Origin of the sequence: Paenibacillus sp. FSL R5-0486 (assembly GCF_037975155.1) — a bacterium.
Classification (GTDB): domain Bacteria; phylum Bacillota; class Bacilli; order Paenibacillales; family Paenibacillaceae; genus Paenibacillus; species Paenibacillus amylolyticus.
On sequence record NZ_CP150237.1, the window covers coordinates 1787811 to 1845481 of the forward strand.

The window sequence follows — 57671 nt, forward strand, 5'->3', positions numbered from 1 at the left end:
ACTCCTTCTTAATCTTTTCATCCTACAGACGAAGTTGAGGTTTCCAAATTATCCTGAGTATTCTTCGTTGCGCATCAATATAATGTTTAACCTACTATATGTTGTTCTAGCAGTGGCGTATCTTGGCTTGCTTATGTACAAACTGCGTAAGAACAGTTATAGCAAAAAGCAAAAGGTGATGTACATCATGACTGGCATCTCGGCGTTCATCTTGGTTGCTTTTATTGTGGGATGGAATTTGTATGTTTAGAAGGGCAGAGGCTAAATGGGGAACTTAAGCATTATTGATAGATGCCATGGTTAGACTTCGTAATGCCAATCTCAGGGTAAGAGATGTCAAAGGCGAGCTATTCATAGATCAGAGATAAGGTGGTCACAGAATGGAAGCTAAAATGCTGTTTGGCGTTGGCTTAGTCTTCGATACACCGGAATTCGGAACCATCGTTATGGGGGCCAATGAAGAGTTGGATGAACTACTTCCTTCAACAATCCAAGAGATGATCGGTGACCAGATTATCATCAAAAAAACGGATGGGAAAGAGCAAGTATTTGAAGTTGTTTCTACTCAAATTAACCATTCTATTGCTGGCAAGAAGAATATCGGTTTATGTTTGGGAAAAGGGATCTCCCCAAACAAAATACCAGCTGGTTCAATCGTCTACTGTTATCCATCAGGACAAATTGATCAGTAGTGTATGCTTTGGTGAAGTTACATGGAGTAGAGGTTTGCTATTGAACTTGCTATGCTCATCGCTACTTTTACAACATCATAAATGTTCCAAAGCATCGGAAGGTCGTCGGATTCCCTATGGGATGAAGAAGGGCCTTTTTGTTTTATTACTATAACGAAAGGTTCGACTGCATACTCGCGTCCTGTACAACCCTGCATATATTCAGCGTATTCAGAGCCCATTGGATCGATTGGATAAGGGTTTGAGAAAACTAATAAATCTCCCTTATTCGCCAATTACCTTTCGCAATTGTAACAATATGGGTTATCATATACGTAGTTCAGGCACTAGTAGGAGGGGATTCAATGAAAAAAAATATAGCAATAATCATACTAATGGTTGGATTGGTAATAAGCATGTACTTCAACTATCAATTCAAAGCGTACAAAGATAATCAAGAAGTTGAATACACGGTTAAACTAAATCATGGAACTCAAATGGGTATAAAAGAATCAATCTTTAATTAGATAATGTGATAAAAAGCTTAGAGGACGGCTCTTCGAAGGAAACAGTCACAGGTAACCCTGCACGACCTGACCGCATTGCGGCAAGTCGCTGCACGCTTTAAGGTAGTGAGGGTTTGTAGAGACACGAACATTTTAAAAAACTCTCTATAAAACTCTTTTGGGGAACTGATGAAAAGTATTAAAAAACTTGGAGTATGCTAACCGTTAAGTGAAAGACTATAAGGAGGGACATAATGAAGCTTTTTCGTGGAAAAGAAGCCTTAATTCAAGGAACTGATCTTGTAAAACCTTCATTATATACGCCTCTTGGAACAATTGAACTCTCTCTTGTTATCTCCAGCGAATGTTATCTTCCTACTCACTGTTCTCAGCTCAAACATGGCGGATTGCTCTACCAATATTACTACGACTCGTTTGATTGCGAGTTAGTGCTCTGTAATCTGAACCACAATCTTTCTTCACCTCAGGAAGTAGACGAATGCTGGGGAGCCGTATTTAGAATCAAACCCAATGCATATCATCAGATAAGCACTTGTAGCTTTTCTGCTTTGTGGAAAGAGGGATACAGCTGGGAAGATTACGGATCTGACACGGGAGAAAATCTTGAAGCTGTCGAATATGAGAATGAACAGTACCGTTTACATATAGGAACCCAAGAAGAACCACTGATAATGGGAAAAAGAAAACAAGGTGATAGGACTCCTAAATCTCTTGCTTTGAACTCTGCTTTTGAGAAGTGTAGTTTTGTCTTACATTCTGATCAAGGCATTGAAGTATCTATGACAGAGATTAATTCCCACCAGATATGCCAAGTACATTTTTTAATAGCTTGGAAGAGAAAAATAGAAGAGGATATTTCTACTTGGTTAGCTGTAGACCAGACTACGAAAGAAATCTTAAAGGGAGAAGATATTTGGTAAGATCGCTCGGATTAAACATAGTCTATCGCATTATTACGTTCCGTGCGTTCGTCCTGAATACTAGCAGTCGCTAGGATCTTGAATACAAGGAACGTTTGATCAATACCTACCACATAATCTAATAAGGAGAAACTATGAACGAAAAAGTTATAGGGAAATTAAAAAAGCAATTACTACTCATCTTTTTATTTATTTTATTTTTATAATTGGGATTCAACTAACCACCAGATACTTAGTATATCATCCTCCTGCATGGACAACTGTAGGATATATGTTTGTCTGCATTATACTTTGTATTTTCGGCCTTTTAACATACCTTGATCTCAAGAAACAAGAGCAATTCATAACGATCGGACAAATTGTAGATGTGAAGAAGAATAAAAATATCATTATAGTCAAAGGATTGGGACGAGGTAATAGCAAAGTTTTAATCAAATGTAGTCCTATTCTGAATATGATGTAGCCAAATGACCTGATTGAAATCACGAGATTAAAATATACAAAAATGATAACGAAAAAAGTCTATAAGGACCAAGAGATACAACTTTGAGCAAGTGGTGGAAGAGTTGTAGTACTTTACATAAAAATAGAGGATGAATTTTGATATACGTCTAAGGTAGAAGGAGAGAATGTAAATGAACAACTTAAACTCTCATAATTGCAATCTAAATATAAGATATGACCTGTCTGATGAGGTGTGGGCTAAAGTTTCTAAAGTATATGAGCGGATGCCAGGGTGGATTGGTTATAAAAGTGGAATTCCATATTGGTTTGGAACTGAAGAGGATGATGTTTTCATTGAAGCATCCGTTGAGGCTAGTGGATTATCATTTTATGCACAGATGAATAGCGATGTGTGGATGTCTTGGATAGAAACATTTAAGTTGGAAGCGACAAAAGTGTTGGGTTTTGATGTTGGTGAACCTGAAGATGGATATATGTGATGAATGAACGAGGGTGTGAGATTCATGGGCAGTGAATACCGCCGCAGGATAGCATAGGTGTCTGGATGTGTTGGTGCAGATCATCAATGGTAAGCTCATTCAGTGGCATGACAACTCAACTGAGCTGCGTAAAATCTATAGTGAAGCATTTAAGTTGGAGGATCTAAACAAATAAAATGATCTAAAAAGGATAAAAAGAAAATAATGATAAACTCTATTAGCATTGATGAACAGAATGGGACCACATTTAATGAAGAGATAGTTATGAACCCTACATGGGCAGACAGTTTACGTTTTTTGAGAAAGCTCGATGGAGATAAATTTACATTAGTTTTTTTTGAGGTATCTGACACAGGTTCAGCATTAGTTGGAGGCGGACCGGAATATTTTGTAGTGTCTATTACAATGGATGAACATATATATACGCTTATGAACGATAAGCAGGGAAATAGTGAAATTTCTCTAGTTATTGGTGGTCAGTTAGGAAATTATTGCGATAACATTTGTATAGAATTAATACCCATGCTTGAAGTGCTAAAGTATTTTTATGAAACTGGTAAACTACACGAATCACATCAATGGAAGAAAGAATAATTACTGGCCAGTTAGGGTTCTCGGGCTCGTAAACACCAAAGGTTATGTGCAATTGTATTAAAAGAGTTGGAGTAGGTGAGTTCAGTGGTGGAGAGAAAATTTAAAAGTCATTTTTTTATATTGTTCTACTGTCAGTTCCATTTGTAGTATTAGAGATTTTACTTTTATTAAAATATCCTAACACGGGGTTAGGCAAGATTATAAGCTTGCCCATGACCTTTTTGGTAAATGGTATGATTATTCTGATCTTATCCAGTTTAGTTTATTATTTGCTTAGATACACCAGATTTAGAGTTGTTGGGCGAGTTATTCTAGGATTAACGATATGTTTAACTCTTATCGTAACAGTATGGTTGTATCCTCAGGATTCATCCAAACATATTTCAAAAGCTATAGTAGAAGATATAAAGAATTTATGGATTAAATGAGGAATTTAATTGTGGAACAGACAAAATCAATTTACTAAGATATTGGATGTGACTGTATGAATCATGAACTATTCAACAAAATTAATGGATATTTAGAAGGGGTAAGTAATTTAATTACTCACTTCGGAGGATGTTATGGGCACGAATATCAGTTTATAAAAATTGATTCGCCAATAGAACGAGCAATAGAACTTCATAATACTGATAGTAATTTAAAAAATCACAAAGATATTAAATATGTAGGACTAAGCGAATTAGATGATTGGAAGGATGAGATATTTAATATTACCGCAAGATGGTTTTTCTCTTTATTTCACTTACAGAATTTTGGCTTAAGTGTTGAATATCCGGACACTGATGGAGAAACGCCTGCAGAACTAGATAAAGAGTCAAATAACGTGAGTAATAAACTGATTAAACTGTTGGAAGAATTCTTTGAAGGGTCAAATGTTAAAGCTTATAGACTGGTAACAGAGATTGAATGGAAAGATGAGTTTGATTGGGAACAGATTTATTTTTCGCTAGGTGATGAAGTATTTATCTTAGATCTATATCAGTGGGGTTAACGGACAACCCTGCAAATCTCAGTCTGCCGAATCATCCTCGTTGGTCACTTAAGGATTACAGACTCGTGAACATAACAGGTTACAAGAAAGAGTTACAATTAGAATGAAAACATACGTGTAAAAGTGGGAGAGCAAACAGCATGAAGTTTAATTATAAGAATTTTTCTTGTGATACTGAGATCTATCTCAAAGATAATGACATTATAATCAGGTTTTTTGATCGATCTAAAGAACAAGCAGAAGCTGACATAATAAATCTAGTAATAGTTGATCCTGGGTATGGATATCTTTGCTTGAAAAATAAAGATGATGCAGCACTCTTAAGTGGATTCCTAGATGAGGACGTTTTTTCATCAGATGGGCATATAGATGCAGCAATTAGTTTAATTGAAAAAATCAGTCCAGCTACTAAGAATATGTATACTCCTTATCATATTACACGGTTTAAACAAACCAGTTTCGTTGAATATAACGGTGAATACTAATGAAAGATCCTCGAAGGTGACATCGTCATCATAGATGTAACTAAGATACTGACTAGGATGTGTGGATAGTCCAAAGATTCTTGAATTCAGTTGCTTTCTGTGGAGGAACAGATCGATTTGTATTAGGAAAATGAGGGGGAGAGTGAATATGAGGAAGAGAAATATAGTGGTCTTGTTATCCGTCAGTTTTATCTTAATCTTCTTATTCATCTATAAATACTACACGTTAAACTATACGAATGAGGGTATAACAAACAAGGTTTTAAATCAAGATGGATATGCACTGACGCTGAGAACTCCAGAAATGCCGATTCAAATTTTTGTGAAATCTGAATGGATTCCATTCAGTGCAGGTGAACCTCTTAAAAGAGATATCAAAGTATTAGAGACTCATAGCAGCAATTTGATATTAGATGTGCAGAACAGAGATGATGATATTTATTTTAGTTTTAGGACCACGTTTAATATGGATGATCCATCTGGGGAGTTCATATATAATGGTCTGTTTAATGCGGGTGGAACGTTTACTTATTCACCAGAGGAAGTACGGTTATATGATAAAAACATGAATCAGCTCTCCGTAGGACAGACAGGTATTGGTCCAGAAGCATCGTTCTCATTCGGAATTGAAACGGAAGAACAGAAATTAATAAGTGAGGGATTCTATGTGAAGTACGATGGATATAACGTGTATGATTATTCTAAGAAGTAATTCAGCGGTCACGCCAAAATGGATAGGTAAAATCATTGCATAAGAAGCTAGGCTCTCAGATATCCCAAAGGCCTGAAGAGAACATTGTAGAATAGATTGCACAACAAACAAATCAGGAGGTTACATGGGTACAGACATTTGTTTCTTTGTAGAGGTAAGGCATTACAGGAGAGAATATGAATGGATTAATGGTGCTGTAAGAGAAATAACAAAGAGTGAGGAAGAATTGAATAGTACTGCTCGCTGGATCAGTATGGATAAGTGGATGATTAATCCTGATTATTACTTGTTTCCAGAAAAAAAGATCTCTAAATTGAAACCAAGTGATCCTCATGAATTTTATAGTGGGGGGCGTAATTATGATTTGTTTAGTGTTTTATCAAACACCAGGAATGATCAAAATCTGCCTTTCATATCTTCGCCACGAGGAATTCCGATAGATACCTCGCCAGACTTAAGGGAAATTGTACTTGAGGATAAAGAAGATTTTTATGACCACAGTTGGCTTTTACTGGAGGAGATCATTCAGTTCAATTGGGATCAAAGTTATTTTTGTGATCAATTTATGGAGTACAGAAATATTAAAAATACATGCTCTGAATTTATTAATGTAACCATTCCAAAGTTATTGAAATTAGGGAGTGCGGAAGATGTAAGAATGATTTTCTGGTTTGGTTAGATTTTCTTGAAAACGCATTCGTAAAGGTGGGAGCAAATGCAGGACTATAAGGTTGCGCTGCCCTGATACCTTTATAACGTAATGAGATCACAGTTAATTTTAATGTTAAAGGAGATTAGCTAATGCAAATAGATCGAAGGCATCGCTATGCTAACCAAGTGGTCGCCTGTGTTCTGTTATTCGTGTTTTTCATTATGGCATGCGGGGTACCTGTCTACGCGGAGATAGAGAATGTGGAGACTACGCCTTCCAGAATCCCGTTGTCCTCGCTAGAGGAGACGATCGATTCTTATGTGGCTACGCATGAGAAAAACACCGCTGCCGTTTCAATTGTGGCTATCAAGAACGGGGAAACGATTTATAGTAAGGCCTATGGCTATGCAGATATTGAGCAACAGAGAAAGGCGGACAGCTCTACTGTTTTTGAATGGGGTTCCGTCACTAAACTGTTGGTCTGGACGAGTGTAATGCAGCTTGTCGAGCAGGGAAAGCTTGATCTACATACTAATATTCAGGAATATCTACCGAAAGGGTTTCTAAAGAAGCTGGAGTATGATGCCCCCATTACGCTATTAGATCTTATGAATCATCAAGCGGGTTGGGAGGATAGGATGCTTGAGTTATGGTATCTATCCGAGAATCAAGTTATGGATCTTGGAGAAACATTGCAAAAATTTGAGCCAAGACAGATCTATGAACCGAGGAGTGTATTTGCTTATTCAAACTATGGTGTTGCTATGGCTGCCTACATCGTAGAAGTGCAGAGCGGACAACCTTTTTACGAATACGTGAATGAACATATATTTAAACCACTGGATATGAAAGAAACTACGATTCATCCGTCACATCAAGATCGTCCAGACCTCGTGCTGAGAAGGGATCAGATTCAAGGCTATACTGCTAATGCCGAACTCATCCCCAAAACCAAAGTATACATGAACATATATCCTGCAGGAGGTGCCATGGGCACCGCAGAAGATGCAGCAAAATTCCTAGCAGCCCTAATGCCAATCAATCGTGGTAATTTATTATTCAAGAACAAAGAAACCTTAAACGAAATGCTGTCAACCAGTCTGTATTATGATGGAACTTCTATCCCTCGAATCGCACATGGATTCATTGAGGTAGATTACTGGACACCTGCACTGGAACACGGTGGGAATACATTGGGGTTTTCGAATAAATTGATCTTTGATCCTAAATCTAATTTTGGGTTAGTGGTGATGACCAACCAGTTCGAAGAAGAGGTATATTGTTTCGGTCTTGTCCAGAAATTGTTTGGGGATAATTACAGCACTAGCTCTGTAACCTCTGGAAATGATGGATATTATCTCACTACACGACGTTCCGGTTCTGGATTTACGAAGCTCTATTCGATTCTCTTGCTGAAAAAGTATTCCACATTTGATCTTAGTAACTTCACCAATGTTGTAGAGAAAGATGGTGTCGTTGAGAAGGTCTCCTTTACTTACAATGATTATGTACGTGTATCAAGCTCAACGATGATCTGGATCATTGCCTCTTTAATAGCTCTTGCAATAGCCATCGTATTCAATTTAAGAGCTGTGATTGGCTATTTTATCCGATTATGTTTTTACAGATTGAAAAAATGGGAAAGACCAGGGAGAGGGTTTGATAAATATCATGTTGCCATTAATATTGCAGGTCTGGCATTCCTACTGAATACTACAGTACTAGCCATGCGAGCATTGAGTTTAAACGCCTCCTATTCTTCATTACGAATTCATCTCATCTTTAACCTGATTTATGTGATTCTAGCTTTAGCATATTTTGTCTTGCTGATCTACAAACTGTGGAAGATAAGTTACAGCAAAAAGCAAAAGGTTGTATATATCATGACCGGAGTGTCGGCGTTTCTATTTGCTACTTTTATTGTGGGATGGGATTTGTACTTTTAGAAGGGCACTTATGGAGATGTATTGGAGTGAAAGACAGCAGTTCCTCATCTGGGATTGCTGTCTTTGTGGTTATATGTTCTTTGGCTTTTGAAGAAACTGTAAATGACCATTAGAATATTCAATAATAATAGACCTACATATCCATCTGTTAACTTTGTACGTTCAATCCACTTGTTCACTAACTCTCCAGAGAGAGCTTGTTTTCCTAAATATTTATTTATATCATTCGGATGGATTTCATCTATATATATAAGTGGAAACTCCATGCTGTTGGAAGAAGCAGCTAGCGGCGGATAGAACTCTACCCATTTCTGACCTGCCCATCGATCATACTTATAATGCAAGTCTGCGCTGGATTCAAGATTATCCCACCTGAGAAAACCCAATATGATTAGAATACAAAGTGTAAAGACGCTAAATATTAACTTCTTGTTATTCAAATAAATCCCATCCTTATGTTTGTACTAATAACAGTACCGTTGCATTAAAACAACTTCATTACCCGTTTTATTCTAACAGTATTTTCCGTTATTTGTAAGTTGATTTTTCAATGAAATGCTAGTAAGTAAAAAAAATCGATCAAAGAATCGTAGCAGCAGGTGCTAAAGGTACGAGGATAAATTCGCAAAACGATTAGGGTGTAGAAGGTTTTCGAATAAGCTGGACAACGTGCAGGGATTGCAAAAAAAAGGTGAGTATTCATGCGCTTCGCCACTCCTTCGCTGGAAAACGGGAAAGATCTATGGTATATCAAGGAGCTACTCGGTCATACGAGTGCACGAACAACTCAGCGATATACGCATGTTAGTATGAAAAATATTCATCGTATTCAAAGCCAATTGGATCATATGGATATGGGGATTAAGCATCCCAATAATTCTCCCTTTTTCACCAAATTTTTCTTCGCAAAAATCACCGTATAGGTTATCATATACGTAGTTCAGATATCAGGCAGGAAGTGTGGTATTTACGAAGTACATAAATTAGGTAGTTAGACGCAAGGCAAATGCCTTAAAGGATAAAAATTGTATGAAAATCGATACATTGATAATCAGGCATAACAACGTGTTAGTTAGTAAACAAAAAATGTTAGAGAATATAAAGTGAAAGGAAGTATTGTAAATGTTTGATGAAAATCAATACATGGTAGTTCCAGATGATAAGGATATTAAAATTTGGAGATATATTGACTTGGGTAAATTTGAATCATTACTAAAACAACGAGCATTATACTTTTGTAATTCGAAATGTTTTAAAGATAATTATGAAGGTTCGTATTCGAAAAACAATAAGGATGTAGTGGTTGTTATGGATGACATGGGTATTCTAGAAAATTTCCACGGAAAGCACAGAGAACTAAATGAAATATATCGAGAAAACGTTCATATTAATTGCTGGCATATGAACGATTATGAGAATATGGCTATGTGGGAAAATTATATTAATGGAAATGAAGGAATTGCAATCCAATCAACATATAAAAGATATGGTGAAGCTGTTATGGATGATCCTAATCGAATGGTTTATATGGGAAAGGTTCAGTATATTGATTATAATAAAGAGATTGTTCCTTACAATGAAGGTTTATGGGCGAATTTTTTAAGAAAACGAAAAGAGTTTAGATATGAACAGGAAATTAGAGCAATGTATTTACTAAGTCAGAATAAAATTAATGATGCATCTATAACAAAAGGTGGCTTTGTCAGTACTGATGTTGAAACTCTAATAGAGTGTGTATATTTGTATCCAAATTCTGATCATATATTTAAAGAAAAGGTTGAGAAATTAATTCATAGTTACGGAATCAGTTTAGATGTAAGAAATTCTAGTTTAAGTGACGAGCCTACTTTTTAACACCACTCGTGTTTAACGTTTATTATCATCAGCACTATTTCTGATAAAGCATCAAAAGAGAAGAACATTTGATCAAGGTACAAGAGCATTAGGGATTTTAAATTAAGGTATAAAATAAAAGCAGAGACGTGAAGTTTTAAGTAGAATTTCCTTATGAGAATAAAGATCGAATGATCCAAACCATCAAACGCCCAGCGTCTAACATAATATTCACGCTGCGGGCATACGCCCTGGGTCCGGCATACGCCGGACACTCGACATGCGTCGAGTCGTAAATACAGGAACGTTATCGGAAATATCCGCACCTGAAAATTTCTGATTTATAATCAAACTAAGCTTATGGAGGAAAACGTATGAAACATGCATTTAGTTTCCCCGAATACATAAGAGAAAGACTTAAGAATTATGTGAATAATGCAATTTTAAAGACAGTACCTGAACAAAATAACCAAGAATCGCATTACACCACGACATTACTAAGTAATTTACGGGGAACTGTGATAAATGATAATCAGTACAAAATAGAGTTCTCTGGAGCCAATATAGATGACAGGGGAAAGAACTCTGCAGAGTCTAAGTATGGAGCCGACTTATCTATCGTAGCTGAAATAGTGGATAAAGATAATCCAGCAAAGAGAATAAAGAAAGCAATTCTTATTCAAGCAAAATTGATGAAAGAATCGAACAGTAAATTAGAATCAAAAGGATTGAAAGAACAAATTGAAAAAATGAAAAAAATAACGCCGAACCCTAAAGTGATGAAAATAGCACCTGATAAATATGATAGAAGTAAGAGAACTGTAAGTGTATGTAGTGGAAATAAAATATTACATGATGAAAAGTACAAAGAGTATGATTTAGCAGAATATTTTGTAAAACGTGTGATTACAACATTTGATGGGGATACGAGACCTGAATTTGTTGAAAGAGCATTAAGAAGTGATCTGGAAATATTAAAACTTTCAGTTGTTAAGAAGTAAGTACTCTATGTTGTCAGTTAATTGAAGTTGCAATTTGAATAGATTAGCTTTATCGAAGAAGTCGGATACATCCTATAACATAATATTCACGCTGCGGCTCCTTTGGAGCCTTGGTCTGCTGGATGAATTTTGTGGAAGCGTTTCAGCAGACACATCCGACTTCGTCGGACGTCTTGAATACAGGAATGTTATGTGAAATCAGCTTAAATAAGAGAGAGAAAGAGTGGGATAGATGATCCAAAGTAGATACTTATTTATATCGCGTGAAGGCAAAGTTGTGAAGATTGCTCGGCCTAAAGATCATAAATATAAATCTGTTCTTCGATTAGCAGGGGAGGACGTACTTGAAGTGATTTTATATTACAGGAATAAAGATAGGAAGCCACATAAACTACTTATGGTGGAATTTGATAGATTCCATTTGGATTCTCAAGGGAATTATAAACAGACAGAAGAGGATAGAAAAAGAGCTATTCATAATTTCCTTTCTTTTGGGATGGTTGATTTGTTTGAAGGAGCAGAAGTAGAAGACAAGCCATTACCTATACCTGTTGCTCCGATAATTCCAACAAGTGCGGAGAAAAGATTATTATACGATTACATAAATGAGAAACTACCCAATTTTTCAGATGATGCTCCCTATGTAGTAGAAAGTAGAATCAAATCTGTTGAAGAGAAGTACGAAGAGTTCAAAAGCATGGCAAAGCGATCAAAAAAGCCTTCTAAGTAATTCAAAGAAGAAGCTGACATAAAACATAATATTCACGCTGCGGCTCCGATGGAGTCTCGGTCTGCTTGAAGGAATGCGGAGAAGCAATTTTAGCAGACAACCCCTGTGGGTTCATGAATACAGAAACGTTAGATGAAACACTACGGAGTAGATTATAAGAAAAGAGGATAATGATAGAGATGTATGAGTATTTACCAACTTTAAATAAAACAGCAGAAAAGTATCGTACTAAAGCACAAAGAGAACTAAAATACTGCGTTACTTGTCAGCCTTATGATGGTGGCAGTTATGTTTGGATAATGGGAGAAGAAACAACTGTAGAAGAGATTTTTGACAGTATTGATTGTCCAGAAAGATATAGAGATGATATTGCAGAACATCTCGGATGCCCTAATTGTGGAAATAGTTCGTTTGATCGTTATGATACTGTTGGTACAGAGGACAACTATAGAATACGGATTGAAAGTCATTACAACAAGGCACTCAGTAAATATAATAATAAGATCCAAAGCTTCAGAGAACATCTTGAACAATTCCCCTCATTAGCAGGATCCCATCCTCTAGGTAGAAAAATTTTTAAAGAAATAAGAGAAAAGAAAGTAGACTCGATAAATGTTGGAGTTACTTCATGGTATAGAGCACGTGGTGTAGACCACTCTAAAGTGTTTGATAGTAAGGATTTGCATGCCCCCCCAGTAGGGAAATCTTCTGGAGGAAGATTTCATCATTCAGGACAAAGTGTATTATATCTTGCTGATAGTAAGGACTTAGCTATGACGGAAGCACTCGAGGATCCATCTGTCCCTTCGATTATTTGGATACAAGAATACAAGTTAATAGGAACGATTGATAATGTATTGGATTTAAGATATGACTGGGATAATTTTGGTCAATTATCTAATCTGACAATGGCAGCCTTACTTGCTTCAGGGTGTATTTTTGAACGTGTTCAAGATAGAAATAATAAATGGAAACCACAATACTTCATCACTAGTTTTATTGCTGATTGTGCAAGATCAGCAGGTTACAGTGGGATACTTTATTCCTCAAGCAGAGATAGTGGTTTTAATTTGGTACTGTTTAATAATAATGACAATATACAACCAGTAGGTAAGCCAAATATATTTATTTATGAAGGAAGAGGCAGTGTTAATTTCTTTGATGATAGTTTTATAGATTTTTAGTATTTCTATGAAGTCGTGGTGCATCATCTAACATCATATCCACGCATCGGAGCCTGACGACTCCTTTGTCCGCCCTAAGGGGATTGGGAGGGAAGTGGAATCAGGCGGACACATCTGCATCGACTAACCGCATCGCAATTGGCTCCTGACGGTGTCTTAAGTTGGTGAGACGTCGTGAATACAGGAACGTTATCGGAAATTAATATAAAAGGAGAATTGAAAAATGGATAGAGAAGATTTGACAACAAAAATAGAAAAATTTATTTTATCTACGGGTTACCCTTTTGAACAAAGAGTAGCGCACTTATTAAGAGAAAATGATTGGGTTGTTTTCAGTTCAGTAGAGTACATCGTTCCTCCTGATCAACAAAGAGAATTAGATATTTTGTGTTACAAAATTATCAATCGTAGAAGAGTAGAATTAAGAATATCTTGTAAACAATCAAGCGACAAACATTGGATCTTTTTTACTGAAAAAAATAGGTATTTGAAGTTTGGATCAAATTTGAAATTTACTCCAGTTCAAATTGATAACTACATATATCGTACTTTGCCGGAAAAACTGAATAATCTTCTTTTGTATCAATATGATAGGCACGTCACAAATTTCACGGCTTTTTCAGAGAAGAAACAGCATGAAGCACGACTGGTTATCAAGGATGGATTATTGTCAGCAATTAATAGTGTACATCATCGAATCTTCCCAGCACAATTAATATGCGATAAAAGAGGAACCATTTATTTTTTCATTACTTTGTTCAATGGTTTAATGTTTGAATCTTATTACGAGCCAGAAAGTGACAATAATATTGTTCAGGATATTGAATATACCCAGTGGAAGACAGATTATGAATCTAACGCTCATTTTGAAGAAATACTGAAATATGACGGGACGTATGTTCCATATCATGAAGTATTACGAAATTTCTCGAAACATTTTACAGTTGAAATAATGAAATGGAGCTTTTTTGAAAACTATTTAAATCATATAGAAACCATTTTTACAGAACTTGATGAGGAGACAATTAGTATTTTTGGTAAACCATTTGAGGACGAATATTTTCCAAATCGTATTATAGGTAAACCACTTACAAGGTAGTTCGATGAAGATATTCACTTCAGATAACATAATATTCACACTGCGGACATTCGTCCTGGGTCCGACAGAAGCCGGACAAATCCGATTTCGTCGGACGTCGTGAATACAGGAACGTTATGTAACATACTAGAAACATAAAGGGGAAATCATTTTAAATTTCAGTGTAGAGATTACTGACAAAGAAGAGATTGAAACCATTTACTCCATACTGATCTTGGGTTGTATAACTGCTATAAGAGAAAATCTTCTAACTTGGGATCAAGCGGAAGAGAGGTTATTCAGTCCGAACACGTTAACAAAAATAGAATAACTAAATCTTCATTCAACCCTCATAGATATCACAAATCAAGGAATGATGGAACTGAGTTTGTTTCAACGATTAAATACAATAGGATATGAAAAATTGATTTGTGAAATAGAGAATCTTTTGAAGACATTTATAAAAGAACAAAAAATAAGTGAAGGAGAATGGAGAAACTGGATTAAATAAGACTGATTCGAGAAGAATGGTACGTCACATAACATAATATATAATATTCACGCTGCGGGCATGTACCCTTGAGCCGGCAGTCGCCGGACACCCGACACGAGATGGGTCATGAATACAGGAATGTTATACGAAATAAAATTAATCAAAGAGACTAGAGGATGACTAGAGCTAAACAACAATATTATTTCCCTCAATGTTAATTGTGAATATTAGGGGACAAAAAATAATCTTTTTTATAATGAGCTTTTTATCTTTGGAGGATCGAGTGTTCTTTTTTACATCCCTTTTTATTAAGTTGTGAGTTATTTAATCAATTTGAATAGAGACAGCAAGTCTTGTCCTATTCTTTAAGTTATTTTATAGAGAGAAGGTAAACATTATGAAAAATATAAATTACTCTTTTTCTGAAAAAGAAGTCATTATACAAGATGAAAATTTGAAATTTGATAATTTGAGAATCATTAAAGAGAAAGGAATGGGAGCTAACGGAATTGTATTTGAATGTTTTGACATTGTCTTAAAACGTCCAGTAGCTTTGAAAATATGGATACCGAGAAAAGGTAGAGCTTATCCTGACGCTAAACGATTCGAAGCGGAAATTCAGAAATTAGCTTCGATCCAAGACCATGAATCAATTGTAAAAATACACTACGCAAACTCACACAATAAATTTTTCTATGCCATCATGGAGTATGTGGAAGGAGAGGTACTTGCATCTTGGCTGAGCAAAGAAAATAATACCAAAACTAAGTTGAAAGTTGCTCAAAGAATTATACGAGGTATGGATTATTCTCATTATCAGAATGTTTATCACGGTGATTTGCATGCGCAAAATATTATAGTCAAAAGTGATTGGGCGAGTGCTGGACGTACAGTTAAAATTCTAGATTTCGGTACAAGTATTTTTAGTCCGGAATCCTCAAAATTAAGAGCATCTTATTTAATGTCTCAAACCTTGGCGAAACTTTTTGATTCTGAATATCTGGAATTGCTTCATCCTCAAATTTTAGAATTTGTTCATGAAGAAAATTGGATGAAAGTCAGGAACAAGTATAAAAACCAAAATTTCATAACACCTGAAAGTGTACTGGCCTGCTTTGAGGTGCTGATTGAATTTATTACTGCAAAATTAGAACACTTGGGGAAAATTTCTGACTTGGATACTTTGTTAAGTGATCTTTGTTTGTTCTTGGTAAAAAGTCCGTTTTTAAATTTCGAGAAATTGATTCCTTTCCTTAGAGAATATGCAAATGAGAATCAGATTTATTATTTTATCGATCAATTTTGGAGATGGACAAACTTTGGGGGTGGGGTTGATCCAATTCACTTAATGAGTGAGGAGTTTAAAGAACTACTAGTAAGTATGCCGGGAACTAATAATGCTGTCGAAGCATACCTGCATATTAATGAAACTCTTTCAGTAAACAGTGAACAATATTTAATATGGAGAGACTTCTATAAAAAATATATATCTTATCTTCAATTAAAAAGTTTACTTGTTTAATGAAGTGTTCAAGTCAAAACAAACTATTTCTTTGCATTTTTGACTTTCACAAGAAGTAGCCTAACCTTTTGAAAACTATCCAAGCATTTTAACCATCTCGACTGAGCGAATATTTATGAACCTACAATAGTCGTGAAGGGTTCTATATTCACGGCCAGTTTTTCAGAAACAGGCATAGAGGTAAATGAGACCGATTATGTTCAAATTGCATTTAAATATTTATCTCCAAACTACGAGAGACAAAATTATCATATACATGTAGTAAGGTCTGACAAGCTTTCAGAATTTATTATAAACAAGGAGTTTAAACTAAAGAATTTATATAAAGAATTAAGTGATTTTGAAGGTATTTCGTAAGAAGTGGACCAGGCAGACAACCCTGCACTGCCTAACAACCGCGTTGCGGCCGGTCGCTATCGCTACCTTAAGACAGCGAGGGTGCGTAGATACAAGAACGTTAGACGAAATTCCTTAGAGTTAATTCATGTAAGATAAACAATATTGGAGGGAACTACATGTTTAACATAAATGAAATTGCTGAGTATGAATATTTGTTAATACTCGAAGCTGAAAAAAAGTACAGAACACACTTAGATACTTGTGTTGAAGCTTTAGAAGTATCATGGACATTTGCAGAATTTGTTAAGCATAACGCGCTTTATTTCTCATACTATTTATCACAATCTAACAAAGCACTGTATTTATCATTAATGTCTTTATTGAGGAAACATACTAATCAAAGTTACTCTAATATGAGATTGTCCATAGAGTCGTCTATTATGGCATGTTATGAATTACACCGTAATGCATCAGAACTTTTAGGAGATTGTGAATCAGATAGGAAGAAGGCGTATAAATGGATTGAAAGTAACTATAAAAATCATTCTGACGCATTAGGAGGTCTCAAAAATAAAATAAATAAAGAGTTTATGCACTCAAGTATAAATTCTGCAAGTGCACATTCTAAAATGAACATAGAAAATGGCCGTTTTGATTCTATGCTTTTTGATTCTGTCGACGATTCAGAAATGAAAAATAGACTTGTGATTTTTATACAAATAATTTTAATTCAATTATCAATGTACAGAGAAGTTATAGAGAAATACCCTCTAGTAGAAATGAAAAAAGGTTTTCAATTAGAAGTTGAAAGTATTTTAAAGGAAAGTTACAAACTAATTAATGGTGAAGACTAGAAATCTTTAAATAAAAACTAATAAAGTGAGAAATTTCAAAGCTAAGTAATTTCGTCTAACATAGTATTCATGCTGCGGGCATTCGTCCTGGGTCCGGCATTCGCCGGACACTCGACATGCATCGAGTCGTGAATACAGGAACGTTATCGGGAATTCTCATAAAATATACTGAATAAAAAAACTGTACAGGAGGTTTAAAGAATGTTTAGCATTTATGAAATATCTCAGGAAGAACATGAGATTATTGTAAGAGCAAACGATCAATTTGGATTAATCTTTGAAGTATGTTTAGAGGCAATAGAGCTATCTTGGACATTTACTAAAAATTATCAGATCAGTGCCTGGATATTTGCTGGTTTTTTATCTCAAACCAATAATTCATTGTATTTAGCGTTTTTATCATTAATTAGAAGGCATACTGTTCAAACAAGCTTTAATTTACGTTTATCAATTGAGTCTGCAGTATTGGCGTGTTATGCATTGTATAATCCTAAAATCGATAGTTTTGCTATCAAAAATGATCAAGGTTCAATGGTAGAGAAATCAGGAGTGAAATCAAAAGCAAATAAATGGATTGAAAATAATTATAAAGACATGTCTGATACAATTCATGTGTATAAAAAGCAGATTAATAGTAAATTCGCGCATTCTAGTATCTTAAGTGCATTTGGAAATTTTGAATTGAGTGAAGAAAACTATCAAGGAGTTTCTTGGATATTTGATAGAACTGAAGATAGAGACATTCATTTTCAACTACTAAGTTTGGTTAACCTAGTTCTTATACAGGTTGAAATGTTTTATAGAGTAATTAAAGACTATCCCATAGTGGGAATTGTGGATGACTTTACTTCCCGTTATGAAAAGATACATGGTACTGTGACCTTATTAAATGACTTTTATAAATTGATTGCTGAAGAACTTGCTAAAGGGGAAGAAGTTGAAATACCTATCTTACGTACACTGAATGAAGAAGAAATATGAGAACATCCGATAACATAATATTCAAGTAGCGGCTCCGTTGGAACCTAAGTCTGCTGGAAGAATTTCGAGGAGGATGTTCAGCAGACACATCCGACTAAGTCGGACGTCATGAATACAGAAACGTTAGCTGAAATTCAAATAGGAAAGGATTATTTTATGAAAAGTATAGCAAGTTTTGATGGAGAGACATTAACAAATCTTAAGGATATTTCTGAATTAGAGTTTGAGTATTTTATAGAACATTCGGAACGTATAAATAAATTTGTGAACGATTATAAAAGGATCTCAATAGTGAAAAAAGATAAGGAGGCAATGGATAAATTTGTAATTGATTATTTAGATGACGCAACTAATATAGGCACAGCTTCTTTCCTGAGTGAATTACCGTCGTTGTTGCTTAAATATCTAGCATCTTTTAAATCATTTCTAGATCATTGGGAAACGCATTTAAAGAGATTATATGGTAATGATTCAAAGCAAGTCAAAGAATTTAAAGCATCAACAGCAGTGGAATTTGACAGTTACTTCTCCTATAGGTTCGTCTATGAGTTGAGAAACTTTACTTTACACTGTAAGTTTCCAATTTCTAAAGTACAGACTAAGTTAGATGAGAATGAAAATAAATTACTTAGTGTAGTTGTAGACAGAGACCGTCTAATATCAGATTATAAATGGCCTAAGAAAGTAAAACTTGATGAAATGGAACTAGAGTTTGATTTATTACCCCATATTGAGGAAGCTTTTAAATGTTTATTACGAATACATCAGACCGCCATCAATTTATGTGATACAAAGAAATTGATCGAATCAGCTCTAATTATCTATAAGTTTAGGGTTGATTATAAAGATGTAGTTGGAAATATTGCATTGGTAACAATTAAGGATGACCTGATAAATTTAAACTCAAATAGTCTAAATTTTAAAATTAACAATCTTCCTGTTAAAGAGTCAGAAAAAATAATTGAGATGTTTGTAAGAGACTAACATAATATTCACGCATTGGACGTTCCTCCTCGGTCCGGCATTCGCCGGACACCCAGCATGGGCTGGTTCATGAATACAGGAACGTTATGCGACATTCTTGAAAGAAATTAAAAAAAGTTCGAACTAAAGAATACAATTTACTTTCGGCGGTTTATGTGCAACTCCCATCATACCCGCATGAAAATTATTGCATAAATAGTAAGCTGTAATGAAAAAGGAAGGGATAGTCTAATGAAGAAGATAGTTCTCTCTTTACTATTACTAATAATTCTTTGTTCATGTAGTAATCAGTTTAAAAAGAAACATGGTTTAAAGAGGCAGAGAAAAGAAATAGTATGGTGTACAGTTTGATAAATAGTTACGAGCTTAAAGGAATGACGGAAACCGAGATTATTGATTTATTTGGTGAACCAGAACAAAAATTTGATGAGCCTTCTCGTCAGTATTATTATCTAGGAAGAGCAGGCGTAGGGGTAGATGATAGTCTGTTACGACTTAGTTTTGATAAGAACGGTGAACTTGAAAGTCATGATGTATCGCATGATTAGATAACTGAATCGAGCACTCGGGAGTATTTCGAAGAAGCAATAACGACGCATAACAACGTATTTACGTTGCGGACCGTTCGGTCCTTGGTCTGCAAGAGGCAATCCGAAGAAGTGGATTAGCAGACAATCCTGTAAGGCTAAGTCTTCGACCCAGTCGCTGACGCTCCATTAAGCCTCTCGGACTCGTGAATACAAGAACGTTATACAAAACCTCTAAACCAAACAAAACAAAAAGATACAACACATTTGAAAGTTGAGGATGAGATTAATGGAGGATCGAGTAGGAGCTTTTTAAAGCCTAGGGTGGAGGGGGGAGAAATTTCTTAACAGACCAGTGAATTTGCTGTGACTGTGAGGTTAGATAGGAAGCTGAGAGTTGGTCTTATTATTGACACCGAAAGTTTATATCGGTGTTTTTTTATTTTTAATTCGATTGCCGCATTAAAGCAATCATAGTTTATCTTAAAATTTGGTTTAGATGAAAATATTAGTATTCAACATCGGGTATAGATAATCGCTTTAAAATTGACTGCTCACGTCTAGTCTTAACAAGACATGGTGCAGTTAGAACCATCAGAGAGGTGGATGTATGAGCCGGTTGCTTGACTTATTGGAAGAGGAACGGCGCAAGCTTAATCAGCTTGGAGAGGCATCCTTGAAGCAAGCGATTCCGTTGTGGGACAATCCGGAGGTTCAGGAACAGAGCCGAAGGGTGGACGAACTTGTGGCACGAGTGAGTGAAATGAAGGCGAGACATAACCGAGTTGTACGATGATGAGTGAGGTACATAATGCGTAGGGGAGGGGAAGCAATGGATTTTCCACGCTGGATGCAACGAGCGATTCAAGCAAGGCTGGAAGAGGTGTCTTCGCGGATCGAGCATGATCCTGAAATGAGTCGTGTACGTGGGGAAACCGACGATGCGTTCGAAGTTTTGTTTGCTGGCAAGGATATCGAACAAACACCTGAATATGCCGAGTGGGAGAATCGTTATATTGTCAGCAAAGGCATAGAAAATGAGAGGTTGTATATGCAGGGACTACGAGATGGCATTCAGCTCACAGTATCCTTGCTGGGTCAGTCGACACCAGAGGAGAACAATACAGAGGCTTGATCCACTAAGACGAACCCATAAGTCAGGGGAAGCTACCTCGATCTTAACTTAAAAACCGGAGCCGAAGCGTGAATCTATCGCTTCGGCTTCGTTTCTAATGCTCTACTTTTCCAAATTCTAAATTAAGGAAAGGAGGGCTTTGAGTATGTGTTAAGCTTAAACAAACAAAGGCAGAAGTGAGGTATAGTTATATGAAAAAAAAATCTAAATACTTAATCCTGCTTTTTATGTTTATTTTGATTGTGTTTATTCTGCTTTTTTTGAATACGGACGAAAATGAAGCCAATGAGCCAGTGGTTAATGGCAATATCATTCACGTCAAAAACTTTGATCTGGATGCCAAATCAACGAATTTAAAGACAATGACACAAGGATCGATATTCGTTGAGAGTGAGAAGCAGCATATTGATCATATCAAAATAGTAGCACATATAGAGATTGACCCCGCTGACTGGGGTGGTGTTGCATTTTATATCCCTGATCAATGGAGTGTCTCCAGCATCACCAGCAGTTATCCTGAACATCAATCGAAGTTGAAGCCTGCTGAGTTTGTATCCACCTGGATGAATTCTTCTGATGACTCTTCATGGCGCACAATGATTGAAATTGGGAGAAAACGAAATTACATAGCAAATGGCGGAGGTACTGGAACGATTGTGATCGAATTAAGTCCAGATAAAAAGGGTGAGACCCCCTCTAATTCATTAAAAATTGGTATTGAGGTCGGGTCAGAAGATAAAGCTGGAAAAAGAGTTATGGGTACAGATTCTGTTGAAGTTCATGTATTTTAAAGTGCCGGGTTAACTAGATATAGAAAACAAGCCGAAGCGGTGGCAATGCACGCTTCGGCTTGTTTTTTTATTCTTTTATTGTGGCCCTTGTTACTTCTTCAATCCTTACTTCGCACTTACCGATTTAAACCATTCATTCACTTCTTGCGTGATCTGATCTCCGCCATTGGATTTCCAGTTGGCGACGAATTGGTCAAAGGCATCAACCGGCAGTTTGCCGTAGATGATTTTGTTGAAGGTTTCCATCTCGGATTGGCGGAGCAGGTTCCATTTGGATACCATGGTTGGTGTTGCAGCGCCAGTAAAGTAGTTTTGTTTACGAATGTCGATTTGCGACATGACGACTTTGGCAGCGTCCCAGTTTTCCGGTTTACGGAACTCGGCCATTTGTTTCTCGTAAGGTGTTTCGGGCTTCTCGCCGTTAGCCAGTTTCACGAGTGTTTTCATATACAGATCCGGGATACGGGCCGGACCAGTCAGGAACGGAAATTCGTTGGAGAAGTCTTTGATCTTCTCTCTGTTACTGGTCGGCTGTCCATCTACGATGTCCCAATCGTAGCCTTTGGCGAAGCCGTGTTCGTATTCACTGCCCGTAGCGGGGTTCGCCAGGTTATCGAGCAGATAGTTGTAGTACAGGAAGATCGCTTCGGGATGTTTCGCATCCTTGTTGATCATGATGCTCGCGTTGACGCCAGAGTTCTGCCACTTCGTTCCGATTTTGCCATCTGGACCTTCTGGAATGGGATAGGCTTTATAATTGGCGTCAGGTAAGTTCTTGATGAGGTCGGGAGCAGGCCAGTCTGGAACCCAGTTGGCACCAGGCAGAATACCTGCGGCACCTTTGGTCCAGCTTTCGGCTGCTTTACGTTCGTCCCACAGGGCGGAGTCGGCATGAATATATCCTTTTTCCATCCATTCACTGAGCTTGGCAAGTGCTTGTTTTGCTCCGGGATTAACAGAGCCGTATTCCAGATTACCGTTCGCGTCCTTGTTCCATTGCTCTTGGACTGTTCCGTATGCGCCGAATAACCAGTCGAGCGAGCCCATCCAGGTATTCGTATTACTTTTCAGCGAGATTGCGAGTGGGAAAACTTCATTTGGAGATAGGCCATCCGGATTCTCATTTTTGAATTTATCCATGATGTTCTCTAGATCTGCGATAGTCTTAGGAGCCTCCAGATTCAGCTTCTCCATCCAGTCTTCTCTAAGCCACAGCAGGGTATCGTCGTTATCCGTGTACTCCATGATGGGCATATTGTATTTCTTTCCATCCTTGGTGAACGGATACCAGAGCTCGGGATGCGCTGCCGCATGGTCCTTGAGCGTTTTATTCGCATACTTGTCGAACAACTCATCAATGGCGATGAATTGACCAGAGTCGATCAATTGATTCGTCAATACCGCATTGGTGGGTACCGTTACGAAATCAGGCAGTTTCTCACCAGAGGCGACAGCAAGTTGAAGTTTCTGTCTGTACTGATCATCACTGGCTGGATACCAGGTATCTTTATGCTTCATGCCCAGCGTTTCGAGCATCCAGCGATCGTGTACGTTATTTTCTTTGGTATCTCCTTGCACGTATTTCTTCGGCATTAATACCGAGCTGAACTCGATGGGTGGGTCGTATTTTCCTTTAGCAAAAGCAACTTCTGCTTCAGCTGAGCCGACAGTTCCCGGTGTATTATTGGTACCATTGTCACTGGCTGTCTCGCCACTGCCGCACGCAGTGATCGTGATGAGCGCGATAACCATGAGCAGTGACCACCATGTTTTTTTGAATTTGATCATTGTTCAATCCCCCTACGGTGTATGATCTTTACAGTGTAACTGTACCAATTTGTGCGGGAGTGCATCTATATGAGTTTTTTAGTTTCGATAGGACTCTATTAGTGAATGTTCAAATGAAGTTCAAAAAATTCGGTTTTCAGTACCGAGAAGATGGGATAAAGCTAGAAATGGAGTAGCGGAGCGTAGGAAAACTACGTGAGCAACGGACATTTCGGCTGAATTCCATATTCGATGCTGATGATGCCGTGAGGCATCCTTCGTAATCAAAAGCGGATTTTTTGAACAACCTCTAAGATGCTATTTATGCTGGTCTCTGTATTCCTGTGGCGTAACGCCGAATTGACGCTTGAACACTTTGATAAAATAAGCCGGGTCCATATAGCCAATCTCCATGCTGATTTCGTACACTTTTTTGGTGGTCGTGACCAGCTTGTGGCAGGCCCGATCCATACGCAGGCGCGAGATATAATCACTGATGCCTTCGCCCGTTTCGATCTTATAGATCTTGGACAAATGGGTCGGATGCAGATTAACATGGTCAGCGAGCACACGCAAAGACACATCCAGATGCAGGTTCTTATCTGTAAAATCCTGAATCTTCTTCACATACTCGGAACGGATGTCCTTGATCTCGTTGGACGTGCCTTCCTTGAGTTTGCCCAGCACACTGAGCGACCATTTCCGAAGTTTGCTGATGGTAGCGAAAACTTCCCCACTTTGCAAATCCTCGACATCATTGCCCATTAAAGTGGTCAGAGTCAGCTTGTTCCGATGGGCAATATTGGTGAATGAGGCCGTAATGAGAAAACCAGCCTCCATGCAATGTTCCCAGGATTCCGACCATTTCTCATCCAGTTCCGCGCAGACCGCGCGTATTTTCTCTTCGGCGGCATCCCATTGTCCGCTCTCTAGCAAACTAATAAAGGTGGGTGGGGTGTACAGCACGTCCAAGGGACCTTGCGCCGCAGGTGTCTCGACATCGCTGACACGCATGACAAATTCGCGTTCATCGCCAACGATCTGCCGGAAATAGGCTGAAGCCTGACGGAAGCGATCGTAAAGTTGATCCGGAAAGGTGAACCACTCGGTGATAACGATGGAGAGGGAGCCTTTTAGAAACTGTTTTACTTTGGATTGGAGCTGAATCGATAGCTTCTCCAGAATGGTTTCTTTCCCAATATCGCCTTTCCGATCTTTCAACTGAAGCAAAAACACCAGATATCCGTGCTCCTCCTTGACGCCCCACACTTCCATAAACTCACCCATAATCTCTTCCGCCATATTGATGATCGCATATTCGATCAGGGTCTGATCATTGCTGTCATAGTGTCCGAATTCTTCTTCCAAACGAACCAGCATTAATGCGGCATCCCCGGTGTGAAAGGGCAGAGCGTAATTGGCGAGCTTCCGATCCCATTCCGCAACGGCGATTCGTTGTCCCTGCAAAGCCCCTAGGAGCAGTCGTCCCCGCAAATGGGGGAGATTCTCTCGCAACGTAAACTGCGTTCGTGTCAGTGAACTAACCATTTCCCATTCATTGTTCAATTGATCAATGGCCTTCTGGACAGAACCCATTAATTCATCGTCTGTGGGCGGCTTCAGCAGATAGTCCACAGCTTCGAACTGGATAGCTTTTTTGGCGTAATCAAATTCGGAATACCCGGATAACAGAATACATTTTATTTTTTTGTCCCGGATGCGGATGCGTTCGATCAGTTCAATACCTGTCATTTCAGGCATCTGGATGTCCGAGATCACGATATCGATGGGGTGGGTGTCGATCATTTGTAGTGCTTCGTGTGCCGAGTATGCTTTATGCACATGTTCGATCCCCAGTGTGTGCCAGGGCTTGGTCATGGACAGGTTATCGACCCAGTGAGCTTCATCGTCTACGATCATCATTTGCATGGTGTATTGTCTCCCTTGGTGGTTGAACCCAGACAGCTGTACACTTGCCACTCCGATGACAGAACAACCTTCCGATCGCTGTTACCCCCAGATTTTCTGAATCAATTTTATAAGGTGAAAATCTGGTGATAAAGGCGAACGCTTTGCTTCTTCAGGTTTTTTCTGTCCTCTGCGTTATCGTGTACATGATCTTGTTCAAAATTAAATCGTCAATTTATTGTTTGTATTAACTTAAATTCGTATCGGTATTACCTTTATCGGAATCTGTACCCTCTTTTGGTATCTCCCAGATAATCTCGGTTCGGAATCCGCCAAGTGGGGATGGGCCAAATAGGAGGTAAGAATGACTGCCGAACAGGTGCGTGATTCGTTGGTACGTATTCCAAAGGCCGCAGCCCATTTCTTCTTGTAAGGGTTCCTGCATCTTCAAGTTCAGCGCTTCGTATTGTTCCGGGCTTAAGCCTGGGCCGTCGTCGTCGATGTATATTCTGCCAAAACCATTCAAGCGCTCCCCGGTAATTCGGATTTCCCCGGATGAATAGGACTTGGCCACGCCGTGTATCACGGAATTCTCGACCATCGGTTGAAGCATTAATCGTGGTACAGACTGGGCAAGCATATCCTCTGGGATATCGATGTGATACTCGATGCGACCATTGCGCAGTTTCTGGATATCCAGATAGTTGATCAGCAGCTTGATCTCTTCTTGTAGCGACGACGTCTCCCGTTCCATACGGGTGGTGTAGCGATAATACGCACTTAGGTTATGCGCCATGGAGACCACGGCTTGCTCGTCCTTCATCTGGGCCATGTTGATGATATAACCTAGACAATTATATAGGAAATGCGGATTGATCTGCGCTTGTAATTGTTTCAGCGTAGCTTCCCGGGCTCTAATTTTCTCATGGAAAACATTCTCGATCAGATCCTGAATCTGATGGGACATATCGTTGAATCGGCGGAACAGGAATGAGAACTCATTCTGGTTTTTGCTATACAGTCGGACAGAATAGTCCCCTTGTTCTACACGGCGTAAACCTTTGATCAGCTTTTTGATCGGATATTGAACATTCCGGTACAGCAGGATCGACGCAGAGATACCCACTACTAGCAGCAAAATCATACAGGTGTAGAACAGATTTTGACTCAGCGAGATAGGTTTCAAAATCTGATACAGTGGAATCACGTCAACCAGATGCCAATCCAGATAAGTGGACTTCACGGAGCTAACCAGATAGTTCTTACCGTTCAGCTCTACGACATCCTGTGTAGTATCTTCCGGAGAATGCGTGTCCAGATAATGAATGAGTTCTGTGGACAACTGCTTGTCCGCGCTGCGATTCAGAATGGGTGAATTTCCTTTGTGATACAAGAAAGGATCGCCTTGTCCGCCCGCTTTATACGTATCCAGCATATTTTGAATGTTCTCGTAGCTGAAGCTGGCTTCAATCACCAGATTGCTTCCCGTGAGCATCCCCGGCTGTGCCAAGGAATCGGTATAGAACCAATAGAAGGAATTTAGTTCATCCTCTGATACGGCTCCTTGATCCCCATAGGTCCATCGTCCGCTCATATTTTTTTTCAGATACTCCTCATCATATCCTGTGGTTCGATTGTAGTTGGCGATGACATCCTCATTCTGCTGTGAATGCACCGCATATCGGGTGGGCCATATATCCGTAACGCCGGTTTGCAGCGTCATCTTCTCTTGTATCACATAACGGGTCTGCATCCGGTCATACCGATCATCCCACATATTGAGGCCGTTGAATGCTCTGACATTCGGATCACGGGAGAGAATGAGGCTGAAATCCATCATCTGATTGATGCGGGAGTCGATCTGACTGGACAGAAACGTAAGTTGTTTTGTGTTGGAGATCTGCAGTTCTTTGCTGACGACATCATAGGTGACGTTATTCGAGTAGGTGTACATGATTAGAATGGGGATGAACAAGACCACAATTAACAAGTTTATTTTGGCAAAAAGACTGAATGGGGATTTGATTTTACCTTGAAAAGGCATTAAGCGCTTCCATATATACATGAAAAGTCTCCTTCTAATTCGTGTGTAAACAACCTCTTCTGATGATACCCTAACAAAACACTATCAAGCCTAACAATGTTATATAGCAGACCTCAGAATGGCTTGATACTATTTATATCAGAGAACCCGATCACACACAAAAACTTTTTTTGGGAACAGGAGAAGCGCTATGGAGGCTAAATTGGAGGGTAAGCGGATCCCGCAGGCAAACGTTGGGAACAAGCTGGATAAAAAGAGAAAAAAACGCTACAAACAGCCATGGATTCTGCACTTTATGGTGTTGCCGGCGGCCATTATGGTCTTTATATTTTCATACATTCCGATGTCCGGGATTTTGATGGCATTTCAAGATTATAAACCTGCACTGGGATTTTTCAATTCCGAATGGGTAGGACTGAAGCACTTCAGGTACATGTGGGAAAATGATTATTTCTTGCAGATTACGTGGAACACGTTGTTCTTTGCCTGTACGAAGATCATCATGAACCTGATCATTCCGTTTGTCTTCGCCTTGTTGCTCAACGAGGTACGGAAGATGGCACTGAAAAGAACGATTCAAACGCTTGTGTATCTTCCTCACTTTCTGTCCTGGGTCACCCTGTCTGGTATTCTGATCGACATTCTGGCACAGACGGGTATTCTAAATCAGTTTCTAGTCTCGATCTTTGGCATCAAACCAATCTTCTTCCTCGGGGATGGCAGTTGGTTCCGATTTACGGTCATTGCAAGTGATGTCTGGAAAGAGTTTGGATTCAACACGATTATCTTCCTCGCGGCATTATCCGGCATTAATCCATCACTTTATGAAGCGGCTGAAGTAGATGGGGCGGGACGCTGGAAACAAACGGTCTATATTACCATCCCGGCTCTTATTCCGATTGGGATCGTAATCGCAACGCTGGCATTGGGTAATGTGCTCAACGCCAACTTTGACCAGATCTTTAACTTATATAGTCCATTAATATATCAGCAGGGGGATATTATCGATACGTTTGTGTATAGAGAAGGTCTGCTAAGTGGGCAGTTCAGTTTCGCTACCGCGGTGAACCTGTTCAAATCCGTCATCAGTTTGATCCTGATTGTGATCTCCTACCGACTGGCTTACCGATTCGCCGGATACCGAATTTTCTAGAAAGGAGGACGAACTGATGTATCATAAAACGATGTCCTACCGCATATTCAGCATATTCAACAATGTGTTCTTAACCATCATTTCCCTGCTCTGTTTGCTGCCTTTGTATCACTTACTTATGGTATCGCTCAGCGCATCTGCACCTGCCAATGCGGGGTTAGTTACGCTCTGGCCGATTGGTTTTACACTGGAGGCCTATGCGAAGACGTTTGTTAACGCCAATTTTCTCTCCTCCTTGTGGGTGTCCGTTGAGCGGACGGTGCTTGGTACAGGGCTAGCGCTAATTGTGAACACAATTGCAGCATACGCCCTCTCCAAGGAGACACGGGTGTTCCGTGCACGTAACATCTATCTATGGTATTTTGTCATTACAATGTTATTCAGCGGCGGCCTTATTCCGGGGTATATCCTGATCTTGAAGCTTGGCCTGATGAACTCATTGTTGGCCCTGATCCTGCCAGGATTGGTTGCAGTGTTTAATATCATTCTGTTGCTCAATTTCTTCCGTACCGTGCCCAAAGATCTTGAAGAAGCTGCATTTATCGATGGAGCAGGACACCTTCAGACGTTTATCAAAATTTATCTGCCCGTGTCCGTGCCTGTCATTGCTACAGTATCCCTGTTCATGATGGTTGGGCATTGGAACGCATACTTTGACGGAATCATCTACATCCGTGATGCGGAAAAACTGCCACTCGCGACCTTCATGCAGACGATCATCGTGCAGGCCGATATGTCGAGAGTTGACCCGGAAATTGTCGCCAATCTGTCTCAGCGCACGATTCGTGCGTCACAGATTTTCATCAGTGCACTGCCAATCCTGCTCGTGTATCCGTTCCTGCAACGTTTTTTTGTGACCGGAATCGTGGTTGGGGCTGTGAAGGAGTAGTTGAATGTAGGAAATGAATAGGATTGTAAAATGGAGTCACTGAACTGGGGAAGGCCAGGGAGGTGGCTTCTTTTTTGTGTATGGATAAAGAACGTTGCATATATGTAGTGTATTACCTTTATTTGAATAAAATGGTACGATAAGAAATATGAAATGCAAGTATATCCTGATTATTCCTATCGAGGAGTTGTATATAGTGAAAAAGATGATGATGTTTACACTTGCTATAACGTTATTAAGCTGCTCCATGGCTCATACCGTTTCAAGTGCACCTAAGAAAATCAGCGTGATTTTTAATGAAAAGGAACTCCAAACACAGGCAGGAGCCGAAGCAAAAATGATAGACGGCCGAGTATATATCCCGGCTAATATTCTTCGAGGTGCGAGATTCTCGGTAGAGTATAAAAACTCAACGCTTCATTTGGTTAATAGCTATTTTCTGTACACCAGAAATTTGATGGAGATGCATGTGTTGAATCATGTCTTTACAACTCGATTCAACAAGATGGATCAGGAAGTGGTTCACATTTTGGGCAATGTACTTCTGGAAGAGCCGGTAGATTTCTCGAAATTACACGAGTTCATAGCGGAAGCTGAATCAAATGTGGGAATCCGAGCGGAGGACTTTACTCCCGTGCTAGATCATAATTCGTTTGATTTTGCACCTGCGAGACAAAGTGTAGAAGCATACAAAAAAGCAAGTCGTGAGTTAATCGCTTATGTCGATACTGGAGACAAAGAGAGGTTGAAGTCGTTTTACGAAGAAAGAAAACAGGCACTTGAGTATTACGATTCTTACACCAATGTATATGATCTTATTTTTAAAGCGAGTTTTACTAGTGCAGTTAGATAGAAGAAAATAGTAATGATAATAAATGCAGGAGGGAATTCAAATGGAATTTAGAAGAATAACTTGGGATAATTTTATCGAATGTATTGAACTTAAAGTCACTCCAGACCAACAAAGATTCATATCCTCGAACCAACATGCACTTGCTGAAGCGTACGTTGCCTCAGATGAGGGGCAGATTATTATTACTTTTGCAGTCTATAAGGAAGATAATATGGTAGGTTTTATTTCGATGTACTATGATGACGGGGATGGCAATTTTGAATATAGCAGTTATGGCATCTTCAAGATGATGATTGACCAGCGATACCAAGGTAAGGGATATGGTAAAGAAATGGTAGTAAAAGCAATCGAGTATGCGAGAACTTTCCCACGTGGAAAAGCCAAAGTTGTAGAACTCACCTACAAACCTGAAAACCTAGCTGCGAAGAAAATTTATGACTCTCTTGGTTTTATTCAAACTGGTGAAATATTGGCATGTGGCGAAGTACAGGCGGTATTAACTTTGTAATTGTCCGTTACAGCTCTAATTCTGCTCTTTCTTCATGAAATTTACACCTTGATTTGGGCTATTCAAATCACCTATTTCCGAATCGGGCGAATTCCAAATTGAGAGAGGATGAATACGATGATGGATCAAAACTTGAAACAAGCAATAGTCAGGGGAGAAACTTCGCTAGGCATTGAATTTGGATCCACACGAATCAAAGCTGTACTCATGGATCACCATTTTAATACCATCTGTTCAAGCAGTTATGAGTGGGAAAATCAATTGATTGGCGGTTACTGGACTTACCATATCGATGAAATGATTCATGGGTTGCAACAAACTTATCATCAATTAAAGCAAGAGATTGAAAAAAATTATGGTGTAACGATACAAAAAATTGGCTCAATCGGATGTTCTGCTATGATGCAGGGTTATATTGCACTTGATCAAAATGGGGAGTTATTGGTTCCGTTTCGTACATGGCGTAATGCCACAACGGGGAAGGCTGCATCAGAGCTAACCGAGAAATTCCAGTTTAAAATTCCAGAGCGCTGGAGCATCGCACATTTGTATCAAGCGATTTTGAACGGAGAAGAGCATGTTACGAACATCAATTATATTACGACGTTATCGGGTTACATACATCGGCTGTTAACTGGCAGTAAAGCTATTGGTATAGGGGATGCCTCAGGTATGTTCCCAATTGATGAATCCACACTGGAATACCATGAAGATATGTTGAAGAAGTTTGACGATATAATTGCCGACAAAGGCTACACGTGGAATCTTAAAGATATTTTACCTAAAGTGTACACTGCAGGTGAACATGCCGGATATCTTAGTGAAGCTGGTGCCCGACTGTTAGATCCATCAGGTAACTTGGAATCCAATATTCCACTTTGCCCTCCGGAAGGCGATGCTGGAACAGGCATGGTTGCTACGAATAGTGTCCAAAAACGTACGGGTAACATTTCCGTAGGTACATCGATTTTTGCCATGATTGTATTAGAAAAAAACCTATCTAGGGTATACCCTGAGATTGACATCGTGACTACACCTGATGGCAATCCTGTGGCTATGGTTCTTGCGAATAACTGCTCCAGCGATATTAATGCCTGGGTCGACTTGTTCCGTGAGTTTTATGAGGCGATGGGACAGAAGCCCGATATGAACCAGTTATTCAGTGTGTTGTTCAATGAAGCACTGAAAGCTGACGCTGATGGCGGTGGCTTACTGAGCTATGGCTACTATTCAGGCGAGAACATTACAGGAATTGCAAAAGGTCGTCCATTGTTCGTACGTTCTCCAGAGAGCCGCTTCAATCTGGCAAACTTTATGAGAGTCCATCTGTTTGCTGGGTTTGCTGCACTAAGGCTCGGGCTGGATATTCTCACACAGAAGGAGCACGTAACGATTGAGCACATTTGGGCGCATGGCGGATTGTTCAAAACCCCACTAGTCGCTCAAAAAATGTGCGCAACCGCACTGAATATTCCCGTGTCGGTCATGTCTACCGCTGGTGAAGGTGGCGCATGGGGAATGGCTATTTTGGCTTCCTACATGGTTAATAAGCAGCAACACGAGGGTTTGGCGGAGTACCTTACTACTAAGGTGTTTATTGATGCAGAAGGACAAGAGATTTCTCCAAATAGCGCGGATGTGAATGGATTTGCCTTGTTCATGGAGCGTTACACAGAAGGACTGGCCATTGAGCAGTCAGCGGTAGATCATTTCGTGGAAAATGGGAAAAAAGCCTGAGATGTAATCATATTTCTTGAACAGAGGAAATTGGAACGAAGCCCGTTGCCTACACTATGATGCCCTGTTATAATTTCGATATATCTATCGTATTGGGGGTTATGACGTGGCAATATGGATAATGCCGGATTGCTCGTTCGCTAGAAAGCCTTACGCAAAGCCTGAATAGGGGCGGACTTTGTGTAGGGCGCGACAAAAATGAGATTGTTGCCCTGGAATCTACATTAACATAATGTTACATCCCGCAGGCTTTGCACCTTATTTGTTCTTCCAATAAAAATAAGGGGCTGAACGCCATGCAAACACCATTTATTCAGAATCATCAATTTAATTATATTCAAAAACAAGCTGATTTCCTGCTCAAAACGCTACGCTCGGTTGCGGATCCAAAAGTATTGGAAACCGTCCGTTATACGGTTGGCACAAATGCGGTGAGCATCTTCGATGAACTCACTCTGGAGCAGAAGCAACTGCTGGAGCAGTTATCCACGTATGAGACGACACATGAATTGCAGACGCATCTAAACCAGCTCGAATCATATCTGATTCCATATCCGCAAGTATCGGCAAAGCAGATCCAAAAGCTGTTTCCAAAGGCCAAAAAGCTCAAAGTGCCGGATCTGGAGTTAGTCGATTACGCACACACAACCTATCTGAGATGGACTGACATTGCGACGAGCCGTTTGTTCATCGTGTACCCGCACGAAGGCAGATTCCTCGGTATTGAGGGACGGATTACACCCACGAACAAAAAAGGGTACTGCATGTTCTGTCATCGTCATCAGGAGCTGGGATTCTTCAACGTGAAGACCAAGGCTCATTCGCCGGATAACTTTTCTTCCATTGCCCAGTACGTATGCATGGATAACACAGCTTGCAACCATAGCATTACCGATATCACTATGTTGGAGAAGTTTCTTCTCTCGACAGTAAAATAATGAAAGACACACAGGCAGGGTCGCTCTTCGGAGCGACCTTTTTGCCGTGTTCAAGCGTAGTGATTCGCCATTGAACGTACCACTAAACTTCAGAATTCATATTCGGGTCATACATTTTTCTCATACGATCATGGAGTCGAAATATCGTTGGCATAGTTCAGTCCCAAGTGATGTGCATGGTTCAGCAGTGCCTCATAATGCTCAGGCTTGGATTCCAACGTTTCATATAAAAACTCAACCCTCGATTGGGACACGCCGCAGTAATCGGCAATCCCCACATTGAGCAGGTTGGCGATCGATTGACCATAGTTGCGCTTATGCATCTGTTCTTCCGTCACACCCGAAAGAGAGATCCACAATATCTGCTGATGAGAGAGCTTGTTCGCGCCGTAGGCAAATCCGTTGTTCATGACACGATCCACATAACCTTTCAACATGGCTGGCAGATGCCACCACCAGAGAGGAAACACAAAAGCCACAGCATCGTGTTTCTTCAACCGCTCCATCTCCGTTTCAACCTCAGGCGAGAATACCTGATTTTCTTGGGTATAGTCTGGTTCGTCTATCTCACGAAGAATCGGGTCGAATCCAATCCCATGCAAATCCAATATCTCATAACCGTGACCGGCATCGGTAAGACCCTGTGCAAAACGTTGAGCTACCTGAAAGGTCAAGGAGTCTTTTCTTGGGTGGGATACTACAACGAGTACGTTCATCTTATCTTTCACTACCTTTCTGGATTGCAGTCTTGTAGCCATAAATCAGTGGCTGATGCTATTATAAACAGGTATGAAAACATCTGGAAGTACGCACTTTGATGTTCTATAGGAAGAATGAAGTGCTATAGGAACATTAAAGTACCCTAAATGGATGCCTCGAAATAGGCTCAAATAATAGAAAAAAGAGCAGTAAAAAGATTATATTTTCACTTGGGATACAGCCTATTTATGGAGGGGTTCAGAATGACAGAACATGGAGAAACGAGTGCTCCAAAAAAATATAAAGTAGGCGTGGAAGCGGCCTTGGAAGTAATGGGTGGGAAGTGGAAGCCTTTGATTATTTATCATTTGATGACAGGACGTAAACGCACGTCGGAGCTTCGAAGATTGATACCGGACATTACACAGAAGATGCTGACAACACAGCTCAGAGGACTTGAAAAGGATGAGATCATACAGCGCAAGGTATATTCAGAGGTACCTCCCAAAGTGGAATATGAGTTAACGGACTACGGCTGGGGACTCAAGCCCGCCCTGGATCATTTATGTTATTGGGGAGAAGAGCATCTGGACAAAATCCACGGGGATAAATTTAAAGTATTGGAGGATTTCGATTCTCAGGAAAGTTGAAGAGAGGGGCACGAGAAGGTGGATGGTGCAGAGCACGTGAAACAGGCAGTTCCCATTCGTTGTGAAGGCGTGGCTGTAGTTCTGTTGAAGAAAAGCCTCGATCAATACCGTGTACTGATGCTGAAGCGGGCTGGTCGTATGTTGCATAACGAGTGGTGTTATGTTGGCGGCGGGATAGAAAAGGGCGAGAAGGCATGGGAAGCTGCACTTAGAGAAGTTCACGAGGAAACAGGTATTACGGAAGTCCGGTTGTATTCTGCCAATCAATTCGAACAATATTATTCACCCATGGGGGAGTATATCTATACCGCTCCCGTATTCGTAGGATATGTGGATGAAAGCCAGGTTGTCCGGTTAAATCATGAACATACCGAGTACCAATGGATGACGTTTGACGAAGCCAAAGAAAATGCGGCATTGCCTGGGATAGATAACATTTTGGATTTTGTTGAAAAGCATTTTGCCAGAAAAGCCCCTTCCGAGTGGCTTCGGATTAATGAAGAGAATAATTAGGAGGTGGAACTCATCACATACAAGACGATTTATCCAAGAGCATGGTTGAGCCTATTATGTATGTTGGTCATTGAAGCTATGTTTTTCAGAAATATTATTTATGATGAAAATGGTATTATGAAGTACTTCCTGATCGTTATATTGACCTTTATTCTCGGTTATATCGTTTTTCTGCTCTGGCGTTTGTTTTTCACTAAACCCAGTATTACGCTGGAAAGCGATCATGTGATTTCTATGAGAAATCAGAGATATGATGCATCTCAGATTGAGTGTATTTATATGAATTACAGACGGATTGGCATCAAACTCTATGGTAAACGGTTAGTACCGATGGATCTATGTTTTTATTTTCAACGAGGTCAGGAGTCCGCAGGCGTAGAAGCTGTGCATGAATGGGCGGCGCGAAACGACAAAGAGATCAAACATAAATTTTTTCAAACCGTGGGGTAGACCAGTACGTCTGTTGAGTATAAGGAATCGTTGGGGCTGAAGATTTTGGAGGAGTAGCGATGCAAACAATAGAGCAATTTCTAACGAGATCGATCTGAAGTGGTCGAGGTGTTAGGCTTTACGAGATCTGTTATCGCTAACACGATTATTGACGTAGATTTCTAAAAACCAGTAGGAGAGGTGCTTATGAGATATCTAACGAAAGAATGGTATGAGCTGTGTCAACAGACACATCTTCATTTTGGTTTAAGAGTACATAACGGAGCTAACGAGTCAGATGAGAATCTATTTTTAAGGCTGTATAAAAGAAAGGAAAAAGCACATGTGAAGCAGGAGCGAGAGCTATATAACTTGGACCCACGTTTCATGCTGGAGCATGATGGACAGGTGCTTACTCGTGTAGACAAAGCTTTCGGTGAGGAAGAAGTGACAGAAGAGGATCAGATCGTTTATCACATGCCTCCGGAAGAACGAGCGCATATCGAGAAACTCATTGCAGAATATGATGTGCGCCCTCCTTTTGATGAGAAGAAATGTAAGGAAGAGTACAAAGAATCGATAGAGTGGAATTTTCAATACAAGGCGGAGAATTTGCCACAGGAAATCGTTGAACAAATTGCGGATATTCGTGTCTTTACGTTGGGTTATTGCACGAGAGAAGTTATGCTCCAGCTGAATAAACAGAGTGCAGAGAATAGAAGAGAAATGGAACGCATATCGAAAGAATTTAGAGAAGTGATGACGGCACAGGATATTTCCGATGAAATACATAATCGGGTTCAATATCATGATTGTACGGTAACGGAATTACTGACGGGTGATGAGGTCGTCATTCGTTTTGACACTCGTGGGGGCTTCACCAACATAAATAAACTTACGCTGGTTGCACCCGAAATCATCAAGCAAGACGGTGGGGTTGTAGGCAGTTACTGGCTGTATCAAGAGCTGTATCGAATCGATAACGGATATGAGCTTCATGTTCTATTTGATGGAGAGAATATGCCTGAGCTGATTGTCCGCTGTACTGATATCCTCGTAGAGGAAGAATGAGAGAGCCTAAGGGGAAGAACATGGAGGAAATATAGTGAAAATTAGCACGATAGAAACCAAGTTAGCTTCAAGATACGATGAGTTTGATCCTGAACAGGATGGGAATAAAAATACGAGATTTGCTGACATCATTATTGATGGTACATCGCTCTATCAAAGGCTGAAAAAACATGATTTGGTACCTTGTCTCGGATGGGGAAGCGATGAATATCAAAGGCTTCTTATTGATTATTTTTTACTTAAGAAACCACATGAATCCATGTATTATAGATATCCCATTTTAGTGTGTCCTTGGTGTGGGGATGAAGAGTGTGGATTTATTTCTGTAAAGATTGATAGGGAAGAGGATATTGTGATCTGGAGAGATTTCATATTGAACGACAAGAACTTACAGGTAGGCCCGTTTTATTTTGGTTGGGAAAATTATAAACAGGCCATCGAAAATACTTTTGGTACGGCAGGAATTCAGTAAGGAAAAAAAGGGGGATGGAGAAAATAGAGATGGAATGGACCACCAGTACGTTTGGTTATTTATCTACTCCTGTATTTGTCGTGGGTATTGCATGTTACTTCTTTCCTGATTTTCTATACAAAATATTTGTTCTGATAAGATATCAAGAAATAAAACCTAATCACGAGTTTGAAGATAACCCACCTAATAGTGATATCCCTAAACATATCGAAATAATATTAAAAGTACTAGGTACCATAATGGTTATACTAGGGATCATATGGTTTTGGTTTTCGAAAGAGTTTTATGACTTATTATTTTGACAGCAAGGAGTTGAACACCATTTTGGAGTTTTATGGAGCTTTAGTAGTATCACTTATATGTTTAATTGTCGTTCTTATCTTTGCAGCAATTGTACGTTATGCGATAGATTCATCCAAAACATCGAAAAAGCTGGATGTATTAATCAAAGAAGTACACTATCTGAAAACTGAAATTAAAAAATTGCAACACCATAAGCAACAAGATGGTGGTAAGCATATTATTGATGAGAAAGTATAGATGAACGACAAGACTTGAAATTTTTCTAAGAAGGGAACAGACCATGATGAAACCACAGGGAAACGTACAAGCTGTTTTTATAGACAGAGATGGAACAATTGGTGGTACAGGTCATTTTATTCATCCGAGAGATTTCAGGTTATACCCCAATGCTCAAGAAGCAATTATGCATTTAAAACGAGAAGGAATTATGGTACTGGCTTTTACGAATCAATATCGAATCTCACGTGGAGAAGCGAGTGTTGAGGATTTTGAAGAGCAATTTCGCGAGTACGGATTCGATCACTCCTATATATGTCCGCATGAGCAAGAATGCAGTTGCAGAAAGCCTAAAATCGGAATGTTATTACAGGCATCAGAGGAACTCGGTCTGGATTTATCCAAATGTATCGTTATTGGAGATGTAGGAGATACAGACATGCTTGCTGCCCATGCCGTAGGAGCGACCAAGATCATGGTGAGAACAGGCTGGGGGGAATCTTCATTAACCAAATTCAGAGACAAATGGACGGAGACCGAACCTGATTATATCGCAGAAGATATTTGGGATGCCGTACAATGGATCATTCATGGAAGGGAATTCAGAGAATAAAAGACAGGAGGTACCTGTGTATGGGCATGTCAGACTATTACAAAAACCTGAGGGACAAGATCGGCAACGAGCTTGTTTTTATGCCGGGTGTAGCTGGGATTATCCGAAATGAACAAGGGAAGATCCTGTTCGGTCGTAAACATAACGAATCAACCTGGGGGCTGATTGCTGGAGCAATCGAGCTTGGTGAGACACCGGCGCAAGCGATAGTAAGAGAGGTACTGGAAGAGACAGGTCTAGTTGTTGAACCGGAGAAGATTATCGGAATATACGGGGGTGAAGCCAGACGGTTTACATACAGCAATGGTCATCAGGTTGAATATTTGACTATCGTATTTGAATGCGGGATCAGATCCGGACAACTTTCTCCCGATAATGAGGAGATGAAGGATTTGCAGTTTTTCCCGGAGGATCAGCTTCCACCCATGGCAAACCAGTACCCAGATTATATTTTTAGTTCCAACCAAGAGGAACGGGCGCATTTTGAAAGATAATCCATTGAACCTGTATCGAAATAAAATAGAAATGATCGATATGGAGTGGACCAGCAGTACATTTGGTTATATATCAATCCCGGTGTTTCTCATGGGTGTAATCGTTTATTTTTTTTCAGATATTCTATATAAGTGTTTCGTCCTCTTGAGATACAGACGTATTAAACCCAATTGGGAATTTGAAGACAATCCACCGAGCAGTGAGATTCCAAGATGGGTAGAAGTGCTATTAAAAGTAATTGGAAGTATTATGATGATGTTGGGGATTTTATGGTTTTGGTTTTCGGAAGAATTTTACGATTTTTGGTTTTGAGAAATGAGTGAGAATAACCCTAAAGGAAGAGTGGTCTTGAGAAGTTCAAAATACACACCGTATTATAGTTACATTGGCATTGTTTTATTTATCCTAACCCTAGTAGTAAATTTAAGTTTTAGATTTAGAGTGTCTTCGGATGAGGGCGTACTCTTTTTATTGTCTGTTTCAAATGCTGGATTATTGCTGTTTACTTTGGGATGGGGAGTATTCGGAATTATAGAGGTATATTTAATATTGAAAACAAAGACTAGACTTAAATCCCGATTACATTATGGTAAGATCAGTACAGAAGAGTATATGATTAATCAGAGAAATTTTACATTCAGTTTCGTTGTAAGTATAAGTTATCTGGTTTTGATTTTAATTCAAATTGGATACGTCATTATACATTGGGACGAGATTAATGTTTAAGAAGAAATGTAATGACTTGTATTAAAGTTTTGCTCTATTGAGCTAAGAGCAGTAGAACAAACTATGCCTACAGGAGAGAATTAAAATTAATTATCAATGGCAAATCAAAAATGTACTAGATGAATGGACATGCCCATCCGAAATTGGAAAGGTAATTAAGGGGAATGTATTCGCTTTTGAACAATATCTTATCGTTGAAAATGCGTACATAGATACAATCATGGCGTTTCTAAAGGAAGCAGGACAGCAGACTCTACGGGCTATTCAAGTATCGGATCGATCGATCTCACAAGAAGATAAACGATCTGTGTTATATGAAGAAGAATTTAGCGACATCGGTATTAAGGAAGATATGACGTATAGCATTATTGAAATTCGCACGATATGTAAGATGATATTAAGAAATTATGCTGACTGTCAATTGTATGCCAAAGATCATTTTTTTGTGCATTTTGGTTGGGACTATTATATGTTCATCGGTAGTAGTCATGATTCATATCAGGCCATTAAATTTGCTGAAAGTAAAAACTTATTCGTTGAAGAATGTACTTCACCCTATTATTTTGAGGAATCTGATGTAACAAGATCGGTTGAATGGAGTGAAGTGGGCGCAGATGTTCCAGTCATTATTGGTGAAGAGGAAGTTCAACATGTTTCATTAGAGGAATACCGCGAGGTATTTGGTTTATCAGAAGAGCATCCTGTTTTTGGATATTTTAGAATAATGCAAGATCATCAAGATTTCTTTCAATCCAAGTTAAAGCATAAGTTGGATTTCACTAAATATAGGTATGGACTATGTGCTAGATGTTAATGCGAATAAGCCGCTTTGCTAACGTGCAATCGATAGTTGAATCCAAGAAGGCATAGCATCGGTAACTAATATTCAAGTATTGGGCTTTACCTTCGCTAATGATGATGTTCTTTTTCACATAGAGGGGGTTAGCGCTGAGATTTATAGTGAAGGTATTCGTAAGAATGAAGTTCAAGTGATGGCAGTAACTAGGAAATCTGAAGTTGCAGAATTAATAGAACGATTAAGCAAAATCAAACCAAGCAATCATTCACTGCCACTAGACGGAAATTATATAATCTTTTCAATTCTCAATAGTCATCAAGTTGAATACGTAGCGCTCGTATTTGAATGCAGGATCTGTAATTTTCCCCTGTACATCATCTTCCACCTCACGCCAAAAAGCATCCAGATTATGTGTTCAGTTTCAAACAGGAAGAGAGGGAGCATTTTGTTGAATAATCAAATGGGGAGTTTAAGAAGACCTTATAATTTGGATGAGAAGAATAGTTCGAACAGCCATAATTCATGGATGACCTCAGACAAGCACCATGGTGACTTACTTGCCAGTAAAGAACTTATCTATGACAAGTGTGGCTTTGTATGCTCACAACCACATGAAGAAGCACAAAATGCTGAATATGGTGCATATGTGTTCACCATAAATGCTCTCTCCATTCGATTTCGCGTCGCCAAAACCACGCCAACCAAGATCGGACAATTTGTTACCCTATGGCAGCGGAGTGAGGATGGAACGACACAGCCATATGATGGATCAGATCCAGCAGATGTGTATGTCATTAGTACACGCGCAGGTAGCCACTTTGGGCAATTTGTATTTCCGAGGCATGTATTGTTACAGCGAGATATCATATCGGACCAAGGCAAAGGTGGCAAGCGCGCCATACGTGTATATCCGCCTTGGGACAAGCCAACAAGTAAACAGGCTCTAAAAACGCAACAATGGCAACTGGAGTACTTTTTGGAAGTACCTTTTACTGAACCATTGAACTGTGATCAAGCCCAGGCACTTATGATAAACCATTATAATCACCTATGATTTAGGAGTGTGGTCATGATCGTATTAACGTCAGCAATAGCATTTACCTTCCTGATCCTAATCGTGATTCTCTTTCAAGTTGCTTTAGCGGTAGGTGTGCCGTGGGGCGAGTATGCTATGGGTGGGAAGTTTCCCGGGAAATACCCCATCTCCATGCGTTTTGCCTGCATAGTTCAGATTGCGATTTTGGCATTCATGGGTATCATTGTTCTGAGTAAAGCAGGGTTGTTTTGGCCTCAGTGGTCTGTTTTTGCAGAGACAGCAATCTGGTTTATCGTCGCGTATTTAGTACTTGGGACGATTTTGAATCTGATTACGAGAAGTGTTTGGGAACACAGATTGAAAGAGGTGATTCCATTGGTAAATCCATAAACGGAGAAAAATCCATGTATTAGCTTGAATAAGCATGCGGTTTTTCTCTGCCTATGATATGAAAATAATCATATAGAGGAGAAGAATTGACATGTTAAAACAATTAAGCGATTCCATTTATTATATGTCCAACGATAATGATAGAGAAAGACCGGTACTAGGCTTGGTGTGTGGGGAAAAACATAGTCTGGTGATCGATGGTGGAAATTCGGTTCAACATGCCAGAGATTTTATCGAGGAAATTCGATGCTTAGATGTGCCGCCCATTCAGTATGTGGTTATTACTCATGCGCATTGGGATCATTTTTTGGGAATGAATGAATTCGGTGCGACGATCATCGTTAATCGTTTAACTAATAAGCGCTTGAATGAATGGAGAGATTATTCATTTGATGATGCTACACTATGTAAGTATGTAGAGGCCAAAAAGATTAGTGCACACTGTATGGCGGTTATACAGAATGAGATACCTGAAAGGGAGTCTTTTGTGTTGGGTAGATCGGGTATCGTCTTTGAACAATACCTCCAGATCGATCTAGGAAACAAGGTCTGCATGCTGGATCAGATTCGAAGTACGCATACGGACGATTCAACCATTGTATATATTCCGGATGAAAAGACAATTTTCCTTGGAGACAGTCCGTATTCTACAACGACTCGTTCGTTATTTCATTATAAGCAGGATTTGTTATTACCGATGATACAGGATATCGAGCGATATGATGCGGAGCACTTCTTGTTAGGGCACGAGTCCATATGTGATTCTGAAGAGATGAAAATATTCTTCGAACAGCTAATCGCTTGCAGTAAATCAGTGAAAACTGCATCCTTGGAGGAGGCCATAAGTTTGTTTGAAAGAGAACAGCGGCGTGTTCCGGTGGGGGATGAGCTCTTTTTTCTAAAAGCAATGGTTAATGATCGAATCTTGCAGGTCCAAAAAGATTAGATAGTCCTTATATTGTTATCACAGTAATGGTTTAGGCAGGCAGCTGGCTATATAGTCAGCTGTTTTTTTATAGCGGCTCATCTTTGAAGAGCTAACGGACTTAATGAGGTAAACTATAGTGAATATGTATTGCTTTTATAGGGAGGAGAGATCGCTTAATGACAAATTCCTACGAGATACCCCATTTGCTGAAAGAAATCATCACATGGGAGGAAGAGATTAAACAGGAAGTTCCTTATTTGGAGACACCAACAGGTTATTTTCTACAATTTGATCCACATGATAATGGCGGGTATATGAGTTCTCCAGTTGACGCAATCATGTTTGCACGTACCGGAATGGGTGGTATTCATTTCTCCTTCTTGACTGATTTTGGAAATGTTACTGATTTGAGTGTAGTGCCTATTGTTCGGGTTGATCCCATGGCTTTTGGAAGTTATGCGAGGATTGTAGCTAGAAATATTAGAGATTTTTTTGCCTTTGGATTCTCGGGACATGAGGGACTTCTGTTGAATGAATTTGAATCGAAACAACAATATTTGGACTACGTTAAGGAGCAAGAGGACAACACGAGCGAAAGTGAGTATTTTGACAAGAAAAAGTGGGACCGAGAACAAGAGAAGGTGAGAGATTTGGCTGTGCAACGTTTTGGATTTCAGCTTATCCATGACGGATACTCCTATAGTAAGGAAGTTCGGCAAACAAGGCGAAATGAAGTTATTTTAGATACCTTAGATGGTCTTGGTGTTGGAGTGGGAGATGCATTGGTGGATTACTCCAAGAGAGTAGTTCCTCATCCGTGGCATGAGAAGGAAATTTCGTATGATCAAGATGAACAGCTTATATCCTATATCTCCAGTGCAGAGCAGGTAGGACTGTTTAGTTTATTACGAGATGTTCAGGCACAAGGATTCGATAATAGTGATGTGTTTCGAGCGATCCACAACCGATTTGTTTCGCTTGGATTGTCTGTGGAGGAACAAATGCTGGCACGTTATTTACACAAGTTATATTGAATGTAAAATATAATTTTGGTGGCAGGCAGCCGGTTTGCAGAGAAGTACTTACTAAATAAATAACAGGGCAGAGCTCCATCTTACGGAGCTTTGCCCTGTTTTCGTTTGCACTATCAGTAACGTGGAATTAATTAATGGTGATGATGCGCATGGGCATCTGGTGCGTCGCCTTTGACGGTACATAATACCGAGGTGTCATGCAGATGTTTTTCGGACTCTACTTGGAGCGTCACATGTTTGATTTCTTTATGTTCCAGCATATGTTCAATCTTCTGAACCAGGATCTCGGATGCATAGACATCCATCGTTCCATCCACCACGATATGAGCGGTCAGCGCGTTCAAGTTACTGGTGATGGACCAGACATGCACATCATGAACACCTTTGACGCCATCGACTTGTTTGATGGTCTGCACCAGTTCATTCACATCGACATTGGCTGGAGTGCCTTCCATCAAAATATGCAGGGATGATTTGGTGACATAGAAACCACTTCGTAATACCAACGCCGCGACAATTACACTTGCAAGTGGATCGGCCCAACCCCAGCCAAAGAACATCATGAGCAGGGCTGCCGCAATGGCCCCAACCGATCCCAGCATGTCGCTAATGACATGGAGATAAGCACCGCGCATATTCAGATTATTTTCCGTATCACTACCTCGCATCATGATCCAGGCCACCAGAATATTGATGAGCAACCCAATGACGCTGATGATCAACATGCCTACGGTTGCGACTTCTGGCGGGTTGATGAAACGCCCAATCGCTTCGTAGAAAATGTAGAGTGCAATGGCGATTAACGTAATTCCGTTTAACGTAGCGGCCAAAATTTCAAATCTTCTGTATCCGTACGTTTTGCCAGTATTCACCGCTTTTTCACCAAAGGTGAACGCCAGCAAAGCGATCCCGAGCGCAATGGAATCGGACAACATATGACCTGCATCCGAGATAAGCGCGAGACTGTTGGTGATGAATCCACCAATGGCTTCAACGATCATATAGATGGTAATAATAATGAAGGAAAACAACAGGACTTTCTTGTTATTGGTGGTGTGAGCGTGGTTGTGTCCATGATCTTGCCCATGGTTATGACTGTGATGATGTCCGGACATATAAATCCTCTCCTTTGGAGCCTTGCTCCGTTATGTAATATGATTTCTAGTGTGGAATATAGATGATTTTTGGCAATGTGTGATCATCTACAAATGAATATATGAGCGTTCGTTCATATGTTATGGATTTATTATAGTTCTGCCTCTTAGTAGTGTCAACCAGATTTAAGAAAATATAAACATGTCCAGGGTGTCTCCATGCATGTGCTGGCGAATAAGATTGCTTTTATGCTACCATCTGTGCAGGATCAAAGTGAGATATACTCGCTACATAGAAGGGCGGACAACGATATGAAACATCTGCTGCTGGCAGACGATGATGCCAATATTCGAGCACTCCTGCGGCATGTCATGACTAAAGAAGGGTATCGGGTCCATGAAGCGCAGGATGGATTGGCAGCGGTCAAACTGATGCAAGAAACGCCGATCGATCTGGCGATCCTCGATGTGATGATGCCCGGCATGGACGGACTGGAGTTATGTGATTACATTCGGCAGCACTACGATATTCCAATTATGTTGCTGACGGCACGAGATCAGCTATCTGACAAGAGAGATGGTTATTTGAAAGGAACAGATGAATATGTGACCAAGCCATTTGAACCGGAAGAATTAGTCTACCGGGTAAAGGCGTTATTTCGTCGGTACCATCGCACATCCAGCGATATTATCCGTATGAACCGGATCGTCATTGACCGTAACAATGTGGAGGTTACCGATGGGCAATCCATTCTCTTTTTACCGATGAAAGAATTTGAATTACTCTCACAGCTTGCCCAGTTTCCAGGCCGTTTGTTCTCGCGGGATGAGCTCATTCGGCTCGTTTGGGGAGCAGACTACGAAGGAGATGACCGTACCGTTGATGTACATATCAAGCGATTGCGTGATCGTTTTGCCGATTATACGGACGATTTCATCATCCAGACTGTGCGGGGTATTGGTTACAAGATGGAGGTGAAAGCACCTTGAGGACCTTGTACGTCCGGGTATTCCTCATTACAATTGCCGTGATTATGGTCAGCGGCATGCTTGGTTTTCTTTTGTCCAACATCTACTATCATACAAAGCTCAAGGATTTCAATGATGAGAAGCTGGTGGGCATCGCGATGCAAATGAAGCAATTTGTGGAACAGCAACCCGGTACAATGGAGGATTATCTGAACAATGCTGCCGCACTCGGGTACGAAATCTATGTGACGGATGGAAAAGGCAACGACCAATTCTACGGCCGCGAATTCCGTGAGAAAGATCTGGACAAGCAAGTTGTAGAACTGGTGTTGAATGGTGAGGTATACCATGGCGTCGCCCAGTTTCCAAGCAAACCGTTCATTACCGGCTTCTTTGATAATCAATTAAGCAATACCGTGGGTGTTCATCTACAGCTAGGCAATGCGAATTACGCCCTCTTTATGCGTCCGGATGTAATTCTGCAATTCGGTGAGCTGCGGATCTTTTTTGCGCTGATTGGAGCATTGACGATAGGTATTAGTATCCTGATCTTTCTGATCAGTACCCGCTATCTGGTCAATCCGATTGAACGTCTGTCCGAGGCAACCAAACGGATTGCGCAAGGAAAATATAATCTGAAATTGCCTACCGCAAGGCGGGATGAGATTGGACAGCTGGCCCAGCATTTCATGACCATGAGTCGTGAATTGGAAAGGGTAGATCAGGCGCGACAGCAGTTTGTATCGAATGTATCGCATGAGATTCAATCACCGCTGACCTCGATTCAGGGTTTTGCCCAATTGGTGGCGGATCGGGATCTGCCTGAACAGGAACGGGAGCACTATGCATCAATCATAGAGGAGGAGAGTCGTCATCTCTCTTTGCTCAGCAAACAACTGCTTCTCCTGTCTTCCCTTGAACAAGGCAACGAAGATCTGTCCAAAGTAAAGTTCTCTCTGCGAGATCAATTCCGGCAAGCCGTTCAGGTGCTGCAATGGCAATTAGAAGAAAAAGAACTGTTGCTTCGGATTTCGGTACCCGAATCCATCCAGCTGGTTGGCAATGAAGTGTTGCTCATGCAAGTTTGGATGAATCTACTGGGCAATGCGGTGAACCATCTACCACAGGGAAGAAGCATTGAGATTCATGCCGAGCAGACAGATAACCAGTGTGTGATTCAGATTCGGGATACAGGAGACGGAATTGCTGCGGAGCATCTGCCTTTCCTGTTCGATCGATTCTATCGGGTGGATCGTGCGCGGGAACGTTCTTCTGGACGAACCGGGCTTGGACTTGCCATTGTGCAGAAAATTATCCGAATTCATGACGGTACAATCGAGGTTTCCAGTTCGCCTGAGGGTACGGTCTTTATCGTGACACTTCCGCAGATGTAATCTGTTATTCATTTGCCGTTCATTTTCGCCTCCTATACTTGGATTATCAAGAGGGAGGTCACAGAACATGTACTTGGCTATTCGGGAAATGAGGTATGCCAAAGGGCGCTATGCCTTAATTGCTACAATCATGGTACTGGTTTCATTTCTGGTACTGTTTGTTACAGGTCTTGCACAGGGGCTGGCGTATGATAACGCAGCTTCGGTCAAAAATATGGCAGCAACCCACTTTGTGCTGGAGCAGGATTCGAATCATCGGTTCACCCGGTCACAAGTGGATCAGGATCAACTTAATCAAGCTCGCTCCGTGGTGGGGCAAGAGAACGCTGAGCCACTCGGTGTGAAAATGACAACCGTCAGTCCAACCGGCGACACAAAAAAGATCGATGTCACGCTGTTCATGGTTAATCCGGAGGGCTGGCTTGCTCCAACGGTGACTGAAGGGTCTCCGATTACGGATCAGACAAAAGGGCAGGTTGTGGTGGACCAAAAGTTGTCTGAATCTGGTGTCACGATTGGTACCGTTCTGGTCGATCAAGCTTCGGGAACGGAGTGGACCGTTGGTGGATTTGTACAAAATGAGTCCTTCAGTCACTCCCCAGTGGTGTTCCTGAATGAACAGGAATGGCTTACGCTTCAAGGAGGTTCACGAACTTCGCAAGGTTCAGCAGACACCAATGCCAATGCTCCGATATACAATGCTATTGCGATTAAGGATGGGGGCGATCAGGTAGACCGCCTGAGTGTTGCAATGCCTAATACGGAAGTCATCACAAAGTCGGATGCTGTATCGGCCATTCCTGGATATAAGGAAGAGCAGGGATCGTTGCTCATGATGATCGCTTTTCTATATGTCATCTCGGCGTTTGTGCTTGCGGTATTCTTCTATGTCATCACGATTCAGAAAACGAGTCAGTTCGGGATATTAAAAGCCATTGGAACGCGGAATGCTTATCTGGCGGGTAGTGTTTCGTTACAAGTCTTGGTTCTGTCGGTTGGCAGTCTGGTCATTAGCGTACTATTGGTTCGACTGTTCGAGTCCATTCTTCCTGCATCGATGCCGTTTCAATTAGGCTTGTCCACCCTCGCACTGACCTGTGTGTTATTCATACTCATGTCTGTGGCGGGTTCGTTATTCTCGGTGTGGAAGGTTACCAAAATTGATGCACTTGATGCGATTGGGAGGACAGCAGCATGAGAAACCGATTGGTATTACAGGGAATTACACAGACCTTTGAAGATGGCGGCAGCAAACGCACGATTCTGGACAAACTGGACCTTGAGGTTGCCGAAGGGGAACTTGTGGCCGTAATGGGGCCTTCCGGCTCGGGTAAAAGTACATTCCTGTCCATTGCTGGCGCACTTCTTGAACCTACGGAGGGGCAGGTTCTACTGGATGGGGCCTCGATTATGGGTAAAGGCAAACAGGAGATATCCGATATGCGGCTTCAGCAGCTCGGTTTTATTTTTCAAAGTGCTAACCTCATTCCGTATCTGAAAGTAGAAGAACAACTCATGGTGGTCGCAAAGCTCGCCGGAACGGAAAAAAACAAGGCGGAGAAGCGCGTTCATGAGCTATTAGACACGGTAGGCTTGACCCATCGGCGGAAGGCGTATGCGGAGAAGCTGTCTGGCGGGGAACGTCAGCGGGTCGCTATTGCACGGGCCTTGATGAACGATCCGGCTGTTCTGCTCGCGGATGAACCAACAGCCAGTCTGGATGCGGAACGTGGGCTGGATATTGTAGGCATGATTGCACGGCTCGTGAAAGAGCAGGGCAAGAGTGCAGTGATGGTTACGCATGATGAGCGGATTTTGCCGCTCTGTAGCCGGGTTCTTTTTTTGGAAAAGGGAAAGTTGGTACAGCATTAGAAGGAGAATGGTCTGAGAGTCTGGAGAGAACACTGATTCAAGGCTTAAGGGCAGAGAGCGTAAGAAGAGGGTCACGTACTCCCCGGTGGGAAGGTGGCCTTCTTTCTGTGTTTTCGACTATAATTGGAAGAATAGTGGAATTAGATAGAGAGGATCGGGTGCGGATGAGTAGCTTGAGTGCGGAACTATTTCCGGCGCTGAGTACGTCGATTCATTGGGGAATTATTGAGGCGGAGTTCAGATTGAACGACATCGTGGATGAAAAGCTGGTGAGTAATATTAGCATCATTCCGTTTGTCGGGGATCAATGTGTTGTCTTCCAACTGGATAATGGAGCCTGGGAGCTGCCTGGGGGGACGCTTGAAGCAGGTGAGCATTATATGGATGGGTTAAAACGTGAACTGATGGAGGAACTTGGGGCAGAAATGCGGTCCTATCAGATCTTTGGTCAATTCTATTGCACATCCAGTGCTTTGGAACCGTATCGACCGCATATCCCGCATCCCCATTTTGTACGAATCATTGGATATGGAGATGTTGAACTTGTCGGTGATCCGCTGAATCCGGAAGATGGCGAGCAGGTGGTTGCAGTTGAAGTAGTAGAGATTGATGAGGCGATCCGAAGATTCCAGGAACAGAACAGGCATGACATTGCAGAAATGTACAAACTGGCTCATATGCTACGAGAAGAAGCTAAATAGTATTTTTATAAATTAGAACAAGCATGATTTTGAACAAAAAAAGGTAACAACGTATTAAATAAACTTTGCCTTGGGAGTGATATCTAATGCAGGAACTTTTTAAGAAGATCATCAATACAGAAGTCAAACCCGTATTTGCCAAACACGGCTATTCCAAGAAAAATCTGAATTTCTACAAAGCGGATGGAAATCTCGCATACAAGTTCAACATTCAAAGAGCAAAGTATAACACCATTCGTCAAGTCCAGTTTTATGTTAATTGTGGTGTTCATTCCACCGAACTTGCGGAGTTGCATTCCGTTGGATTGAATGGAGACATATTGGAGTTCACATCTCATTTTACCTGCCGAATCAGAGAAATAGCCCCTGCCGCTCCGGCCCACTATACCTTAACGCCTGATATCGATCCAGACGCTTTATCGAAAGAACTGGTGTCACATATGGAAGAGGGCATTTCATTCCTACACTCGCTGACAGGGGCCAGAGATATAGTCCATTATTATATGGATAAGACAGCGCTACATTTAAGCGAAGTAACCTTCCGCTTCCTGCTAAAAGCCGGCGATACGGAAGAAGCCAAGCATTATTTACAGCAACTGCACGCCAAATACGGAGCCGAAAAGCGCTGGACGATATTAGAAAAGAAATATGCAGCCGTTTTTGCCGAGTACGGAATGTAAGTTATATGGTAAGAAAACAAGCCGAATTCATAACCTAATTTCAATTTGTTTGGAGCTGAATTTAACAATAATTAAAATTGCGATTCCTTCCAATAATATGTCTGAGATAAGGGTGTTAATTTGGAAGGACTATTAATCATGAATAATATACGGGTTCTACTTTATATAATGTGTGCTCAATAGTTGGACCGAGATCAGCATCCAATTGGTGAAATTTAATCCTGAAATATAGACTTTTTAGAAAGTTTTTTATATTATTTTTTTGCCTAAACGAGGGAAGAAATTCTGGGTCTTTCTCGACATCACCAAAACGTTCAATCTATTGCTTTATGTAAGTCTGACTAAGTATCTTTCTATTTAAGACACTAATGATGGATTTCACCATTCTTTCATCTTCCCCATCGGAGTATACGCAGTCTGTAACGGTTATCTTTTGATAAACTAGGTCGAGGATAGTTAAGAGATCCGTCTCATCTAGTTCGGTACATTGAGCTAAATCATCCAAAACATCTGCTGCGTGTGCTATGGCATGAGCCCAGCCTTTTACTTCGTCATATCCACGGTAATCACGCTCTTTTTGTACATTGTAGAATACGTTCTCTTTGATCTGATGAATGTGTTCTTTTGAGAGAAACGGTGATTCTCTATACCTGGATAAAAAGAGCGATATAACCAACATAGAGAAAGATCGAGTGAATACAGCGTCTGAATTTGTTTCTCCAAGTCTAAAATGCAAATGGTTTTCATCCAAGACTACGGGTAAGATTTGCTCTAGTTCGTACACAGTCAGAGCATGACCAGGAATCCAATTCGATAAGGTTGTGTAAATTAATTCATCACGTAGCTGGGCATCCAAAGAACCGATGTTATGTATCATTTCTTGTACTAATGGAAATATATCTGAAGGTGCTTGGTAGTCATTCTCTTTTATTAATAACAACTTGTCTTTTAATTCCATTCTACACACTCCTATGAGTAAACTATCATTCAGGTTGCCTTGGTTATATTATACAATTTATAAGGAGTGATGCCCACATGGCAAACGATAAAGGAGCACTCAGAACATGCGAACAAGGACATTTGTATTATAAAAAAAGTGATTGCCCAACCTGTCCGACGTGCGAAGCTGAACGTAAACCGACAGAGGGATTTCTAGCCTTATTGTCAGCTCCCGCCAGACGGGCCTTGGAGAATGAAGGCATCACAACACTACTGCAACTTGCGGAGTACAAGGAGAAAGAGATCCTGAAGCTGCACGGAATCGGGCCATCTGCCATGCCTAAACTGCGAAACGCATTGGAAGAAGAGGGATTGTCATTTAAGAAATGACCCTCTTCACTCCTGTCATTTAATCCACAACGGAAGTAATCTCCTTCATCGTTACCTGATAAAACAAGTAACCTGTGCCTTGACACTCGTAGTACAATAAGGAAGTTGTGTAAAATTCTATATGAGAGGAGGACGGAGAGATCGCTATAAGGAGAGTGTGAAAATACATACAACGCACGTGAAGTAAAGGGATAGAAGCACCCGTAGATTCGATTGGCATTATTACTATTACGAGGAAGACTCATCTCAGAAAAACAAAACTGCATAAGGAAGTGTTACGAGGTGGAACCACATATTGAAGAGCAAAAAACAGACTACCGTCCACTAGGTGTGTCGGGATTGGGTGGTTGGCTGATTCTCATCCAGATTGGATTATTTGTTACGGTAATTCTACTTGCAGTGCAATTATTTCAGCAGATAATACCCACATTCACAACTGAGACTTGGGAAATGCTAACTTCCAAACAATCAGACTATTATCACCCATTATGGGGTCCAGTACTTATTTTTGAGATGGTGTACAATACGCTGTTTTTATTATTCAGTGTATATACAATTTTTGTGTTTTATAGCAAGAAAGCAATATTACCCCGTCTGATGATCATCTTCTATGGTCTCAGTCTGATTGTAGGTATTATTGATTACCTATTATTGCTCCAGATTCCGTTAGCAAAAGAATTGGAAGATGGAAGCTCGATCAGAGAAATTGCTAAATCTGTCATCACTTGTGCCATTTGGATTCCTTATTTTATCAAATCCGAGCGAGTTCATAACACATTTGTAAGATAAATGGTAAGCAGGAAATGCCCGATCTTGGATAGAAGCTATCTGAGGTCGGGTTTATTTGATACATATTAAGGAGATGACACATGGGGTTTAGGATGGAATACGGAGACACCAATTTTATTGCATTAGTCAACGCGGATCAATACAAGACGTACGTAAGTGAAGACTGGGAGCTGGATATGCTGTTAAACCATTTTGTTCAGGAGATGCAGATTGGAAACATATTAGTTCTCCAAATGACTAATGAAGGTGTTGAGCATTCATGGACAACGGAGTTTACTTTTGAAAATAATATAGACGTTGAAAGCTGCTATAGAAGAGCTAAAGGATACATCCAGGTTACTGATAATCAGTTATATCTGGTGGACTACACCTGTCTGACCATGGCAGCTCAATTTGAAGATTGTATCGTACCAGACGATAATTGCGCCAGATATAGAATTGAGTTACAAAACGGAACGTATCAGGTAGAAATCATTCAGTATTATAATCCAGATATTGGAGAGTACGTTGGAATAAAGGAAGCAGAACTTATTATGGATTTTAAGAAAGTAACTGAGCTTGGAAAAAATGAGGATAAAGTGATCTGGTGCAGTTATATGTAGATGGAATGGGTGAACCACGGATGCTCTTGAGTATTTATTTTGAAGAAGACAAAGATCTGCTTACATGGGAAGCGGAGAGTGAAGGATAAAAATAAACGAATATACTAAAGAGAAGATGGAGGCGATGACATGAGCGATAAACCAATCGAACTGTTGCAACGTTTAAAATCTTTATCCGGCCCATTTCCAACGTGGGATATGGGGCAGTTACCGGATCGGCCGGGGAAGTTATTTTTGGAGTGGTTGAGATTGGCGGTTGAGAACGAAGTGAAAGAACCTCATGCTATGACAATATCCACCGTGGATCAAGACGGTTATCCTGATGCGCGGGTGTTGATTTTGAAGAACGTAATCGACGAAACGTTCTATTTTGCTTCCAGTTCGGAGAGTCGAAAAGGGCAGCAGTTGAAGGAAAATTCTCATGTCGCTCTGACATTCTACTGGCCTTCACTTGGAAGACAGATTCGGATAAGGGGAATTGCCGAGGATCGGGGAGATGAAGCGGGTGCTGATGATTTCCGCAAACGTTCAGCTGGAGCAAGAGCAGTTGCTATGACAGGACATCAGAGTGAGGTTTTGGATAGCGAGGAAGTGTTGGATAGTTCCATTGAAGCTCAGAAGGAAAAGATAAGACTTGACCCCGGTGTCGTTACACCTAATTGGCGTTTATATGCCGTGAATGCACAAGAGGTGGAGTTTTGGCAGGGAGATCCAGAGCGCAAGCATGTACGAGTCCAATATGTGATGCAAGATGGGCAGTGGAAGTCACTCAGATTGTGGCCTTGATTGTACAACAGATGAGTCAGGCAATATGAAGCGAGCTGCTGTGTGTTTCTTTTTCCTAACAATCTGAGGGAGGATAAATCTATGAAAACGATTGAAAGTTTCTTCGAACCATTTCCCATGTTGGAAACCGAACGGACGTTACTCCGACCTCTTACCTATGATGATCTGGAGGATATGTACAGTTACTGCGTTGTACCTGCTGTATCGGAGTTCACGACCTGGGACGCGCATCAGAGCAAAGAAGACACTAAAGCTTTTTTAGATTTTGTCATGAGTCGCTATGAAACGGATCTAATAGGCCCATGGGGGATTGAAGATAAACACACTAAGAGGCTGATTGGTAGTTGTAACTATCTAGGGTGTGACAGCGATAACAGGAGAGTTGAACTGGGATATGTGTTATCTAATCAATTTTGGAATCAGGGCTACATGACCGAGGTAGTGAAACGAATCATCCAATTTGGATTTGATGAAGTGGGGCTCGAGCGAATCCAGGCCAGATGTTTAGTGGAAAACACAGGTTCTGCCAAGGTCATGGAGAAGGCAGGCATGCAATTCGAAGGTGTGCTGAGGAAATACATGAAGGTGAAAAATGAGCTTCAAGATCTGAAGATGTATGCTATCGTAAAAGAAGACTTCTACTCGTGTTAAATAAAGAACGTGTTATTGAAAAGTCGTGTGTCATTTATCATGCTGGCGAGCCATAGATTTTCCTATAATCCTAAATTTATCAGTGATACACAATAAAAGCAGAAGTAAGAAATAGCTTGAATTGCTACATCAAAAGGTCAAGGTATCATATTTTATATTGTCTAATTCAATAATTATATGCCTAGCTTTGGCCCATTCCTGATCGTTGAGGATATGGGTTTTATTTTTGTTTTCAGCAAGCAACGTACATAATGTCATATCTTGAACCTGATGCTTTCCGCTATAATCTTCAAGTTATTAAAACATGGATTGAATGAAGGAACCAGGAGGTACAACGAATTGACGACCAAAAACAGATATAAATCACTCGAACTGGAAACACCCGGCGTATATGAGCTGGAAGGGCTTGAAGTGGGAGTGACATCGAATTGCAATTATAAATGCGACTATTGCTGCGCCTACAATCGGGATGATGGAGCGTGTATCAATAGTCAGGAAGTCATCCGTATTATTAGTGAGCTTCCTCGTCTCAAGAGAGTGCGATTGTCAGGGGGAGAAGTTACTCTGAAATACCAGGATTGCCTGGAGATTGTGACGTACTGTACGGCACATGGCATCGATACACAATTGAACAGTAATGCCAGTCTGCTGACTGAAGAACGAATCATCGCGTTGCGTGATGCAGGCTTGTCCAACATTCATATCTCGTTCAATTATACGGATGCGGAGTCGTATGCTACGTACTACCGCATGCATCCTCGCATGTATGAAAGGTTGGAGCAGAATATCCGTCTGTGCACGGAAGCCGGTCTGGAGACGGTGCTGGAAACGTTACTATTTGAAGGTAATCAAGCGAACATGCAGGCCATTAGCGATAAGGTGTATGATCTGGGTGTGCGCATCCATGAGATCCAGAACAGTATTAAGATGCCGCATACCGACTGGACCCAGATTGTATCCAAAGAGTCCCTTGTTCGATCTGTTACGGAATTAGTTAAACATAAAAAGCCAGATACAACGCTCTATTTCACCTGTATGGATCGGTTCGCTGAACAGTTGAATTTGCGCGAACAACCTGGTGTGTATTTCTCTAATTGTGTGGATGGCACGAAACAGCTGCATCTGCACGGCAACGGGGATATTCTCATCTGTGAATTATGCCATCCTGTGGTGATTGGCAACATCTATACTGGAACGTCGTTGAAGGATATATACGCTCAGCAGCCCCCGGCGTTAACGGAATTCCTGGAGAAGCGGCCTTGTCCCGCGTACGATGCTCTTTTTGCAGATGCATAACAGGAAGACCTGTTGAAGATATGTGATATGAATGTTGAACGAATATGTACACGATATTAGTGGCCTTAGGATTGTATAGATTATAAATCAAGGTGATCTGGTTTCCTCAATGGGAAAATGGATCACCTTTTTTGATATGGTTTCAGATTCATTTAAGCTACTCGGCCTAATATGGCCTTAAGAACTTAGATGAAGAGGTGAGCTTCACATGATGAAGATTGATGAGAAACCAACCCGGAAAGACCCACATAAAAGTCCCATCTCTCCAAGAAAGCGCAGATGGCTCATCATCACACTTGTCATCGTGCTTGTGGTAGGTGGTATCCTGTACAGCCTGGCTGACCGTTACCTGATCCGGCATGTGCAGGTGGTTGTAGCAGATGAGAACACAGCAACGGCAACAACGAACAACGCGATTGATTCCACCAATACTTCAACCACAGCGACTGAGATGAATGCAACGTCAGATGATTGGAATTACTCGAGTGATGATATGAAGGTCAGTATTGAAAAGGTACAGACCGGTTCTGGCTCAGATCAGATTACGTATTATGTCGCCGATGTTCAGCTGACGGATGCAAGCAGCCTGCGAACCGCGCTGGCGGACAACAGCTTTGGAACAAATATTACCGAAAATACGTCAGAGATTGCCGCAGCCAACAATGCGATCTTTGCCATTAATGGTGACTACTACGGATTCCGTGATGATGGTGTCATTATCCGAAATGGAACGTTGTATCGGGACAGCCCCACGCGGGATGCACTTGCCCTGTTCAACGACGGTACGATGAAAACATATAACGAGAACGCGATTTCTTCCTCGGAACTGCTGGCCGAAGGTGCAACCGATACACTATCCTTTGGGCCCATTCTGATTCAGGATGGCGAGATTGTCAGTGATTTTAGCAGTGTGAAAATCGATAATAACTTCGGTAATCGTTCCATTCAAGACGCAAATCCAAGAACAGCGATCGGCATGATTGCTCCGAATCATTATGTCTTTGTGGTGGTGGACGGACGGCAGGACAACAGCCGCGGCATGACTCTGGCAGAACTGGCGGATGTCATGAAAGGCCTCGGAGTAACCGGGGCTTACAATCTAGACGGCGGCGGTTCATCCACGATGTATTTTATGGGCAGAGTTGTCAATAACCCGCTGGGGCGTAACCAGGAACGTGGCGTAAGTGACATTCTTTATCTGACGGAGGGACAAGGATCATGACGATATTAATTCCATCATATGAACCCGATGTTCGTTTACTGAATCTCGTTCTGCAACTGCAAACATTTAAACTTGGCCCTATTGTGATTGTGGATGATGGCAGCGGCCCCGGTTACCGTGGGATTTTTGAAACGGCAGAAGCCTATGGCTGTACGGTCCTGACACATCCCGTCAATCTAGGTAAGGGCAGGGCGTTGAAGACGGGCTTTCAGTATATT

64 protein-coding genes (2 of these 64 cut by a window edge) are annotated in these 57671 nt (G+C 40.6%); 57 read left to right on the plus strand and 7 right to left on the minus strand.

All coding sequences use genetic code 11. The features are described 5' to 3' along the window. The 10 genes from MKY01_RS07960 to MKY01_RS08005 all read left to right on the plus strand — a co-directional run. On the plus strand, nucleotides 1–250 hold the 3' end of the coding sequence (locus MKY01_RS07960; protein WP_339286136.1) for a serine hydrolase domain-containing protein. It extends 1556 nt beyond the left edge of the window; the window shows 250 of its 1806 coding nt (coding positions 1557–1806); its start codon lies beyond the left edge, outside the window; the stop codon is at nucleotides 248–250. A 130-nt stretch (nucleotides 251–380) separates the two neighbouring features. Next, the gene (locus tag MKY01_RS07965; RefSeq protein ID WP_255319670.1) at nucleotides 381–692 is read left to right on the plus strand and encodes a hypothetical protein; all 312 of its coding nucleotides are present in this window, start codon (nucleotides 381–383) and stop codon (nucleotides 690–692) included. 739 nt (nucleotides 693–1431) lie between these two features. Continuing rightward, entirely contained in the window at nucleotides 1432–2118 is a 687-nt protein-coding gene (locus tag MKY01_RS07970) for a hypothetical protein (protein ID WP_339286139.1), read from the plus strand. A 635-nt stretch (nucleotides 2119–2753) separates the two neighbouring features. Beyond that, on the plus strand, nucleotides 2754–3062 hold the full coding sequence (locus tag MKY01_RS07975) for a hypothetical protein (protein WP_339286140.1): 309 nt from the start codon (nucleotides 2754–2756) through the stop codon (nucleotides 3060–3062). 204 nt (nucleotides 3063–3266) lie between these two features. After that, complete coding sequence (locus MKY01_RS07980; RefSeq protein WP_339286142.1) at nucleotides 3267–3656, plus strand: hypothetical protein; 390 nt, start codon at nucleotides 3267–3269, stop codon at nucleotides 3654–3656. A gap of 484 nt (nucleotides 3657–4140) precedes the next feature. Further along, nucleotides 4141–4650, plus strand: a complete 510-nt coding sequence (locus MKY01_RS07985; RefSeq protein WP_339286145.1) for a hypothetical protein — start codon at nucleotides 4141–4143, stop codon at nucleotides 4648–4650. Between the two features lie 140 nt (nucleotides 4651–4790). Continuing rightward, the gene (locus MKY01_RS07990; RefSeq protein WP_339286147.1) at nucleotides 4791–5135 is read left to right on the plus strand and encodes a hypothetical protein; all 345 of its coding nucleotides are present in this window, start codon (nucleotides 4791–4793) and stop codon (nucleotides 5133–5135) included. Nucleotides 5136–5283: 148 nt separating this feature from the next. Continuing rightward, on the plus strand, nucleotides 5284–5847 hold the full coding sequence (locus MKY01_RS07995) for a hypothetical protein (protein ID WP_127544041.1): 564 nt from the start codon (nucleotides 5284–5286) through the stop codon (nucleotides 5845–5847). Between the two features lie 124 nt (nucleotides 5848–5971). Next, the gene (locus MKY01_RS08000) at nucleotides 5972–6526 is read left to right on the plus strand and encodes a hypothetical protein (protein WP_339286150.1); all 555 of its coding nucleotides are present in this window, start codon (nucleotides 5972–5974) and stop codon (nucleotides 6524–6526) included. Nucleotides 6527–6819: 293 nt separating this feature from the next. Next, a complete protein-coding gene (locus tag MKY01_RS08005) occupies nucleotides 6820–8445 on the plus strand; it encodes a serine hydrolase domain-containing protein (protein WP_339286151.1) in 1626 nt (541 codons plus the stop codon). 44 nt (nucleotides 8446–8489) lie between these two features. On the opposite strand, the gene MKY01_RS08010 is transcribed toward MKY01_RS08005, so the two are convergent. Beyond that, nucleotides 8490–8885, minus strand: a complete 396-nt coding sequence (locus MKY01_RS08010) for a hypothetical protein (RefSeq protein ID WP_339286152.1) — start codon at nucleotides 8883–8885, stop codon at nucleotides 8490–8492. Nucleotides 8886–9146: 261 nt separating this feature from the next. Here MKY01_RS08010 and MKY01_RS08015 point away from each other — a divergent pair, with 261 nt between their 5' ends. The 14 genes from MKY01_RS08015 (at nucleotide 9147) to MKY01_RS08080 (ending at nucleotide 21897) form a co-directional block, all read left to right on the plus strand. Further along, nucleotides 9147–9368 (plus strand): tyrosine-type recombinase/integrase, encoded by a 222-nt coding sequence (locus MKY01_RS08015; protein ID WP_339286154.1) that lies wholly within the window; start codon nucleotides 9147–9149, stop codon nucleotides 9366–9368. A 199-nt stretch (nucleotides 9369–9567) separates the two neighbouring features. Next, complete coding sequence (locus MKY01_RS08020; protein ID WP_339286156.1) at nucleotides 9568–10299, plus strand: hypothetical protein; 732 nt, start codon at nucleotides 9568–9570, stop codon at nucleotides 10297–10299. A 353-nt stretch (nucleotides 10300–10652) separates the two neighbouring features. Then, nucleotides 10653–11279, plus strand: coding sequence for a hypothetical protein (locus MKY01_RS08025; RefSeq protein WP_339286158.1), 627 nt, complete (start codon nucleotides 10653–10655; stop codon nucleotides 11277–11279). Between the two features lie 232 nt (nucleotides 11280–11511). Continuing rightward, on the plus strand, nucleotides 11512–12009 hold the full coding sequence (locus MKY01_RS08030; RefSeq protein WP_339286159.1) for a hypothetical protein: 498 nt from the start codon (nucleotides 11512–11514) through the stop codon (nucleotides 12007–12009). A 179-nt stretch (nucleotides 12010–12188) separates the two neighbouring features. Beyond that, nucleotides 12189–13193: an RES family NAD+ phosphorylase gene (locus MKY01_RS08035; RefSeq protein ID WP_339286161.1), complete on the plus strand. Its 1005-nt coding sequence runs from the start codon at nucleotides 12189–12191 to the stop codon at nucleotides 13191–13193. A 223-nt stretch (nucleotides 13194–13416) separates the two neighbouring features. After that, the gene (locus tag MKY01_RS08040; protein ID WP_339286163.1) at nucleotides 13417–14292 is read left to right on the plus strand and encodes a hypothetical protein; all 876 of its coding nucleotides are present in this window, start codon (nucleotides 13417–13419) and stop codon (nucleotides 14290–14292) included. Nucleotides 14293–15161: 869 nt separating this feature from the next. Further along, nucleotides 15162–16286 carry a protein kinase gene (locus MKY01_RS08045; RefSeq protein ID WP_339286165.1) on the plus strand — a complete coding sequence of 375 codons (1125 nt, stop codon included), beginning with the start codon at nucleotides 15162–15164 and terminating at the stop codon, nucleotides 16284–16286. A 515-nt stretch (nucleotides 16287–16801) separates the two neighbouring features. Next, a complete protein-coding gene (locus MKY01_RS08050; protein WP_339286167.1) occupies nucleotides 16802–17479 on the plus strand; it encodes a hypothetical protein in 678 nt (225 codons plus the stop codon). Between the two features lie 201 nt (nucleotides 17480–17680). Next, nucleotides 17681–18460, plus strand: a complete 780-nt coding sequence (locus MKY01_RS08055) for a hypothetical protein (RefSeq protein ID WP_339286169.1) — start codon at nucleotides 17681–17683, stop codon at nucleotides 18458–18460. 108 nt (nucleotides 18461–18568) lie between these two features. After that, complete coding sequence (locus tag MKY01_RS08060) at nucleotides 18569–19444, plus strand: hypothetical protein (RefSeq protein WP_339286171.1); 876 nt, start codon at nucleotides 18569–18571, stop codon at nucleotides 19442–19444. 374 nt (nucleotides 19445–19818) lie between these two features. After that, nucleotides 19819–19992 (plus strand): hypothetical protein, encoded by a 174-nt coding sequence (locus tag MKY01_RS08065; protein WP_339286172.1) that lies wholly within the window; start codon nucleotides 19819–19821, stop codon nucleotides 19990–19992. Nucleotides 19993–20581: 589 nt separating this feature from the next. Continuing rightward, nucleotides 20582–20767, plus strand: coding sequence for a hypothetical protein (locus tag MKY01_RS08070; RefSeq protein ID WP_076330117.1), 186 nt, complete (start codon nucleotides 20582–20584; stop codon nucleotides 20765–20767). A 36-nt stretch (nucleotides 20768–20803) separates the two neighbouring features. Then, a complete protein-coding gene (locus tag MKY01_RS08075; RefSeq protein WP_339286173.1) occupies nucleotides 20804–21106 on the plus strand; it encodes a hypothetical protein in 303 nt (100 codons plus the stop codon). Nucleotides 21107–21297: 191 nt separating this feature from the next. Beyond that, nucleotides 21298–21897 (plus strand): hypothetical protein, encoded by a 600-nt coding sequence (locus MKY01_RS08080; protein ID WP_339286174.1) that lies wholly within the window; start codon nucleotides 21298–21300, stop codon nucleotides 21895–21897. A 105-nt stretch (nucleotides 21898–22002) separates the two neighbouring features. Here MKY01_RS08080 and MKY01_RS08085 read toward each other — a convergent pair whose 3' ends face one another. From MKY01_RS08085 to MKY01_RS08095, 3 genes are all read right to left on the minus strand, one after another. After that, nucleotides 22003–23685, minus strand: coding sequence for an ABC transporter substrate-binding protein (locus tag MKY01_RS08085; RefSeq protein WP_339286176.1), 1683 nt, complete (start codon nucleotides 23683–23685; stop codon nucleotides 22003–22005). Nucleotides 23686–23982: 297 nt separating this feature from the next. Further along, nucleotides 23983–25593 (minus strand): response regulator, encoded by a 1611-nt coding sequence (locus tag MKY01_RS08090; RefSeq protein ID WP_339286177.1) that lies wholly within the window; start codon nucleotides 25591–25593, stop codon nucleotides 23983–23985. Between the two features lie 226 nt (nucleotides 25594–25819). Then, nucleotides 25820–27637 (minus strand): histidine kinase, encoded by a 1818-nt coding sequence (locus tag MKY01_RS08095; RefSeq protein WP_339286179.1) that lies wholly within the window; start codon nucleotides 27635–27637, stop codon nucleotides 25820–25822. 274 nt (nucleotides 27638–27911) lie between these two features. On the opposite strand from MKY01_RS08095, the gene MKY01_RS08100 reads away from it, so the two are divergent. From MKY01_RS08100 to MKY01_RS08125, 6 genes are all read left to right on the plus strand, one after another. Continuing rightward, nucleotides 27912–28769: an ABC transporter permease subunit gene (locus tag MKY01_RS08100; protein ID WP_174806429.1), complete on the plus strand. Its 858-nt coding sequence runs from the start codon at nucleotides 27912–27914 to the stop codon at nucleotides 28767–28769. Between the two features lie 16 nt (nucleotides 28770–28785). Then, the gene (locus tag MKY01_RS08105) at nucleotides 28786–29658 is read left to right on the plus strand and encodes a carbohydrate ABC transporter permease (protein ID WP_127544821.1); all 873 of its coding nucleotides are present in this window, start codon (nucleotides 28786–28788) and stop codon (nucleotides 29656–29658) included. 196 nt (nucleotides 29659–29854) lie between these two features. After that, nucleotides 29855–30511, plus strand: coding sequence for a hypothetical protein (locus MKY01_RS08110; protein WP_127544818.1), 657 nt, complete (start codon nucleotides 29855–29857; stop codon nucleotides 30509–30511). Between the two features lie 40 nt (nucleotides 30512–30551). Next, complete coding sequence (locus MKY01_RS08115; protein ID WP_339286181.1) at nucleotides 30552–31019, plus strand: GNAT family N-acetyltransferase; 468 nt, start codon at nucleotides 30552–30554, stop codon at nucleotides 31017–31019. Between the two features lie 120 nt (nucleotides 31020–31139). After that, entirely contained in the window at nucleotides 31140–32756 is a 1617-nt protein-coding gene (locus MKY01_RS08120; RefSeq protein WP_282322207.1) for an FGGY-family carbohydrate kinase, read from the plus strand. A 296-nt stretch (nucleotides 32757–33052) separates the two neighbouring features. After that, nucleotides 33053–33694: a FusB/FusC family EF-G-binding protein gene (locus tag MKY01_RS08125; protein ID WP_339286182.1), complete on the plus strand. Its 642-nt coding sequence runs from the start codon at nucleotides 33053–33055 to the stop codon at nucleotides 33692–33694. A 128-nt stretch (nucleotides 33695–33822) separates the two neighbouring features. On the opposite strand, the gene MKY01_RS08130 is transcribed toward MKY01_RS08125, so the two are convergent. Continuing rightward, nucleotides 33823–34410, minus strand: coding sequence for an NAD(P)H oxidoreductase (locus MKY01_RS08130; RefSeq protein ID WP_339287127.1), 588 nt, complete (start codon nucleotides 34408–34410; stop codon nucleotides 33823–33825). Between the two features lie 246 nt (nucleotides 34411–34656). On the opposite strand from MKY01_RS08130, the gene MKY01_RS08135 reads away from it, so the two are divergent. The 13 genes from MKY01_RS08135 (at nucleotide 34657) to MKY01_RS08195 (ending at nucleotide 44068) form a co-directional block, all read left to right on the plus strand. Next, complete coding sequence (locus MKY01_RS08135) at nucleotides 34657–35043, plus strand: helix-turn-helix domain-containing protein (protein WP_036669406.1); 387 nt, start codon at nucleotides 34657–34659, stop codon at nucleotides 35041–35043. Between the two features lie 18 nt (nucleotides 35044–35061). Then, nucleotides 35062–35556 (plus strand): NUDIX domain-containing protein, encoded by a 495-nt coding sequence (locus MKY01_RS08140; protein WP_339286185.1) that lies wholly within the window; start codon nucleotides 35062–35064, stop codon nucleotides 35554–35556. 60 nt (nucleotides 35557–35616) lie between these two features. Next, a complete protein-coding gene (locus MKY01_RS08145; protein ID WP_282318898.1) occupies nucleotides 35617–36006 on the plus strand; it encodes a hypothetical protein in 390 nt (129 codons plus the stop codon). Nucleotides 36007–36192: 186 nt separating this feature from the next. Next, nucleotides 36193–37056: a DUF4085 family protein gene (locus MKY01_RS08150; RefSeq protein ID WP_339286186.1), complete on the plus strand. Its 864-nt coding sequence runs from the start codon at nucleotides 36193–36195 to the stop codon at nucleotides 37054–37056. Nucleotides 37057–37087: 31 nt separating this feature from the next. Further along, nucleotides 37088–37528: an oxidoreductase gene (locus tag MKY01_RS08155; RefSeq protein ID WP_339287129.1), complete on the plus strand. Its 441-nt coding sequence runs from the start codon at nucleotides 37088–37090 to the stop codon at nucleotides 37526–37528. A gap of 324 nt (nucleotides 37529–37852) precedes the next feature. Beyond that, nucleotides 37853–38068, plus strand: a complete 216-nt coding sequence (locus tag MKY01_RS08160; RefSeq protein ID WP_339286187.1) for a hypothetical protein — start codon at nucleotides 37853–37855, stop codon at nucleotides 38066–38068. 43 nt (nucleotides 38069–38111) lie between these two features. Next, on the plus strand, nucleotides 38112–38660 hold the full coding sequence (locus MKY01_RS08165) for an HAD-IIIA family hydrolase (protein ID WP_339286188.1): 549 nt from the start codon (nucleotides 38112–38114) through the stop codon (nucleotides 38658–38660). A 20-nt stretch (nucleotides 38661–38680) separates the two neighbouring features. After that, nucleotides 38681–39154, plus strand: a complete 474-nt coding sequence (locus tag MKY01_RS08170) for an NUDIX domain-containing protein (protein WP_282318894.1) — start codon at nucleotides 38681–38683, stop codon at nucleotides 39152–39154. Nucleotides 39155–40188: 1034 nt separating this feature from the next. Next, a complete protein-coding gene (locus MKY01_RS08175) occupies nucleotides 40189–40695 on the plus strand; it encodes a hypothetical protein (protein ID WP_339286189.1) in 507 nt (168 codons plus the stop codon). A 430-nt stretch (nucleotides 40696–41125) separates the two neighbouring features. Further along, nucleotides 41126–41734 carry a MepB family protein gene (locus tag MKY01_RS08180; RefSeq protein WP_339286190.1) on the plus strand — a complete coding sequence of 203 codons (609 nt, stop codon included), beginning with the start codon at nucleotides 41126–41128 and terminating at the stop codon, nucleotides 41732–41734. 15 nt (nucleotides 41735–41749) lie between these two features. Further along, nucleotides 41750–42106, plus strand: coding sequence for a hypothetical protein (locus tag MKY01_RS08185; protein ID WP_339286191.1), 357 nt, complete (start codon nucleotides 41750–41752; stop codon nucleotides 42104–42106). A gap of 91 nt (nucleotides 42107–42197) precedes the next feature. Next, complete coding sequence (locus MKY01_RS08190; RefSeq protein ID WP_339286193.1) at nucleotides 42198–43052, plus strand: MBL fold metallo-hydrolase; 855 nt, start codon at nucleotides 42198–42200, stop codon at nucleotides 43050–43052. Between the two features lie 158 nt (nucleotides 43053–43210). After that, the gene (locus MKY01_RS08195) at nucleotides 43211–44068 is read left to right on the plus strand and encodes a hypothetical protein (RefSeq protein ID WP_127544787.1); all 858 of its coding nucleotides are present in this window, start codon (nucleotides 43211–43213) and stop codon (nucleotides 44066–44068) included. A gap of 131 nt (nucleotides 44069–44199) precedes the next feature. Here MKY01_RS08195 and MKY01_RS08200 read toward each other — a convergent pair whose 3' ends face one another. Next, on the minus strand, nucleotides 44200–45183 hold the full coding sequence (locus MKY01_RS08200) for a cation diffusion facilitator family transporter (protein ID WP_127544781.1): 984 nt from the start codon (nucleotides 45181–45183) through the stop codon (nucleotides 44200–44202). A 291-nt stretch (nucleotides 45184–45474) separates the two neighbouring features. On the opposite strand from MKY01_RS08200, the gene MKY01_RS08205 reads away from it, so the two are divergent. From MKY01_RS08205 to MKY01_RS08230, 6 genes are all read left to right on the plus strand, one after another. Then, the gene (locus MKY01_RS08205) at nucleotides 45475–46152 is read left to right on the plus strand and encodes a response regulator transcription factor (protein WP_282322204.1); all 678 of its coding nucleotides are present in this window, start codon (nucleotides 45475–45477) and stop codon (nucleotides 46150–46152) included. Then, nucleotides 46149–47525, plus strand: coding sequence for a HAMP domain-containing sensor histidine kinase (locus MKY01_RS08210; RefSeq protein WP_339286196.1), 1377 nt, complete (start codon nucleotides 46149–46151; stop codon nucleotides 47523–47525). The genes MKY01_RS08205 and MKY01_RS08210 overlap by 4 nt, the downstream gene beginning before the upstream one ends. A 67-nt stretch (nucleotides 47526–47592) precedes the next feature. Beyond that, the gene (locus tag MKY01_RS08215) at nucleotides 47593–48723 is read left to right on the plus strand and encodes an ABC transporter permease (RefSeq protein ID WP_282318888.1); all 1131 of its coding nucleotides are present in this window, start codon (nucleotides 47593–47595) and stop codon (nucleotides 48721–48723) included. Beyond that, entirely contained in the window at nucleotides 48720–49397 is a 678-nt protein-coding gene (locus MKY01_RS08220; RefSeq protein WP_282318887.1) for an ABC transporter ATP-binding protein, read from the plus strand. The genes MKY01_RS08215 and MKY01_RS08220 overlap by 4 nt, the downstream gene beginning before the upstream one ends. 164 nt (nucleotides 49398–49561) lie before the next feature. Continuing rightward, nucleotides 49562–50098, plus strand: a complete 537-nt coding sequence (locus MKY01_RS08225) for an NUDIX domain-containing protein (RefSeq protein WP_282318886.1) — start codon at nucleotides 49562–49564, stop codon at nucleotides 50096–50098. 86 nt (nucleotides 50099–50184) lie between these two features. Next, on the plus strand, nucleotides 50185–50778 hold the full coding sequence (locus MKY01_RS08230) for a DUF4304 domain-containing protein (RefSeq protein ID WP_282318885.1): 594 nt from the start codon (nucleotides 50185–50187) through the stop codon (nucleotides 50776–50778). A gap of 319 nt (nucleotides 50779–51097) precedes the next feature. Here the strand turns inward: MKY01_RS08230 and MKY01_RS08235 are convergent, their stop codons facing one another. Next, the gene (locus tag MKY01_RS08235) at nucleotides 51098–51736 is read right to left on the minus strand and encodes a DUF2785 domain-containing protein (RefSeq protein WP_282318884.1); all 639 of its coding nucleotides are present in this window, start codon (nucleotides 51734–51736) and stop codon (nucleotides 51098–51100) included. 77 nt (nucleotides 51737–51813) lie between these two features. Between MKY01_RS08235 and MKY01_RS08240 the strand changes: the two genes are divergently transcribed. The 8 genes from MKY01_RS08240 to MKY01_RS08275 form a co-directional block, all read left to right on the plus strand. Further along, nucleotides 51814–52107, plus strand: coding sequence for an RNA polymerase alpha subunit C-terminal domain-containing protein (locus MKY01_RS08240; protein ID WP_282318883.1), 294 nt, complete (start codon nucleotides 51814–51816; stop codon nucleotides 52105–52107). Between the two features lie 282 nt (nucleotides 52108–52389). Then, entirely contained in the window at nucleotides 52390–52896 is a 507-nt protein-coding gene (locus MKY01_RS08245) for a DUF2569 domain-containing protein (protein WP_036610454.1), read from the plus strand. 80 nt (nucleotides 52897–52976) lie between these two features. Then, nucleotides 52977–53498, plus strand: coding sequence for a hypothetical protein (locus tag MKY01_RS08250; RefSeq protein WP_127544748.1), 522 nt, complete (start codon nucleotides 52977–52979; stop codon nucleotides 53496–53498). Nucleotides 53499–53627: 129 nt separating this feature from the next. Further along, entirely contained in the window at nucleotides 53628–54284 is a 657-nt protein-coding gene (locus MKY01_RS08255; protein ID WP_315371938.1) for a pyridoxal 5'-phosphate synthase, read from the plus strand. Nucleotides 54285–54365: 81 nt separating this feature from the next. Beyond that, nucleotides 54366–54935 (plus strand): GNAT family protein, encoded by a 570-nt coding sequence (locus MKY01_RS08260; protein WP_315371939.1) that lies wholly within the window; start codon nucleotides 54366–54368, stop codon nucleotides 54933–54935. 339 nt (nucleotides 54936–55274) lie between these two features. Further along, on the plus strand, nucleotides 55275–56231 hold the full coding sequence (locus MKY01_RS08265) for a radical SAM protein (protein ID WP_339286197.1): 957 nt from the start codon (nucleotides 55275–55277) through the stop codon (nucleotides 56229–56231). Nucleotides 56232–56439: 208 nt separating this feature from the next. Beyond that, a complete protein-coding gene (locus MKY01_RS08270; RefSeq protein WP_339286198.1) occupies nucleotides 56440–57453 on the plus strand; it encodes a phosphodiester glycosidase family protein in 1014 nt (337 codons plus the stop codon). After that, nucleotides 57450–57671: the beginning of a bifunctional glycosyltransferase family 2/GtrA family protein gene (locus tag MKY01_RS08275; RefSeq protein ID WP_339286199.1), read on the plus strand. Its footprint extends 792 nt past the window's final position; only the first 222 of its 1014 coding nucleotides appear in the window; the start codon lies at nucleotides 57450–57452; the stop codon falls past the right edge of the window. The genes MKY01_RS08270 and MKY01_RS08275 overlap by 4 nt, the downstream gene beginning before the upstream one ends.

Excerpts from the sequence above, each read along its gene's own strand:
- MKY01_RS07965 (WP_255319670.1), top strand. The coding sequence starts at position 381 with ATGGAAGCTAAAATGCTGTTTGGCGTTGGCTTAGTCTTCGATACACCG.
- MKY01_RS07970 (WP_339286139.1), top strand. The coding sequence starts at position 1,432 with ATGAAGCTTTTTCGTGGAAAAGAAGCCTTAATTCAAGGAACTGATCTT.
- MKY01_RS07975 (WP_339286140.1), top strand. The coding sequence starts at position 2,754 with ATGAACAACTTAAACTCTCATAATTGCAATCTAAATATAAGATATGAC.
- MKY01_RS07980 (WP_339286142.1), top strand. The coding sequence starts at position 3,267 with ATGATAAACTCTATTAGCATTGATGAACAGAATGGGACCACATTTAAT.
- MKY01_RS07985 (WP_339286145.1), top strand. The coding sequence starts at position 4,141 with ATGAATCATGAACTATTCAACAAAATTAATGGATATTTAGAAGGGGTA.
- MKY01_RS07990 (WP_339286147.1), top strand. The coding sequence starts at position 4,791 with ATGAAGTTTAATTATAAGAATTTTTCTTGTGATACTGAGATCTATCTC.
- MKY01_RS07995 (WP_127544041.1), top strand. The coding sequence starts at position 5,284 with ATGAGGAAGAGAAATATAGTGGTCTTGTTATCCGTCAGTTTTATCTTA.
- MKY01_RS08000 (WP_339286150.1), top strand. The coding sequence starts at position 5,972 with ATGGGTACAGACATTTGTTTCTTTGTAGAGGTAAGGCATTACAGGAGA.
- MKY01_RS08015 (WP_339286154.1), top strand. The coding sequence starts at position 9,147 with ATGCGCTTCGCCACTCCTTCGCTGGAAAACGGGAAAGATCTATGGTAT.
- MKY01_RS08020 (WP_339286156.1), top strand. The coding sequence starts at position 9,568 with ATGTTTGATGAAAATCAATACATGGTAGTTCCAGATGATAAGGATATT.
- MKY01_RS08025 (WP_339286158.1), top strand. The coding sequence starts at position 10,653 with ATGAAACATGCATTTAGTTTCCCCGAATACATAAGAGAAAGACTTAAG.
- MKY01_RS08030 (WP_339286159.1), top strand. The coding sequence starts at position 11,512 with ATGATCCAAAGTAGATACTTATTTATATCGCGTGAAGGCAAAGTTGTG.
- MKY01_RS08035 (WP_339286161.1), top strand. The coding sequence starts at position 12,189 with ATGTATGAGTATTTACCAACTTTAAATAAAACAGCAGAAAAGTATCGT.
- MKY01_RS08040 (WP_339286163.1), top strand. The coding sequence starts at position 13,417 with ATGGATAGAGAAGATTTGACAACAAAAATAGAAAAATTTATTTTATCT.
- MKY01_RS08045 (WP_339286165.1), top strand. The coding sequence starts at position 15,162 with ATGAAAAATATAAATTACTCTTTTTCTGAAAAAGAAGTCATTATACAA.
- MKY01_RS08050 (WP_339286167.1), top strand. The coding sequence starts at position 16,802 with ATGTTTAACATAAATGAAATTGCTGAGTATGAATATTTGTTAATACTC.
- MKY01_RS08055 (WP_339286169.1), top strand. The coding sequence starts at position 17,681 with ATGTTTAGCATTTATGAAATATCTCAGGAAGAACATGAGATTATTGTA.
- MKY01_RS08060 (WP_339286171.1), top strand. The coding sequence starts at position 18,569 with ATGAATACAGAAACGTTAGCTGAAATTCAAATAGGAAAGGATTATTTT.
- MKY01_RS08065 (WP_339286172.1), top strand. The coding sequence starts at position 19,819 with ATGACGGAAACCGAGATTATTGATTTATTTGGTGAACCAGAACAAAAA.
- MKY01_RS08070 (WP_076330117.1), top strand. The coding sequence starts at position 20,582 with ATGAGCCGGTTGCTTGACTTATTGGAAGAGGAACGGCGCAAGCTTAAT.
- MKY01_RS08075 (WP_339286173.1), top strand. The coding sequence starts at position 20,804 with ATGGATTTTCCACGCTGGATGCAACGAGCGATTCAAGCAAGGCTGGAA.
- MKY01_RS08080 (WP_339286174.1), top strand. The coding sequence starts at position 21,298 with ATGAAAAAAAAATCTAAATACTTAATCCTGCTTTTTATGTTTATTTTG.
- MKY01_RS08085 (WP_339286176.1), bottom strand. The coding sequence starts at position 23,685 with ATGATCAAATTCAAAAAAACATGGTGGTCACTGCTCATGGTTATCGCG.
- MKY01_RS08090 (WP_339286177.1), bottom strand. The coding sequence starts at position 25,593 with ATGCAAATGATGATCGTAGACGATGAAGCTCACTGGGTCGATAACCTG.
- MKY01_RS08095 (WP_339286179.1), bottom strand. The coding sequence starts at position 27,637 with ATGTATATATGGAAGCGCTTAATGCCTTTTCAAGGTAAAATCAAATCC.
- MKY01_RS08100 (WP_174806429.1), top strand. The coding sequence starts at position 27,912 with ATGGTGTTGCCGGCGGCCATTATGGTCTTTATATTTTCATACATTCCG.
- MKY01_RS08105 (WP_127544821.1), top strand. The coding sequence starts at position 28,786 with ATGTATCATAAAACGATGTCCTACCGCATATTCAGCATATTCAACAAT.
- MKY01_RS08115 (WP_339286181.1), top strand. The coding sequence starts at position 30,552 with ATGGAATTTAGAAGAATAACTTGGGATAATTTTATCGAATGTATTGAA.
- MKY01_RS08120 (WP_282322207.1), top strand. The coding sequence starts at position 31,140 with ATGGATCAAAACTTGAAACAAGCAATAGTCAGGGGAGAAACTTCGCTA.
- MKY01_RS08125 (WP_339286182.1), top strand. The coding sequence starts at position 33,053 with ATGCAAACACCATTTATTCAGAATCATCAATTTAATTATATTCAAAAA.
- MKY01_RS08130 (WP_339287127.1), bottom strand. The coding sequence starts at position 34,410 with ATGAACGTACTCGTTGTAGTATCCCACCCAAGAAAAGACTCCTTGACC.
- MKY01_RS08135 (WP_036669406.1), top strand. The coding sequence starts at position 34,657 with ATGACAGAACATGGAGAAACGAGTGCTCCAAAAAAATATAAAGTAGGC.
- MKY01_RS08145 (WP_282318898.1), top strand. The coding sequence starts at position 35,617 with ATGTTGGTCATTGAAGCTATGTTTTTCAGAAATATTATTTATGATGAA.
- MKY01_RS08150 (WP_339286186.1), top strand. The coding sequence starts at position 36,193 with ATGAGATATCTAACGAAAGAATGGTATGAGCTGTGTCAACAGACACAT.
- MKY01_RS08165 (WP_339286188.1), top strand. The coding sequence starts at position 38,112 with ATGATGAAACCACAGGGAAACGTACAAGCTGTTTTTATAGACAGAGAT.
- MKY01_RS08170 (WP_282318894.1), top strand. The coding sequence starts at position 38,681 with ATGGGCATGTCAGACTATTACAAAAACCTGAGGGACAAGATCGGCAAC.
- MKY01_RS08185 (WP_339286191.1), top strand. The coding sequence starts at position 41,750 with ATGATCGTATTAACGTCAGCAATAGCATTTACCTTCCTGATCCTAATC.
- MKY01_RS08190 (WP_339286193.1), top strand. The coding sequence starts at position 42,198 with ATGTTAAAACAATTAAGCGATTCCATTTATTATATGTCCAACGATAAT.
- MKY01_RS08195 (WP_127544787.1), top strand. The coding sequence starts at position 43,211 with ATGACAAATTCCTACGAGATACCCCATTTGCTGAAAGAAATCATCACA.
- MKY01_RS08200 (WP_127544781.1), bottom strand. The coding sequence starts at position 45,183 with ATGTCCGGACATCATCACAGTCATAACCATGGGCAAGATCATGGACAC.
- MKY01_RS08205 (WP_282322204.1), top strand. The coding sequence starts at position 45,475 with ATGAAACATCTGCTGCTGGCAGACGATGATGCCAATATTCGAGCACTC.
- MKY01_RS08215 (WP_282318888.1), top strand. The coding sequence starts at position 47,593 with ATGTACTTGGCTATTCGGGAAATGAGGTATGCCAAAGGGCGCTATGCC.
- MKY01_RS08220 (WP_282318887.1), top strand. The coding sequence starts at position 48,720 with ATGAGAAACCGATTGGTATTACAGGGAATTACACAGACCTTTGAAGAT.
- MKY01_RS08225 (WP_282318886.1), top strand. The coding sequence starts at position 49,562 with ATGAGTAGCTTGAGTGCGGAACTATTTCCGGCGCTGAGTACGTCGATT.
- MKY01_RS08230 (WP_282318885.1), top strand. The coding sequence starts at position 50,185 with ATGCAGGAACTTTTTAAGAAGATCATCAATACAGAAGTCAAACCCGTA.
- MKY01_RS08235 (WP_282318884.1), bottom strand. The coding sequence starts at position 51,736 with ATGGAATTAAAAGACAAGTTGTTATTAATAAAAGAGAATGACTACCAA.
- MKY01_RS08240 (WP_282318883.1), top strand. The coding sequence starts at position 51,814 with ATGGCAAACGATAAAGGAGCACTCAGAACATGCGAACAAGGACATTTG.
- MKY01_RS08250 (WP_127544748.1), top strand. The coding sequence starts at position 52,977 with ATGGGGTTTAGGATGGAATACGGAGACACCAATTTTATTGCATTAGTC.
- MKY01_RS08255 (WP_315371938.1), top strand. The coding sequence starts at position 53,628 with ATGAGCGATAAACCAATCGAACTGTTGCAACGTTTAAAATCTTTATCC.
- MKY01_RS08260 (WP_315371939.1), top strand. The coding sequence starts at position 54,366 with ATGAAAACGATTGAAAGTTTCTTCGAACCATTTCCCATGTTGGAAACC.
- MKY01_RS08270 (WP_339286198.1), top strand. The coding sequence starts at position 56,440 with ATGATGAAGATTGATGAGAAACCAACCCGGAAAGACCCACATAAAAGT.